This is a genomic window from Bradyrhizobium sp. A11 (genome assembly GCF_042077125.1).
GTDB lineage: Bacteria > Pseudomonadota > Alphaproteobacteria > Rhizobiales > Xanthobacteraceae > Bradyrhizobium > Bradyrhizobium japonicum_B.
Genome location: NZ_CP149509.1, coordinates 3,584,449 through 3,642,119, shown reverse-complemented (window position 1 = coordinate 3,642,119; position 57,671 = coordinate 3,584,449). Strand labels below are relative to the sequence as shown.

At 65.0% G+C, this 57,671-nt stretch carries 45 protein-coding genes and 2 pseudogenes (2 of these 47 only partly in view); 22 read left to right on the top strand and 25 right to left on the bottom strand.

Annotated elements, in window-relative coordinates:
• From WI560_RS16850 to WI560_RS16820, 7 genes are all read right to left on the bottom strand, one after another.
• On the bottom strand, positions 1-977 hold the 5' portion of the coding sequence (locus WI560_RS16850; RefSeq protein ID WP_375304096.1) for a CHASE3 domain-containing protein. It extends 550 nt beyond the left edge of the window; 977 of the gene's 1,527 nt are visible here — the first part of the coding sequence; the start codon lies at positions 975-977; its stop codon lies beyond the left edge, outside the window.
• Between the two features lie 105 nt (positions 978-1,082).
• Positions 1,083-2,441, bottom strand: a complete 1,359-nt coding sequence (gene accC / locus WI560_RS16845) for an acetyl-CoA carboxylase biotin carboxylase subunit (RefSeq protein WP_375304095.1) — start codon at positions 2,439-2,441, stop codon at positions 1,083-1,085.
• Positions 2,442-2,521: 80 nt separating this feature from the next.
• Positions 2,522-3,010, bottom strand: a complete 489-nt coding sequence (accB, locus tag WI560_RS16840) for an acetyl-CoA carboxylase biotin carboxyl carrier protein (protein WP_028136676.1) — start codon at positions 3,008-3,010, stop codon at positions 2,522-2,524.
• A gap of 37 nt (positions 3,011-3,047) precedes the next feature.
• Positions 3,048-3,515 carry a type II 3-dehydroquinate dehydratase gene (gene aroQ / locus WI560_RS16835; protein ID WP_028136675.1) on the bottom strand — a complete coding sequence of 156 codons (468 nt, stop codon included), beginning with the start codon at positions 3,513-3,515 and terminating at the stop codon, positions 3,048-3,050.
• Between the two features lie 227 nt (positions 3,516-3,742).
• A complete protein-coding gene (locus WI560_RS16830; RefSeq protein ID WP_375304094.1) occupies positions 3,743-4,594 on the bottom strand; it encodes a DUF1236 domain-containing protein in 852 nt (283 codons plus the stop codon).
• A 211-nt stretch (positions 4,595-4,805) separates the two neighbouring features.
• Positions 4,806-5,573, bottom strand: coding sequence for a DsbA family protein (locus WI560_RS16825; RefSeq protein ID WP_375304093.1), 768 nt, complete (start codon positions 5,571-5,573; stop codon positions 4,806-4,808).
• A gap of 109 nt (positions 5,574-5,682) precedes the next feature.
• On the bottom strand, positions 5,683-7,080 hold the full coding sequence (locus tag WI560_RS16820) for a M48 family metalloprotease (RefSeq protein WP_375304092.1): 1,398 nt from the start codon (positions 7,078-7,080) through the stop codon (positions 5,683-5,685).
• A 189-nt stretch (positions 7,081-7,269) separates the two neighbouring features.
• Here WI560_RS16820 and WI560_RS16815 point away from each other — a divergent pair, with 189 nt between their 5' ends.
• The 3 genes and pseudogenes from WI560_RS16815 to WI560_RS16805 form a co-directional block, all read left to right on the top strand.
• Positions 7,270-8,457, top strand: a complete 1,188-nt coding sequence (locus tag WI560_RS16815) for a pyridoxal phosphate-dependent aminotransferase (RefSeq protein ID WP_375304091.1) — start codon at positions 7,270-7,272, stop codon at positions 8,455-8,457.
• A gap of 92 nt (positions 8,458-8,549) precedes the next feature.
• Positions 8,550-9,107: a biotin transporter BioY gene (locus WI560_RS16810; protein ID WP_257180756.1), complete on the top strand. Its 558-nt coding sequence runs from the start codon at positions 8,550-8,552 to the stop codon at positions 9,105-9,107.
• Positions 9,104-9,333, top strand: a pseudogene (locus WI560_RS16805) (cation:dicarboxylate symporter family transporter); the annotation flags it as partial. The gene WI560_RS16810 and the pseudogene WI560_RS16805, both read left to right, overlap by 4 nt.
• Before the next feature lie 4 nt (positions 9,334-9,337).
• Here WI560_RS16805 and WI560_RS16800 read toward each other — a convergent pair.
• The 3 genes from WI560_RS16800 to WI560_RS16790 form a co-directional block, all read right to left on the bottom strand.
• Positions 9,338-10,570 (bottom strand): NAD(P)/FAD-dependent oxidoreductase, encoded by a 1,233-nt coding sequence (locus WI560_RS16800; RefSeq protein WP_375304090.1) that lies wholly within the window; start codon positions 10,568-10,570, stop codon positions 9,338-9,340.
• A 38-nt stretch (positions 10,571-10,608) separates the two neighbouring features.
• A complete protein-coding gene (locus WI560_RS16795; protein ID WP_375304089.1) occupies positions 10,609-12,105 on the bottom strand; it encodes an amidase in 1,497 nt (498 codons plus the stop codon).
• Between the two features lie 105 nt (positions 12,106-12,210).
• On the bottom strand, positions 12,211-15,333 hold the full coding sequence (locus tag WI560_RS16790) for an Rne/Rng family ribonuclease (protein WP_375304088.1): 3,123 nt from the start codon (positions 15,331-15,333) through the stop codon (positions 12,211-12,213).
• 704 nt (positions 15,334-16,037) lie between these two features.
• Here WI560_RS16790 and WI560_RS16785 point away from each other — a divergent pair.
• From WI560_RS16785 to WI560_RS16770, 4 genes are all read left to right on the top strand, one after another.
• The gene (locus WI560_RS16785; RefSeq protein WP_375304087.1) at positions 16,038-17,333 is read left to right on the top strand and encodes an N-acetylmuramoyl-L-alanine amidase; all 1,296 of its coding nucleotides are present in this window, start codon (positions 16,038-16,040) and stop codon (positions 17,331-17,333) included.
• A 322-nt stretch (positions 17,334-17,655) separates the two neighbouring features.
• Positions 17,656-20,154 carry a penicillin-binding protein 1A gene (locus tag WI560_RS16780; protein ID WP_375304086.1) on the top strand — a complete coding sequence of 833 codons (2,499 nt, stop codon included), beginning with the start codon at positions 17,656-17,658 and terminating at the stop codon, positions 20,152-20,154.
• Positions 20,155-20,261: 107 nt separating this feature from the next.
• Positions 20,262-21,393, top strand: a protein-coding gene (gene prfB / locus WI560_RS16775) for a peptide chain release factor 2 (protein WP_155253526.1) whose coding sequence is annotated in 2 segments (ribosomal slippage) — positions 20,262-20,330 and positions 20,332-21,393 — 1,131 coding nt in all. Because the reading frame shifts where the segments join, the coding sequence is not laid out codon by codon here.
• Positions 21,394-21,395: 2 nt separating this feature from the next.
• Positions 21,396-22,277 (top strand): NAD(P)-dependent oxidoreductase, encoded by an 882-nt coding sequence (locus tag WI560_RS16770; RefSeq protein WP_375304085.1) that lies wholly within the window; start codon positions 21,396-21,398, stop codon positions 22,275-22,277.
• A 139-nt stretch (positions 22,278-22,416) separates the two neighbouring features.
• On the opposite strand, the gene WI560_RS16765 is transcribed toward WI560_RS16770, so the two are convergent.
• Genes WI560_RS16765 through WI560_RS16750 form a run of 4 tightly spaced genes read right to left on the bottom strand, consistent with a single transcriptional unit; the run spans position 22,417 to position 28,065 of the window.
• Positions 22,417-22,788: a hypothetical protein gene (locus tag WI560_RS16765; protein ID WP_375304084.1), complete on the bottom strand. Its 372-nt coding sequence runs from the start codon at positions 22,786-22,788 to the stop codon at positions 22,417-22,419.
• Positions 22,789-22,818: 30 nt separating this feature from the next.
• The gene (locus tag WI560_RS16760; protein ID WP_375304083.1) at positions 22,819-25,938 is read right to left on the bottom strand and encodes an efflux RND transporter permease subunit; all 3,120 of its coding nucleotides are present in this window, start codon (positions 25,936-25,938) and stop codon (positions 22,819-22,821) included.
• A gap of 9 nt (positions 25,939-25,947) precedes the next feature.
• Positions 25,948-27,633 (bottom strand): efflux RND transporter periplasmic adaptor subunit, encoded by a 1,686-nt coding sequence (locus WI560_RS16755; protein ID WP_375304082.1) that lies wholly within the window; start codon positions 27,631-27,633, stop codon positions 25,948-25,950.
• A 48-nt stretch (positions 27,634-27,681) separates the two neighbouring features.
• Positions 27,682-28,065 carry a hypothetical protein gene (locus WI560_RS16750; RefSeq protein ID WP_375304081.1) on the bottom strand — a complete coding sequence of 128 codons (384 nt, stop codon included), beginning with the start codon at positions 28,063-28,065 and terminating at the stop codon, positions 27,682-27,684.
• Positions 28,066-28,204: 139 nt separating this feature from the next.
• Between WI560_RS16750 and WI560_RS16745 the strand changes: the two are divergent.
• Positions 28,205-28,363: pseudogene (locus tag WI560_RS16745) on the top strand (branched-chain amino acid ABC transporter substrate-binding protein); the annotation flags it as partial.
• Positions 28,364-28,377: 14 nt separating this feature from the next.
• Here the strand turns inward: WI560_RS16745 and WI560_RS16740 are convergent.
• On the bottom strand, positions 28,378-29,730 hold the full coding sequence (locus WI560_RS16740) for a M23 family metallopeptidase (protein WP_375304080.1): 1,353 nt from the start codon (positions 29,728-29,730) through the stop codon (positions 28,378-28,380).
• 111 nt (positions 29,731-29,841) lie between these two features.
• The gene (locus tag WI560_RS16735) at positions 29,842-30,531 is read right to left on the bottom strand and encodes a peroxiredoxin (protein ID WP_375308855.1); all 690 of its coding nucleotides are present in this window, start codon (positions 30,529-30,531) and stop codon (positions 29,842-29,844) included.
• Between the two features lie 204 nt (positions 30,532-30,735).
• Between WI560_RS16735 and WI560_RS16730 the strand changes: the two genes are divergently transcribed.
• Positions 30,736-34,557: a DUF3971 domain-containing protein gene (locus WI560_RS16730; protein WP_375308854.1), complete on the top strand. Its 3,822-nt coding sequence runs from the start codon at positions 30,736-30,738 to the stop codon at positions 34,555-34,557.
• 133 nt (positions 34,558-34,690) lie between these two features.
• Here the strand turns inward: WI560_RS16730 and WI560_RS16725 are convergent, their stop codons facing one another.
• The 4 genes from WI560_RS16725 to tyrS form a co-directional block, all read right to left on the bottom strand.
• Complete coding sequence (locus WI560_RS16725) at positions 34,691-36,385, bottom strand: methyl-accepting chemotaxis protein (protein WP_375304079.1); 1,695 nt, start codon at positions 36,383-36,385, stop codon at positions 34,691-34,693.
• A gap of 376 nt (positions 36,386-36,761) precedes the next feature.
• Positions 36,762-37,166 carry a DoxX family protein gene (locus WI560_RS16720; RefSeq protein ID WP_375304078.1) on the bottom strand — a complete coding sequence of 135 codons (405 nt, stop codon included), beginning with the start codon at positions 37,164-37,166 and terminating at the stop codon, positions 36,762-36,764.
• A gap of 208 nt (positions 37,167-37,374) precedes the next feature.
• Positions 37,375-38,634, bottom strand: a complete 1,260-nt coding sequence (locus WI560_RS16715; RefSeq protein WP_375304077.1) for an MFS transporter — start codon at positions 38,632-38,634, stop codon at positions 37,375-37,377.
• A 56-nt stretch (positions 38,635-38,690) separates the two neighbouring features.
• The gene (gene tyrS / locus WI560_RS16710) at positions 38,691-39,944 is read right to left on the bottom strand and encodes a tyrosine--tRNA ligase (RefSeq protein WP_257180196.1); all 1,254 of its coding nucleotides are present in this window, start codon (positions 39,942-39,944) and stop codon (positions 38,691-38,693) included.
• Between the two features lie 162 nt (positions 39,945-40,106).
• On the opposite strand from tyrS, the gene WI560_RS16705 reads away from it, so the two are divergent.
• The 3 genes from WI560_RS16705 to WI560_RS16695 all read left to right on the top strand — a co-directional run bounded on the left by WI560_RS16705 (position 40,107) and on the right by WI560_RS16695 (position 43,118).
• Complete coding sequence (locus WI560_RS16705) at positions 40,107-41,207, top strand: anhydro-N-acetylmuramic acid kinase (protein WP_375304076.1); 1,101 nt, start codon at positions 40,107-40,109, stop codon at positions 41,205-41,207.
• Positions 41,208-42,105: 898 nt separating this feature from the next.
• The gene (locus WI560_RS16700; RefSeq protein ID WP_375304075.1) at positions 42,106-42,783 is read left to right on the top strand and encodes a glutathione S-transferase family protein; all 678 of its coding nucleotides are present in this window, start codon (positions 42,106-42,108) and stop codon (positions 42,781-42,783) included.
• Between the two features lie 11 nt (positions 42,784-42,794).
• Positions 42,795-43,118: a multidrug efflux SMR transporter gene (locus WI560_RS16695; RefSeq protein ID WP_257194498.1), complete on the top strand. Its 324-nt coding sequence runs from the start codon at positions 42,795-42,797 to the stop codon at positions 43,116-43,118.
• A gap of 9 nt (positions 43,119-43,127) precedes the next feature.
• Here the strand turns inward: WI560_RS16695 and WI560_RS16690 are convergent, their stop codons facing one another.
• The gene (locus tag WI560_RS16690; protein WP_024337874.1) at positions 43,128-43,775 is read right to left on the bottom strand and encodes an alpha/beta hydrolase; all 648 of its coding nucleotides are present in this window, start codon (positions 43,773-43,775) and stop codon (positions 43,128-43,130) included.
• 346 nt (positions 43,776-44,121) lie between these two features.
• Positions 44,122-45,105, bottom strand: coding sequence for a LytTR family DNA-binding domain-containing protein (locus WI560_RS16685; RefSeq protein ID WP_375304074.1), 984 nt, complete (start codon positions 45,103-45,105; stop codon positions 44,122-44,124).
• 60 nt (positions 45,106-45,165) lie between these two features.
• Here WI560_RS16685 and WI560_RS16680 point away from each other — a divergent pair, with 60 nt between their 5' ends.
• The 9 genes from WI560_RS16680 to WI560_RS16640 all read left to right on the top strand — a co-directional run bounded on the left by WI560_RS16680 (position 45,166) and on the right by WI560_RS16640 (position 54,055).
• Positions 45,166-46,401, top strand: coding sequence for an acyltransferase (locus tag WI560_RS16680; protein ID WP_375304073.1), 1,236 nt, complete (start codon positions 45,166-45,168; stop codon positions 46,399-46,401).
• A gap of 9 nt (positions 46,402-46,410) precedes the next feature.
• Positions 46,411-47,550 (top strand): cysteine desulfurase family protein, encoded by a 1,140-nt coding sequence (locus WI560_RS16675; RefSeq protein WP_375304072.1) that lies wholly within the window; start codon positions 46,411-46,413, stop codon positions 47,548-47,550.
• 113 nt (positions 47,551-47,663) lie between these two features.
• Positions 47,664-49,160, top strand: coding sequence for a Fe-S cluster assembly protein SufB (sufB, locus tag WI560_RS16670; protein ID WP_375304071.1), 1,497 nt, complete (start codon positions 47,664-47,666; stop codon positions 49,158-49,160).
• 132 nt (positions 49,161-49,292) lie between these two features.
• Complete coding sequence (gene sufC, locus WI560_RS16665; protein ID WP_375304070.1) at positions 49,293-50,045, top strand: Fe-S cluster assembly ATPase SufC; 753 nt, start codon at positions 49,293-49,295, stop codon at positions 50,043-50,045.
• 12 nt (positions 50,046-50,057) lie between these two features.
• Positions 50,058-51,362, top strand: a complete 1,305-nt coding sequence (gene sufD / locus WI560_RS16660) for a Fe-S cluster assembly protein SufD (RefSeq protein WP_375304069.1) — start codon at positions 50,058-50,060, stop codon at positions 51,360-51,362.
• Positions 51,359-52,606 carry a cysteine desulfurase gene (locus WI560_RS16655; protein ID WP_375304068.1) on the top strand — a complete coding sequence of 416 codons (1,248 nt, stop codon included), beginning with the start codon at positions 51,359-51,361 and terminating at the stop codon, positions 52,604-52,606. The genes sufD and WI560_RS16655 overlap by 4 nt, the downstream gene beginning before the upstream one ends.
• Positions 52,603-52,974, top strand: coding sequence for an SUF system Fe-S cluster assembly protein (locus tag WI560_RS16650; RefSeq protein ID WP_018641712.1), 372 nt, complete (start codon positions 52,603-52,605; stop codon positions 52,972-52,974). The genes WI560_RS16655 and WI560_RS16650 overlap by 4 nt, the downstream gene beginning before the upstream one ends.
• Before the next feature lie 49 nt (positions 52,975-53,023).
• The gene (locus WI560_RS16645; RefSeq protein ID WP_080672183.1) at positions 53,024-53,434 is read left to right on the top strand and encodes an iron-sulfur cluster assembly accessory protein; all 411 of its coding nucleotides are present in this window, start codon (positions 53,024-53,026) and stop codon (positions 53,432-53,434) included.
• A 207-nt stretch (positions 53,435-53,641) separates the two neighbouring features.
• Positions 53,642-54,055, top strand: a complete 414-nt coding sequence (locus tag WI560_RS16640; protein ID WP_375304067.1) for a TfoX/Sxy family protein — start codon at positions 53,642-53,644, stop codon at positions 54,053-54,055.
• Here the strand turns inward: WI560_RS16640 and WI560_RS16635 are convergent.
• Positions 54,034-55,920: a fused MFS/spermidine synthase gene (locus WI560_RS16635; protein ID WP_375304066.1), complete on the bottom strand. Its 1,887-nt coding sequence runs from the start codon at positions 55,918-55,920 to the stop codon at positions 54,034-54,036. The genes WI560_RS16640 and WI560_RS16635 overlap by 22 nt on opposite strands.
• Here WI560_RS16635 and WI560_RS16630 point away from each other — a divergent pair.
• A complete protein-coding gene (locus tag WI560_RS16630) occupies positions 55,919-56,146 on the top strand; it encodes a hypothetical protein (RefSeq protein ID WP_375304065.1) in 228 nt (75 codons plus the stop codon). The two genes, WI560_RS16635 and WI560_RS16630, sit on opposite strands and share 2 nt — an antisense overlap.
• Positions 56,147-56,793: 647 nt before the next feature.
• On the opposite strand, the gene WI560_RS16625 is transcribed toward WI560_RS16630, so the two are convergent.
• Together WI560_RS16625 and WI560_RS16620 are read right to left on the bottom strand one after the other, a co-directional pair.
• Entirely contained in the window at positions 56,794-57,285 is a 492-nt protein-coding gene (locus WI560_RS16625; protein WP_375304064.1) for a hypothetical protein, read from the bottom strand.
• A gap of 96 nt (positions 57,286-57,381) precedes the next feature.
• Positions 57,382-57,671, bottom strand: partial view of a hypothetical protein gene (locus WI560_RS16620; protein ID WP_375304063.1) — the final stretch only. Its footprint extends 1,312 nt past the window's final position; the window shows 290 of its 1,602 coding nt (coding positions 1,313-1,602); its start codon lies beyond the right edge, outside the window; the stop codon is at positions 57,382-57,384.

The following is a 57,671-nucleotide window of genomic DNA, read 5'->3' as shown; positions in this document are numbered from 1 at the left end:
GACTTGATGAAGCCGAGCGCTTCGGAGAAGTCCTCGGACAGCTGCTTGTCGGCGCCTTCGAGCGCGATCTCGCCCGGTCCGGCGGGCGCCAGCGGCGCTCCCTCTGCAGGAACGCGAGCGAGGCTGCCGATGCGGCGGAAGATGTCGCCGCCAAGCTCTTCGAGTTCGCTGGTGAAGCCCATGATGTTGACGAGCGGCGAGCGCAGATCGTGGCTGACGATATAGGCGAAGCGCTGGATCTCGTCATTGGCCTCGCGCAGGTCCGCCGTGCGCTCGTCGACGACGGATTCCAGATTGACGTTGGCGTCGCGCAGGCGCGCTTCGGCCTCGTCACGGGCGCGGGCCGAGCGCCGCACCAGCCAGGTCGAGATCATGGCCAGCAGCACGACGAGGCCGGAGCCGATGCCGGTCATCGATGCGGCCAGGGTCTGGCTGCGGTCGGAGTTGGCGGTGCGGAGCCGAAACAGCCGCTCCTCCTCGCGGATCATCGCGTTGGCCTGGTTGGTGATCGTGGTCGTGGTGTTGCCGCGGGCGGCCTCGCGGACGAGCTCCGTGGCGCGGTCGAGCTGCCCCTGCTTGACGAGGCTCATCTCGCGCGAGAACTGGTCGAGCCGGGTCTCGATGGCCGCGCTCAGCTTCTCGATGCTGTCGCGTTGCGCCGGATTGTCGCCGATCTGGCGCGTGAGCTTGTCGAGCGCCGGAATGATCGCGGCGACGGCTTTCTCGTGATCCGACTGGAAATCCGGCCCTTGCGTCAGGAGAAAGCCGCGGGCGCTGCTCTCGGCACGGCGGATCTCGAGCAACAGGGCGTTGATCTGGCTCTGCGCCTCGATGGTGTGGACCACCCATTTGCTGTCTTCCCGCGCCTCGTTGACGAGGTAGACCGAGCCGGCGCTGATCACGGTCAGCACCAGAAGACCCGCCCCGATCAGCAGGATCTGCCAAAATGCCCGCCGTCGTTGGGCCTCGGCCGTCACCACGGCCTCGCTTTGTCACGTCTTGCGGAAGTCAAAACGCCCCCTTGGAACTGTCCCCGCGTCCAGAACGCAATTGGGGCCAAAGGGTTCCACCGGAAATGCGGATTATCGCGGGGCCGGTTCCACCTTGCCGGCCAGATATTGTTCCAGCCAGTGGATGTGGTAGTCGCCGTTGATGATATCGCCTTCGCGCACCAAAGCGCGGAACAGCGGCAGCGTGGTTTCGATGCCTTCCACCACCATCTCGTCCAGCGCCCGGCGGAGCCGCATCAGGCATTCGGCGCGGGTCTTGCCGTGCACAATCAGCTTGCCGACCAGGGAATCGTAATAGGGCGGGATCGTGTAGCCCTGGTAGACGGCGGAATCGATCCGCACCCCCAGCCCGCCCGGGGGATGGTATTGCAGGATGCGGCCGGGCGAGGGGCGGAAGGTCTGGGGATTTTCGGCGTTGATGCGGCACTCGATGGCGTGGCCGATGACCTGAACCTCTTCCTGCTTGGCCGGAAGGTCACCGCCGGCGGCGATGCGGATCTGCTCCAGCACGAGGTCGATGTCGGTGATGCTCTCGGTGACGGGGTGCTCGACCTGGATGCGGGTGTTCATCTCGATGAAGTAGAATTCGCCGTCCTCGAACAGGAATTCGATGGTGCCGACGCCGAGATATTTCATCTCGCGCATCGCCTTGGCGCAGGTCTCGCCGATCTTGGCCCGCGCGGCCGCGTCGAGCACGGGCGAGGGGCCTTCCTCCCAGACCTTCTGGTGGCGGCGCTGCAGCGAGCAGTCGCGCTCGCCGAGATGGATCGCGCCGCCGCGACCGTCGCCGAGGATCTGGATTTCGATGTGGCGCGGCTTCTGGAGGTATTTCTCCAGGTAGACCGAGGCATCGCCAAAGGCGGATTTGGCCTCGTTGGCCGCCGTCGACAGCGCCACCTGCAGATCCGCCTCGCTGTGGGCGACCTTCATGCCGCGGCCGCCGCCGCCGGCCGCCGCCTTCACCAGCACGGGAAAGCCGATCTCCCTAGCAATGGCCAGGGCGTCGTCGTCGGGGCCAACGGCGCCGTCGGAGCCGGGCACGACGGGAATGCCGAGCTTCTTGGCGGTCTTCTTGGCCTCGATCTTGTCGCCCATCAGGCGGATATGCTCGGCCTTGGGGCCGATGAAATGTAGATTGTGCTCGGCGAGGATCTCCGCGAAGCGCGCATTCTCCGACAGGAAGCCGTAGCCGGGATGCACGGCATCGGCGCCGGTGATCTCACAGGCCGCGAGCAGTGCGGGCACGTTGAGATAGCTGTCCTTGGACGCCGGCGGGCCGATGCAGACGCTCTCGTCCGAGAGGCGCACATGCATGGCGTCGGCGTCGGCGGTGGAGTGCACGGCGACGGTCGCGATGCCGAGCTCCTTGCACGCCCTGAGGATGCGAAGGGCGATCTCGCCGCGATTGGCTATGAGGATCTTGTCGAACATGGTGCCTCAGGGGCGAATGGGGAATGGCGAATGGCGAATAGGGTGGAGCAGCTGGTCGCACCGCGCTATTCGCCACTGCCTCACTCGATGATGACGAGCGGCTCGCCGTACTCGACCGGCTGGCCGTCCTCGACCAGGATCTGCGTCACCGTGCCGGCGCGCGGCGAGGGGATCTGGTTCATGGTCTTCATGGCTTCGATGATCAGCAGCGTCTGTCCGACCGAGACCTTGCTGCCGACCTCGATGAACGGCTTGGCGCCGGGCTCGGGCGCCCAATAGGCGGTGCCGACCATCGGCGAGCTAACCGCGCCGGGATGCTTCGACAGGTCGGGCCCAGCGGCGGCCGTCGCGGCGGGGACACCCGGCAGGGCGGCGGGAGCCGCAGCCATCGGCACGGGCATGGTCGCAGCCACGCTGATGTTGCGGGCGACGCGCAGGCGCAGGCCCGCGCGCTCGATCTCGATCTCGCTGAGGCTGGTCTCATCGAGCAGGAGCGCGAGCTCGCGGACGAGCGCGGAATCCTCGCTGGAAAACTTTGCGGCTGCTTTGTCGTCTGGCTGGCGCGCCATGTTGTTTGATCCGAATGTTCTGTTTGATGAGGGAGCTTCAGGCTTTGGGCTTGATGGCAAGCTTGGCGGCGAGGCCCTGGATGGCGAGGCGGTAGCCCTCGATGCCGAAACCGCAGAGCGAGGCGAAGGCCGCGCGTGCCGTGTAGGAGTGATGACGAAAGCTCTCGCGGGCGTGGATGTTGGTCACATGCACCTCGACCGTCGGAATCTGAACCGCGAGCAGCGCGTCGTGCAGCGCGATCGAGGTGTGGGAATAGCCGCCGGCATTGACGATGATGCCCTTCATCTTGCGCCGATGCGCCTCGTGGATGAAGTCGATCAGCTCGCCCTCGCGGTTGGACTGCCGGCAATCGGCCTTGAGGCCGAACGTCGCCGCCGTCTCCCGGCACAGCGCCTCGACGTCGGCCAGCGTCGCGTGGCCATACTTCTCCGGCTCGCGCGTCCCCAACATGTTGAGGTTCGGCCCGTTCAGGACGAGGATCGTGTCGGTTGCGGGTTCTGCCATTCCAATCCCGGAAGAGGTGCTTCGGCGTGGCGGGGTTATAGGTAACAAAGCGTCCCAGGGGAAGCCTTGAAGGACCTTCGAGGGGCCCTCAGGTACCTCATCCTGGCTGCAAAAATCTGTGCGGAAGCTACGGAAATTGCTTGTTAACCAGCCCGAACCATGGCTGCCGGCAACCGCAAAGGGGGCGGGCATTGCTGCCCGCCCCCTGCGGCTGCCGGTGATCCGGCTTAGACGTTCAGGACCGCCACGATTTCGTAGGTGTCCGGATTGATGATCACGATCTCTTCTTTGACCAGGATGTACTTGTAGGTCCGCCACTCCGGATAGATCGACACGACCCGGGACGGCAAGGTGTGGAAGGTAATGCCCTCGCGCGGCACGCGGGTGCCGACCGAGATCGAGAAGTTCACGTTGGTCACCGGGGTCACCCGCTGCTCGCGGATCACCGAGGTGATCTGGGTCCGCTGCTCGGTCGAAAGCTTCGCGGCGGCGCCCGCCTGGCCGACCGTGGTCGAAGTCGAGCTCTGGCCCTGGGCGTTCTGGTTGGTGCTGGTGCCGGTCTGGCCCTGAGCATTCTGATTGGTGCTCGTGCCGGTACCCTTCTGGGTCTCGGCGTTGTTGGTCGAGGTGCCGCTCTTGCTGCCCTCAGCCTTCATGTCCTTGTCCTTGCCGGACTTGGTGGTGTCCTGGCTCATGCTCTTGGACTTGTCCTGGGACTTGTCCATCTGGCCCTGCGCGCGATCGTCGGTGCGCTGGCCCTTGGTGCCGGCCTTGTCTTCGGCGTTCTTGTTCATCGCGCCGCCCGAGGAACGCTCGTCCTTCATCGCGCCGGACTTATCTTCGGACTTCATGGAGCTGGAGCCGCCGGACTGGCCGACAGTGCCTTTGTCCTGGCTCATGGAATCGCGGCCCATCGAGCCGCCGCGCTCAGCGGCGCCGCCAGAAGGCTGCGACTGCTGCATCTGTGCGCCACCGGCGCCACCACCGCTGTCGCGGCCCATGGTGCCCTGTGCGTTGGCGAGACCGGTGCCCGCGACGAGTGCGGCTGCGGCAACTGAGATCATAAAGCGGTTCAACATCGAATTCTCCTCACGTGTTTCTTTGCGTCATTGCCCGCGCCGACAACGAAAGGAGATTTGAGTTGTTCCGGAACTTCGTCTGTTCCGCGGCATTTGTTTGTTGAACGCCAGATGAATGACTTTGCGCGAAGACGCCAAGGTTCGGCGCAAGAAGAAAGGCCGGCTTTCCAGCCGGCCTTGTCGCGTTTTCCGAATATCGCAAAACCTGTGATCAGCAGGTTGCCTTGCCGCAGCGGGCGATGCCGATCTTTTCCCTGAGGCTTTCGACGCCGACGGCGCCGATCACGATCTGCTTGCCGATGACGTAGCTCGGCGTGCCGTTCATGCCCATCGCTTCGGCGAGCTTGAAGTTCTCCTCGATGGTGGCGCGCACCTCGGGGCTGCCGATGTCCTTCTCGATCCTCGCGGTGTCGAGGCCGGCTTCCTTGGCCGCCTGAAGCGCGCGCGCCTTGTCGGCGGCGCCGCGGCCGGTGAGCAGCTTCTGGTGGAAGTCGAGATATTTCTTGCCGGTGGGATCCTGCATGCGCACAGCGACCGCGACCTGCGCCGCTTCGACCGAGCCCTGGCTCAGCACCGGAAACTCCTTCAGCACGACCTTCAGCTTCGGATCGCTCTTCATGATGGTCAGCATGTCGTCCATCGCGCGCTTGCAGTAGCCGCAATTGTAGTCGAAGAACTCGACGAAGGTGACGTCGCCGTCCTTGTTGCCGAGCACGACCTGTCGCGGCGAGTTGAAGATCGCCTCGGCGTTCTGCGCGACGCTCGCTTCATGCTTTTTCGTTTCGGCCGCGGCCTGACGTTTGCTGAGCTCGGCCATGGCCTCCTCGAGCACCTCGGGATGGCTCACGAGATAGTTCTTGATGATCTTCTCGATCTCGGTTCGCTGCGTGTCGGAGAAGCTGTCGGCAGCGGCCGGCGCGACTGCGCCGAACATGGCGAGCGCAAACAGCGCGGGAGCAAGCGAGCGCAGCGAAGGCATAGGCAAATCCTCTTATCTAAAGCAGGTTTCGGGAAACGTCCCGGCGGCGTCAAAGCTCGGTGTCGTGACGTCGTGGTGCAAGGCGTCTTTAGGTTTGGCGTCGTTCTCGTCAGTTGCGCGGCGGCTTGGCCGCAACGATGTCGTCGGCCTTGACCCATCCAGGCGTGCCGACGGCAAAACGGGTTTTCGCGCGCGTGGCGAGTTCGCGGGCGGTCTTGTTGTCGCCGCGCAAGTAAGCGGCCTGGGCCGATGCGAGATCCGCCTCGGCATAATCTCCCTTCCGGCCATAGGCCATCGCGAGCTGGCTGTAACCGAGGATGGCCTCGGGCTCCCGCGCCACCGCGGCGCGGAGAATCCGAACGGCGTCGTCGGTGTAGGCCTTATTATCGGTTCCAACCAGAGCCTGCCCAAGTAACATCTCGATGAGGGGCGAGTTGTTCGAGAGTGCGGCAGCCTTGCGCAGGGGCGCGATAGCCTCGGCGGCCTTGCCGCTTTCCAGCAAGGCCTGGCCGCGCACCTCGTAGAAGTACGGATTGCTCGGCTGAACCTGGATCAGCGCATCGATCTGGGCGAGGGCGCTGCGCAAGTCCCCGTGCAGATAGGTGCTGATGGCGCGGGCATAGCGCGCCGGCATGCTGTCGTTCGAGAGCGGATAGCGGCGGTACACCGTCTCCGGCCGCTCCATGAAGGCGGATATCTTGGCGCGAACCATGTCGTGGCGAAGCTGAAGCGCGGGATCGTCCTTCTTGCTCCAATAGGGGCTGGAGCTTGCGAACTCCTGCAGCGCGGCAACGCGCTCGGCCGGCATCGGATGCGACTGGAGATAGGGGTCGGCGCCGCGCGCGGCGAACAGGCTCTCGCTGGTGAAGCGCTTGAAGGTCTCGTACATGCCCTTCGGCGATTGCTGGGTCGCGGTCAGGAACCGCACGCCGGCGCGGTCGGCGTTCTCCTCCTGCTGGCGCTGATAGGACAACAGCGACCGGCGGATCACCTCCTGGGGAGCGGACATGGCGGCGGCGCCGACATTGGCGAGCCCGTTGTTGCCGGTGCCGCGCTGGGTGCTGCCCGCGGCGATCGCGCCGGCGCCGAGCAGCATCGCGATGATCATCTGGGTCTGGGCGGCGGCGAGCTGCTCGCGCAGCTTGGACAGATGGCCGCCCGCCAGATGCCCGGTCTCGTGCGCGAGCACGCCGATGATCTGGTTCGGCGTCTCCGATTGAAGGATCGCGCCGTAATTGACGAAGATGCGGCGGCCATCGGCGACGAACGCGTTGAACGAGCCGTCGTTGAGGATCACCATCTGGATGTTCTGCTTCTCCAGACCCGCGGCGCGCAGGATCGGGCGCGTATATTCGCGCAGCAGTTGCTCGGTCTCGGTGTCGCGCAGGACCGGCGGCCCTTTGGCTTGCGCGTGCGCGGTGGAGAACGGCGTCAGCGCGATCGCCGCGGCCGTGACGAGGGCGGTGAGGGCGGAAGCCTTCTTGCGCAATGCGATCTGGAGCGACATCAAACGGTCTTGGTCAAACGGTCTGGAAAGCAGTTTCGTGATGGGTTTGGCGATTGGCGGCGGACCGGATACGCGATATGCCCTTGTGAGCCGTTCCCCTTATGAGCCGCACAATGCGGCCAGTCTGGGGCGCAAGCGCTCCGTTCCCGGGCCGGAGGCACCGGCCCGCCAGCGAAATAGCAGAAATCGATGCACGATGCGACTTTAAGGAACCGGTTGGGGCAGTGGCTCGAGCCCTCCCGCCGCAGCGATGTTCCCCCGTTCATGGTGATGGACGTCATGGCCGCGGCGGCCCGAATCGAGGCCGCCGGCGGCCATGTCATCCACATGGAGGTCGGCCAGCCCGCGGCCAGCGCGCCCAGGACGGCGATTGCCGCCGCCCATATGGCGCTCGAGACCGGGCGGATCGATTATACCTCCGCGCTCGGCATCCCCTCCTTGCGCGAGCGCATCGCACGCCATTATCGCGACGCCTATGGCTGCGACGTCAGCCCGGAGCGGATTGTGGTGACCACCGGCTCCTCGGGCGGGTTCATCCTGGCCTTCCTGTCGATGTTCGAGCCGGGCGACCGCGTCGCCGTGACGGTGCCGGGTTATCCGCCCTACCGGCACATCCTGACCGCGCTCGGTTGCGAGCCGGTGCTGATCGAGACTACGAACGAGACGCGCCATGCGCTCACCGGCGAGGCATTGCTCGCCGCCCATCGCAAGGCGCCGCTGAAGGGCGTGCTGGTGGGCAGCCCCGCCAATCCGACGGGGACGATGATGTCGCGCGACGCGCTCGCCGGCCTGATGGCGGCCGCCGAAGGCGCGGGCATCCGCTTCATCTCGGACGAGATCTATCATGGGCTCGATTATTCGTTTCCGGCCGCCACCGCAGCCGCGCTCTCCGAGCACGCACTCGTGATCAACTCGTTCTCGAAGTATTTTTGCATGACGGGCTGGCGCGTCGGCTGGATGGTCGTGCCCGAAATCCTGGTGCGGCCGATCGAGCGGCTGCAGCAGAACCTGTCGATCTCGGTGCCGGCGCTATCGCAGATCGCGGCGCAGGCCGCCTTCGACGGTGCGGCCGAGATGGAAGCGATCAAGCACGGCTATCAGGAGAATAGGCAGATTTTGATCGAGGGATTGCCGAAAGCGGGCCTCAGCAAATTCCTGCCGGCCGATGGTGCATTCTATCTCTATGCCGACGTCTCGGACTTCACCTCCGACAGTTTCGAGTTCGCCAAGCAGATGCTCGAGCAGGCACGCGTTGCGGCGACGCCCGGCCTCGATTTCGATCCCGTTCACGGCCGATCGTTCATTCGTTTTTCGTATGCACGCTCGCCGGGAGAGATGCGCGAGGCAGTTGACCGGATCGCTCACTGGCTTAAATAGCCGCCAGTTTTCGACCAGCTCCGGAGTTCATCTTGCCTGACCACCGATCCGTCCCGACCGCTGCCGCGCCACATTTTTCTCTCGCCGCATTGATGTGGCCGACCCGGCCGGGCGAAACCGTCGGCGCAGTGCGTGCCGTCGTGCTGGTTGGGCTCGGCACCGCATTGATGGCGCTGTCAGCCAAGGTCAGCCTGCCGCTGCCCTATGTGCCCATGACGTTGCAGACGCTGGTGGTGCTGATGATCGGCGCGGCCTATGGCTGGCGTCTTGGCAGCGCAACGATGATCGCCTACCTCGCCGAGGGCGCGCTTGGCGCGCCGGTCTTTGCCGGACCGGTCGGTGGGATTGCGCCGCTGATTGGCCCGACCGCAGGCTATCTGTTCGGCTTCATTGCGGCCGCCTTCGTGACCGGCTGGCTCGCCGAGCGCGGCTGGGATCGCAGCGTGGCGCGGCTGTTTGCAGCCATGGCCGTTGGCCATGTCGTCATTCTGGCCGCCGGCTTCGGCTGGCTGGCGTTCGGCCTCGGGCTCGGCGCTGCGAAGGCCTGGCAGGTCGGCATCGTGCCGTTCGTGGCGGCTTCGCTGATCAAGAACGCGCTTGGCGCGACGTTGATGCCGGCGGCGCGCAGGCTGATCGAGCGCCGGCGATAAAGCGCGAAATGCTGATCGCCATCGTGCTCGGCGCACGCGTCGGCTGGCTCTGGCCGACCGCTGCCGCCAACGATGAGATCAAGGCGCTCGGCGACGGCTCATCAAGCGGATCGAGATGGCGATCGCACCGATCATCTTCTGCGCCGTCGTCTCCGGCATCGCCCACAGCCAGGGGAGCGCTCGAAGTAACGGGGCTGGTCGATATTCTCGATCAGCCCTTTTCTTTGAGTCTAGAACCGCTCTGGCCGATATGGCAGCGGATCGATCGCCGGCGTCTCGCCGCTCATGATCTCGGCGAGCAGGCGTCCGGTCGCGGGTCCCAGGGTAAATCCCTGATGACCGTGGCCGAAATTCATCCAGAGGCCGGGATGACGCGGAGCTTGCCCGAGCACCGGCAGCATGTCGGGGGTGCAGGGGCGGGTGCCGAACCACGGATCCGGCTCGACACGTTGGCCGAGATCGATCAGCTCGCGTGCGGAGCTTTCCGCGCTGGCGAGCTGCACGGGCGTGGCAAGGGCGTCCATGCCGGTCAGTTCGGCGCCGGTGGTAATCCGGATTCCCTTCGCCATCGGCCCCATGGCGTAGCCGCCGCCCTTGTCGACCAGCGGCAGATCGAGCGAGGCGCCGCCCCTGTAATGCATGTGGTAGCCGCGCTTGCGGACCAGCGGAATGCGATAGCCGAACTTGTGCAGCAGATCCGGTGACCACGGCCCGAGGGTCACGACGGCGTGGGCGGCGTCGAGGCGCCCCTGGTCCGTCGCGACCGACCAGCCGGTCGCGGTCTGCTGCAGCGACTGCGCATCGCCGAGCACGATGGTGCCGCCGAGGCGCTCGAACAGCTCGGCATAGGACGTGACCAGGGCGCCGGGATCGGACACGGTCCAGGTGTCGAGCCAATGGATCGCGCCGGGAAGATCGTCGCGCAGGATCGGCTCGGCCTTGGCGAGCTCGCTGCCGGACAGCACGCGAAAATTCACGCCGAATTCGCGCTGGTCTTCCTCCGCGGCCTTGATCGAAAGCTCCAGCTCCGCGGCGTTGCGGTACAGCGCCCGGTAGCCTGCGCGGCGGATCAGATTGTCGGCATGAGCCTCGCGAACGAGGATGTCGTGTTCCGAAGTCGCGTAGGCGATCAGTCGCGCCCAGGCCTCGATCGCCTCGCGATGCCGTTTCGGCGCCGAATGCCACCAATAGCGGAGCAGGGGCTCGATATGGCGGTGAAGAGACGACAGGCTGTAGCGCACGTCGTTGGTGCGGCCTGTCGCGATCTTCAGCAGCGTCGCAAGGTCGCGCGGCATCGGATAGGGACGGACCGCTTCGGCCTGGATCATCCCGGCATTGCCATAGCTGGTCTCGCGACCCGGCTCCCTGCGATCGACGAGCGTGACGGTCCAGCCGCGTTGCTGCAGGTGCAGTGCGGCGCTCACACCGATCATGCCGCCGCCGAGAACCATTGCGCTTTGCATCGGAAGACTTCTCCTGTCGGATCGCGTTATTCCCAGGATCATTCCCAGGTGAGGAAGCCGGGGGCAGCGGAGAGCGGCGGCGCCGCGGCAAGCCGCGCCAGATCCGGGACGGGCCGGCACAATTGCGCATCGCCCGCGAACGCGGCCTCGATGCCCGCGGCGACCGAGAGCACGATGGCGTCGCCGCCGCGCGGACCGACGATCTGGAGGCCGAACGGCAGCCCGGCTTCATCGAGGCCGAGCGGAATGCTGATCGCGGGATGACCGGGGAGCGTGACGGCGTAGGCCAGCGCGAGCCAGTGGAAATAGGACCTGGTCGGCACGCCGTCGATCTCAGCCGGATGAGGCTCCGACCACGGCCGCGGGCTCAGCGTAATGGTCGGGCTGATCAGCACGTCGCAGGTTTCGAAGAAGCTCTGATAGGCGCGATAGATCCGCGTCTGCGTCGCCGTGGCCCGCGCGTGGTCTTCGAGCGTGTAGCCCAGCCCTTCCTCGACATTGGCGCGGACATTGGGGCCGAGCATCTCGCGGCGTTCCTTGTAGTTCTTGCCGTGCATGGCCAGGAACAGGCCTGCGCGCAGCACCGCGAAGGCGTCGTCCGCGCCGGAGCAATCCGGCGTCGCCTCGCGGGATTCCGCGAACAGCGGCGCGAGCTTCTTCACCCGCGCGCGGAACACGCGCCGGATCGCCTGCTCGGTCGGGGCAAAGCCAAAATCCTCGGTGAAGGCGAGACGCAGCTTGCCGAGCTCTGCGGGGCGCGGGGCGGCCCAGCGTTCGGCGCGAGCGCGCACGGGCTCGCCGGGCAGCGTATAGGCGAGCGGATCGCGGCCATCATCGCTCGCCATCACCGACAGCATCAGCGCAGTGTCGGCGACATTGCGCGCCATCGGCCCGTCGGTCGACAGATTGGACCAGCCGAACGCACGCTTCTCGCTGGCCACGAGGCCGTAGGATGGACGCATGCCGACAATGCCGGCGAAGCCTGCCGGATTGCGCAGGGAGCCGCCGGTGTCCGAGCCGGAGGCGAGCGGAGCCATGCCGCAGGCCAGCGCCACCGCCGAGCCGCCGGAGGAGCCCGCCGCCGAGCGCAGGGGATCGAAGGGATTGCCGGTCGCGCCGAATACGGGATTGCGGGTATTGCCGCCCGCCGCCCATTCCGGCGTGTTGGTCTTGCCGAAGATGACGGCGCCCGCCGCGCGCAGGCGCGCGACCGAGCCTTGGTCCACGGCCGGGACGTTGTCCTTCAGCAGCGGGCTGCCATAGGTGGAGCGCATCCCGGCGGTGTCCTGGGTGTCCTTGATGAGGATGGGAAGCCCGTGCAGAGCACCGCGATCCTCGCCGCGCAGGATGGCGGCCTCGGCCGCCTTGGCGGCGGCGCGTGCGCCCGGCTCGTCCAGCGTCACGACGGCGTTGACGGCGGGGTTGATCGCGGCGATGCGGGACAGACAGGCGTCGAGCAATTCGACGGGCGAGATCATCCGCGCGGCCAACAGGCGGCGCAGTTCGACGGCGCTGGAATCGCAAAGCTCTGACAATGCCGGTCCCCTTTCAGATTGCGAAAACGGCTTAGCACATCGGCGCAACGACGAAACGAAAACGCCCGGCGGATGCCGGGCGTTTTGCATTTTGGATGTTCGGCCTTATTCGCCGCCGCCAAAACGGCGGGACCACCAGCCGGCGCGGCGCGGGACCGCGGGCGTATCGCTTGCCGGTTGCGGCGCGGGTTCAGCTGCCGGCGCGGGCGGCGCGACCGGCTCGGCCGCCTGCGCAAGCTGCGACACCTGCGTTGCCGGCTCGCTCGGGCTGCTCGACAGGAAGCTCACCTTTTCGCGCACCGTGGAGCGGCGCCGTGCGGCCTTGTCGTCGACGGGCTCTTCCTCCGCGGCAACGGGCTCGGGCTGAGCCGGCGCCTCGGCCTGCACCTCGGCGCGCGGTTCAGGCTGCGAGACTTGCGGTTCAGGCTGCGAGGCTTGCGGTTCAGCGCTGTGCTCGGCTTGCGCAATCGAAGGCGCAGCCTCATTGCCGAAGCCGTCGAAATCGGCGACCGCCTCGGCAGCTTCCGATGGCTGATTGGTACCGAGTTCGTCGCTGATCGAGCCGGCGAGACCTTCCTCGCTGCCACCGCGACGGCGGCGACCGCCGCGGCGACCGCGTCGGCGCCGGCGCTCGCCGTTGCCTTGCTGCTCGCCGCGGGCTGCTTGTTCCTCGCCTTCCTCGCCGTCCTGCTCGGATTCGGCATCGTCCTCGCCTTCGCCGGCCGCTACGGCCGCCTCGGGAAGGGTGGCAGGGCTATCCTCGCGCAACTCGCCGTCGCGCGGGCCACCGCGGCCGCGGCGGCGACGTCGGCGCTTGCGGCGCTGGCCATCCTGGTCGGACGCGGCATCGCCGGACGCCTGCTCTTCGGCGAGACCTTCGGTCTCCTCGGTTTCGACCTCGGATTCGGTCTCGATGTCGAAGGCGTCCTCATCGTCGTAGGGCTCTTCGGCCGCTGGCGGCGGGCTCGCAGCCGCCTGCGCCGCAAGCAGCGCCTTGGCGGCCTCCAGCGTATGAACCTGCTCGCCGCGGTCGATCACGTAAGCCTGAGGTCCGCTGACGGACTGATCGGCAATGACCGACAGCGTCACCTTGAAGCCGTTCTCGAGGTCGCGCAGATGGCCGCGCTTGTGGTTGAGCACATAGAGCGCGACGTCGGTACGGGTGCGGACCACGAGATTGTGGGTCGCGCCCTTCATCAGGATTTCTTCGAGACCGCGCAGCAGCTGCAGCGCCACCGAGGACACCGAGCGGACATGGCCGGTGCCGCCGCAATGCGGGCACGGATCCGTCGAGCTCTCGAGCACGCTGGCGCGGATGCGCTGGCGCGACATCTCGAGCAGGCCGAAATGCGAGATGCGTCCGACCTGGATGCGGGCGCGATCCTGCCTGAGGCAGTCGGACAGCTTGCGCTCGACCGCACGGTTGTTGCGCTTCTCGTCCATGTCGATGAAGTCGATGACGATCAGGCCGGCGAGGTCGCGCAGGCGAAGCTGGCGGGCGACCTCTTCGGCCGCCTCCAGGTTGGTCTTCAGCGCAGTGTCCTCGATATGGTGCTCGCGCGTCGACCGGCCGGAATTGACGTCGATCGAGACCAGCGCCTCGGTCTGGTTGATCACGATGTAGCCGCCGGAGCGCAGCTGCACGGTCGGCGAGAACATCGCGTCGAGCTGGCTCTCGACGCCCATGCGCGAGAACAGCGGCTGACCGTCGCGATATTGCTTCACCGCGCTGACATTGGCGGGCATCAGCATCTTCATGAAGTCGCGCGCTTCGCGGTAGCCGGACTCGCCAGCCACCTGAATCTCGTCGATCTCCTTGTTGTAGAGGTCGCGCAGCGAACGCTTGATCAGCGAGCCTTCCTCGTAGACGAGGGTCGGGGCCTGCGACTTCAGCGTGAGGTCGCGCACCGTCTCCCACATCCGGATCAGATATTCGAAGTCGCGCTTGATCTCCGGCTTGGTCCGGGCAGCGCCCGCCGTGCGCAGGATGATGCCCATGCCCTCGGGCACGTCGAGATCCTGCACCACCTCCTTCAGGCGGGAACGGTCCTGGGCGCTGGTGATTTTGCGGCTGATGCCGCCGCCGCGCGCGGTGTTCGGCATCAGCACGGCATACCGGCCGGCGAGCGACAGATAGGTCGTCAGCGCAGCGCCCTTGTTGCCACGCTCTTCCTTGACGACCTGCACCAGCATCACCTGGCGGCGCTTGATGACTTCCTGGATCTTGTACTGGCGGCGCGGGCGGAAGGTGCGCTCCGGCACTTCCTCCAGCACGTCGTCGCCGCCGACGGATTCGACGACTTCCTCTTCGGCTTCATCGCCGTCTTCGTCTTCATCCTCGTCTTCGTCGTCTTCGCCGGCTGCGTCCCCGGCGTCGGCATGCGGCGCTTCGGTGCTCTCGCCGTACACGGCGTCGGCCGGCTCAGCGGCGGCGGTCACGGCTTCGGCAAGGGCCTCGGCGTGCGCTTCGGAAGGGGCGGCCTCCTGCGGCTCGGCAACACTTGCGGTCGCGACCACGGGCTCGGCGCCGACGGCCGCGACAGGCGCGGGCGTCTCGCCGGCGTGATCATGGTCGTGATGATCGTGCGGATGGTCGTGATCGTGACCATGGTCGTGATCGGGTTCGTCGGCATGGGCATGACGATCGTCGCGATCATGCTCGGCATGATCATGTCCGTCATGATCGTGGTCGTGGCTCTCGTGCTCGCCGTGATGCTCGGCATCGGCATGCAGGTGCTCGCCTTCCTGCAAGGCACCCTCGCCATGCTCCGGCTGCGCCGCGCCCTCGATCGGCTGGGCGGCGGGATCGGCGCCGGCCTCGAGGCCCTCGACGATGTCGCTGCGCACGCGCTCGCCGTGACCGCGGCGGCGGGCATTGCGGTGGCGCGAACGGCGGCGCCCGTGGGACCGGTTCTCGCTCTCCTCTTCGGCCTCGCGATGGGCCTGTTCCTCGGCCTCGATCAGCGCCTGCCGGTCGGCGACCGGGATCTGGTAATAATCGGGATGGATTTCGCTGAAGGCGAGGAAGCCGTGGCGGTTGCCGCCATATTCGACGAAGGCGGCCTGGAGCGAGGGTTCGACCCGTGTGACCTTGGCGAGGTAGATATTCCCGCGCAGTTGCTTGCGTTGCGCGGTCTCGAAATCAAACTCTTCGACGCGATTGCCGCGGACCACGACGACCCGGGTCTCTTCCGGGTGGGTGGCATCGATCAACATCTTGTTGGGCATGTCTTAACTCTTGGCGGCGGCGGGCGCGATTCACCGTGGGCGCGTATCGCGCCGCCGGGTGACGCGACGGTCCACCTGATTCGGGGGTGAGGGGAAGGCCGAAACGCCGTCTCTCGCGCCTTGCCGGACCGGAAGCTTCAGGACCATTGCGGCGCGCGGGATTTTCACTCCGCAGCGTCGCGAATGGTCCTTCAGAATTCGTCGGCACAGTCTGGCGCATCAAGCGTCGGCCCGTATGAAACATTGGGCGGCGAGGCCGCCCTTCAATCAGTTGCTGTTGGCCAGGCATGGCGCGAGCGCGCTCGCCTTGGGGATCAAGAACCGCTCCCTTGGGATCAAGGGAACGGGTAATGGGTTACGTCGCTGTCAGAACCGTCCCGGTAACGTGAGTGGTAACCCGGGACCGGTCCGCCGCCGACGCGTGACCCGTTCCACCCGCTGCCGCGCACCGCGCTGGCCTTAGAGGGAAACGGAAAACGCTGGAATTCCCAATCTTGGGAGTTCCGGCGCTGCACCGGGAGGCTGAATGCGACACAACCGAAAATATCGGCCGTCAGCATTCCGTACATACGAGGAATGAGCCATCCGTGCAAGGGAGCGTCGCACGGCGGTCACAGTCGAAGAGTTTCGCACATCCGTCATTAAGGATCGATTAACCCTGTGGTTCTATTGCGTTAAGAGGGCTGCTCGGAGGCACGGAATCGGTGGCGAGCCGCACACATCGACGGGTTTTGCTGGGATGCGCGCTGTTGTGCGCTGCAGTATTGCCATGTGCTGATTCCTCGCGCCTGAGGGCAGCGGAAAGCCAGTCGCAACCCACTGTTGCAGCGGCGAATTTTCCGATCGCCTCGGCCGCCCGACTGGCCGGCGACGGCAAGCAGACCCGCTTCATTCTCGACATCAACCAGGCCGTGACCTTCCGCGCCGTCACGCTGGCAGACCCGTACCGGGTCGTCATCGACGTGCCGCAGGTCAATTTTCAGCTGCCCGCGGGCACGGGAGCCGGAGGGCGCGGACTGGTCAAGGCCTTCCGCTACGGGCTCGTCATGCCCGGCGGCTCGCGAATCGTGTTCGACCTGACGGGACCGGCCAAGATCGCCAAGTCCTACGTGGTCGAGGCGGCCAACGGCCAGCCGGCCCGGCTTGTGCTGGAGCTCGAGGAGGTCGACCGTGCCGCCTTCATGCAGGCGCTCGCGCCTGAAAGCCGCCCCGAGCTGCGGCCCACCATCGCCGAGGCGCAGCCTGCAACGGCGCCCGCGACCACAGCCCCGGACACGGCGCAGCAGAAGGCCGATGGCCGCCCGGTGGTCGTGATCGATCCCGGCCATGGCGGCATCGACAATGGCACGCAGTCGAGCGGCGAGAGCGAGAAGAACCTGGTGCTGGCCTTCGGGCTGGCGCTGCGCGACAGGCTGGAGAAGGCCGGCAAGTACCGTGTGGTCATGACGCGGGACGACGACACCTTCATTCCCCTCAATGACCGGACCAAGATCGCCCGCAACCACAAGGCGGCGCTGTTCGTCTCTATTCATGCCGATGCGCTGCCGCGGGCCGAGGGCGATGCGCAGGGCGCGACCATCTATACGCTGTCCGACAAGGCGTCCGACGCCGAGGCCCAGCGGCTGGCGGATGCGGAAAACCGGGCCGATGCGATCGCCGGCTTCAACCTCGCGGAGGAGCCGAATGAGGTCGCCGACATCCTAATCGACCTCACGCAGCGAGAAACCCGCACTTTTTCAAACCGTTTCGCCCGCCTCCTGATGGGCGAAATGAAGTCGACCGTGCGGATGCACAAGCATCCCCTGAAATCGGCCGGCTTCCGGGTCCTGAAGGCACCCGACGTGCCCTCGGTGCTGGTCGAGATCGGCTACGTCTCCAACAAGGGCGACCTCGAGCATCTGGTGTCCGAGGGCTGGCGGTCCCGTGCCGTGGGCTCGATGGCGCAGGCGATCGACGGGTTTTTGACCAAGCGGATGGCGACGGCGGGATCCTCCAATTGACGACCCCGGGATCGTCGAATTGACGACCCTGGGATCGTCGAATTGACGCCCCTGGGATCATCGAATTGACGCCCCGGGGGGCTTCGAAACTGAAAGGGTTGTCCGTCCCGTCGCAAAGGCCCTAGTTTGGCCACAGCGGGCGCTTTATAAAAATGCCGCAGGGGGTTCCGGAATCGGCGAGAATCCTGTTCGGCAAGCGTCTTAAGTCCGGCACTGATAGTATTGTGTAGGCGGGCGAATTCGCGACGTGAGGTTGGTGCCAGTTTGGGGTGCCAAGGGATCGATACTGGGCTGATCCAGACTTTGAACGGATAAATAGATAATGCGCTTGCTGGTGCGGTTCATGGGCTTCCTGTTCGCCGCGGGAACAGTGGTGTTCCTTGTCGGTGTCGGGGCCGTGGCAGGCTTGATCTGGCATTTCTCCAAGGACTTGCCGGACTATTCTCAGCTTCAGGATTACGAGCCGCCGGTGATGACCCGCGTGCACGCGGTCGATGGTTCGCTGGTCGGCGAATACGCCAAGGAGCGGCGGCTTTATCTGCCGATCCAGGCGGTGCCCAAGCTCGTGATCAACGCGTTCCTCGCGGCCGAGGACAAGAACTTCTACGAGCATGGCGGCATCGACTACACCGGCATGGCGCGCGCGGGCCTGGTCTACATCCAGAACTACGGCTCGAACCGCCGCCCGCAAGGCGCCTCCACCATCACCCAGCAGGTCGCCAAGAACTTCCTTCTGACCAACGAGGTCTCGTTCGCCCGCAAGATCAAGGAAGCCTTGCTGGCGATGCGGATCGAGAAGACCTATTCGAAGGACAAGATCCTCGAGCTGTATCTGAACGAGATCTATCTCGGTCTCGGTGCCTACGGCATCGCGGCCGCTTCGCTGGTCTATTTCGACAAGTCGGTGAACGAGCTGACCGTGGCGGAAGCCTCCTATCTGGCGGCGCTGCCGAAGATGCCGGCGACGCTGCATCCGGTCCGCAACCGCGACCGCGCCATCGAGCGCCGCAACTATGTCGTCGACCGTCTGCTGGAGAACGGCTGGATCAAGCAGGCCGACGCAGACAAGGCGCGCAAGGAGCCGCTCGCCGTCACCAGCCGTTCCAACGGCGCCCACACTTTCGCCGGCGAATATTTCGCCGAGGAAGTTCGCCGCGACATCTTCGAGCGCTACGGCGAGAAGAAGCTGTATGAAGGCGGCCTTTCGGTCCGCACCACGCTCAATCCGAAGATCCAGGTCATGGCGCGCAAGGCGATGGTCACCGGCCTCGTGAACTATGACGAGCAGCAAGGCTATCGCGGTGCCATCAGCAAGCTCGACATCTCGGGTGACTGGGGCGTCAAGCTCGCCGAGATCAAATCGCTCTCCGACATCTCGCCGTGGCGCATGGCGGTCGTGCTGGAAACCAGCGACCAGTCGGCGCGCATAGGCTTCCAGCCGAGCCGCGAGCTTGGCGGTGCCGTCAGCAAGCAGCGCGAGACCGGCATCATCACGGTCGACGGCGTCAAATGGGCACGAGCCGCGCAGGGCGGAACCAAGGGCAAGACGCCGACGGCAGTGTCGCAAGTGCTGCAGCCGGGCGACGTGATCTATGCCGATCCGCTCTACAAGGACGGCCAGCCGGTCGAGGGCCAGTACCGCCTGCGCCAGATCCCCGAAGTGTCCGGCGCGATGGTGGCAATGGATCCCTGGACCGGCCGCGTGCTCGCGATGGTCGGCGGCTTCTCGTTCGATCAGAGCCAGTTCAACCGCGCCACGCAGGCCTATCGGCAGCCGGGTTCGTCGTTCAAGCCGATCGTGTATTCGGCTGCGCTCGACAACGGCTATACGCCCTCGACCGTCGTGCTCGACGCTCCGATCGAAATCGATCAGGGGCAGGGCGCCGGCGTATGGCGGCCGGAAAACTTCTCCTCGGGCAAATTCCAGGGACCGGTGACGCTGCGCAACGCGCTGCGGCAATCCCTCAACACGGTGACGGTGCGCCTTGCGCAGGACATCGGCATGCCGCTGATCGGCGAATATGCCCGCCGCTTCGGCGTCTATGACGAGCTGCCGAACTATCTCTCCTATGCGCTCGGCGCCGGCGAAACGACCGCCATGCGCATGGTTACGGCGTACTCGATGCTCGCCAATGGCGGCCGCCGCGTGAAGCCGACGCTGATCGACCGTATCCAGGACCGTTACGGCCGCACCATCTTCAAGCATGACCAGCGCGAATGCCGCGGTTGCGACGCCCCGGGCGGCTGGAAGAACCAGGCCGAGCCGCAGCTGATCGACCGCCGCGAGCAGGTGCTGGATTCCATGACGGCCTACCAGATCACCGAGCTGATGGAGGGCGTGGTGCAGGCGGGTACGGCGACGGTCATCAGGGACGTCGGCAAACCCGTCGCCGGCAAGACCGGAACCACCAACGAGGCGAAGGACGCCTGGTTCGTCGGCTTCTCGCCCGACATCGCGGTCGCCATTTACATGGGCTACGACAAGCCGCGCCCGCTCGGTAAGGGCAACGCCGCAACCGGCGGCCATCTGGCAGCTCCGATCGCGCGCGATTTCCTCAAGCTCGCGCTCGCCGACAAGCCTGCGGTTCCGTTCAAGGTGCCGGCCGGCATCAAGCTCGTGCGCGTCGTCTCCAAGACCGGCATGCGCGCGGGTCCCGGCGAGACCGGCGGCACCATCCTCGAAGCCTTCAAGCCGGGCACGGCGCCGCCGGACAATTACTCGGTCATCGGCGTCGCCGACGCCGAAGGGCGCATGCCGGTCTCGCAGCAGCAGCCGGATTCCGGCTTCCTTATGCGGCCGGGCACCGGCGGGCTGTGGTAGGCCGCGGATAAGGTCGACGATCACAGCTCCGGCGGTTGCGCTTTACGGCCGCCGCCGCTACATCCCCTCTCGAACTGCACGCGGGATTCCGCAAGACAGAGAACAACATGCGCGCCGAAATCGAACGGTTGGTAGAAGAGATCAAGCAGTCAGTCGGGCTGCTGAGGAGGCATCTTTGACGTCGAGAAATCGACGGCGCGCCTCGCTGAGCTGAACAAGCTCGCTGAAGATCCCAATCTCTGGAACGATCCCCAGAAGGCTCAGAAGCTGATGCAGGAGCGCACCTCGCTTGAGGATTCGCTCTCGGGCATCGGCAAGGTCGAGCAGGAGCTCGAAGACGATATCGGCATGATCGAGCTAGGCGAGGCCGAGGGCGATGACGGCGTCGTCGCCGAGGCTGAAGCTGCGCTGAAGAACCTCAAGAAGGAAGTGGCGCGGCGCGAGCTCGAAGCGCTGCTGTCGGGCGAAGCCGACCGCTTCGATTCCTATCTCGAGGTCCATGCCGGCGCCGGCGGCACCGAGAGCCAGGACTGGGCGCAGATGCTGCTGCGCATGTACACGCGCTGGGCGGAAAACCACGGCTTCAAGGTCGAATATCTCGAAGAGTCCGAGGGCGAAGAGGCCGGAATCAAGTCGGCGACCATCCAGGTCTCCGGCCACAACGCCTATGGCTGGCTGAAGACGGAAGCCGGCGTGCACCGCCTCGTCCGCATCTCGCCGTTCGATTCCAATGCGCGGCGGCACACCTCGTTCTCCAGCGTGCAGGTGTTTCCCGTCATCGACGACAGCATCAAGATCGACATCAAGGAATCCGACGTTCGCGTCGATACGATGCGGTCGGGCGGCGCCGGCGGCCAGCACGTCAACAAGACCGAATCCGCGGTGCGCCTCACGCACATTCCGACCGGCGTCGCCGTGGTCTGCCAGGCCGGCCGTTCCCAGCACAAGAACCGGGCACAGGCCTGGGACATGCTGCGCGCGCGGCTCTACGAGATCGAGCTGAAGAAGCGCGAGGAGAAGGCCGCCGCCGACCAGGCCGCCAAGACCGATATCGGCTGGGGCCACCAGATCCGCTCCTACGTGCTGCAGCCCTACCAGATGGTGAAGGATTTGCGCACGGGCGTGCAGACCTCCGACACTTCGGGCGTGCTCAACGGCGAGCTCGACGAGTTCATGGCTGCGACGCTGGCACAGCGCGCGTTCGGCACCACGACCGGCGAGATCGAGGACGTGGACTGATCATGCCCCGTGTCGCCTTCATCGGATTGGGGCGGATGGGGCACGGCATGGCCGGCCGCTATCTCGATGCCGGCTTCACCGTGACGCTGTGGAATCGCAGCAGGGCAAAAGCGGAAGATCTGATCGCCCGCGGCGCGCATTGGGCGACCTCGCCGGAGGATGCGGCGATCGATGCCGACGCCGTCGTGACCATGGTCGCCGACGACGAGGCCTCGCGCGCGGTCTGGCTCGGGCCGAAGGGCGCGGCCAAGACCGCCAAGGCCGGCACCATCGCGATCGAGTGCTCGACCGTCTCCTATGACCATGCCCGCGAGATGGGCCGCGAGCTGAATGCGCGCGGGCTGATCTACATCGACTGCCCCGTGACCGGATTGCCGGACGCGGCGGCCGCCGGGAAACTGACGCTGCTGGTCGGCGCCGATGCCGCCGATCTCGAACGCGCGCGGCCCTATCTCGAGCCGATCGGCTCGACTATCCGCCATTTCGGCGCGGTCGGCTCCGGCACCGTCTACAAGCTCATCAACAATCTGATGGGCGCGATCCAGATCGCCGGCCTCGCCGAGGGGCTTGCGATCGCCGAGCAGGCCGGGCTCGACATGAACCTTGTGCTGGAATCGATCCAGGCGGGTGTCGCTGCAAGCCCGCAGGTCACGCGTCATTCCAAGCGCATGGTCGCCCGCGATTTTTCCGGCGCGACCTTCACCGCGGCGCTGCGGCACAAGGATGCCGCCTATGCGGTGAAGCTCGCCGAGAGCCTCTTGGCCAACAAGCCGCTGGTCGCGCGCGCCGCGGTCGAGGCCTACGCGCAGGCCAAGGCGGCGATGCCTGATGATGATGAAGGCAGGATGATCGAGCTGGTGTCGCGGCCGAAGAGGGCGCCCTAGGAAGCTAGGTGTACGCATAAATCCGCGCTGCATATCACGTTGGGTCCGCTCCGCCTGGGATAGCGGCGCGTTGGCGCCCCCCAGCGCTAGGTCTGCTGCGCCCAGAAAACTCACTTACGAAGTTTGACCGTGGGCACCGCTATTCGCCTGCATACCTCGCAGTCAGTGAGTGCCCGTGCAGACTTCCCGAAAAGACGACGATCGCCTTTGGCGAAGGTTCTGCCAGAAGCTTCCCGGTCATCATGTTCGGACTGGCGGGGGCAAGCGGAACTGTCACCGTCTTACCACCTTCTAGAATTGTCGCGCGTGCGCGCATGTCCTTTGTCGAAAGCGGCGAGCCGTCGTCGTCTCCTACATAGAAAACGACATCCAGCCCCTTCCGCACAAACTCGATTGGGTGCCCTTGCGACTTGACGATCGGGCCGCCATTGCTGCCCTTTGTCTGTGCGGCAGCAAGTTGGGGCATGGTCGCGATCAGGGCGATGATTGCCGGGAAGATGTATTTTCGCATCGTTGGTCTCCTTTGGTGGTTGGTGCGGAATCAGTAGGCTTCCGCGGCGGTGAGCGTTGCAGCGCGTTCGGCCAGCAGGCGGTCCAGCGGTTTTTTGCCGAGCATCAGAAACAAGATGGGGGTCACGAGGGCATCGAGCGTCGTGGTGCTCAGCAGACCACCAAAAATGGTGACGGCGACCGGATGCAGGATCTCGCGGCCCGGTTCGCCCACGCCGATCAGAAGCGGGGTCAGCGCAAGTCCGGCACAAAGTGCCGTCATCAAGACGGGGCTGAGGCGTTCCATGCTGCCCCGGAGGATCAGGCCAGTCCCGAAACGCTCCCCCTCGTGGACGGCTAGATTGATGTAGTGGGAAATCTTCAGGATGCCGTTACGCGCAGAGATGCCAGCCAGCGTGATGAACCCGATCATCGAAGCCACCGACAGCGGCTGACCGGCGATCTTAAGACCGGCCACGCTGCCAATCAGGGCCAGCGGAATGCCGCCCATGATGATGAGCGCCAGGACAACCGATCGATACCTGCTGTAGAGCACGATGAAAATCATCGCAAAAGATGCAAGCGACAAGATGCCGATGCGCCAGGAGGCCTCTTGTTGCGCCTGGAATGCGCCCTCTAGCTTGGTGGTGTAGCCCTGCGGAAAATCCAGCTGCGAAACAGCTCTTTGGATGTCGGCGGCGATGTCCGCCATATCGCGGCGGCCGTCGCCGTTACCGTAAACGACAATGCGGCGCTGGGTTCCCTCGCGCTGAATCTGATTTGGACCATCCGTCTCGACAACCTCGGCCAGCGCGCCCAGCGGGACGAATTCAATCCCGGCTGGTATGAGCAGGTTCTGCAATCCCGTCGTCGAACGATCCTGCTCTGAAAGGCGCATCACGACGTCGAAGCGACGATTGCCGTCAACGATCTGGGAAACCTTTCGGCCATTCGACAGCGTATCAAGCGCCTGCGTGATCGCTGCCGGAGTCAAACCGTGAAGGGCGGCGCGGGCATGATCGACCTGAACCCGCACCTGCGGAATGAGAACCTGTTTCTCGACCTGGAGATCGACCAGCCCCGGAATAGCCGAAAGGCGCTGGCGCGAGGTTTCCGCGAGCCGGCGCAGCGTCTCGATGTCCTGTCCGTAGATCTTGAGCACGATTTGGGCGCGAATCCCCGACTGCAGATGATCGAGCCGGTGACTGATGGGCTGCCCGATGGCCACCGAGGCCGGCAGTCCGGAAAGCGCTTCGCGGATGTCGGCGTAGACGTCTACCTTGTCGCGCTTCGACCGAACGAGATCGACATCGACTTCGCTGTAATGGACGCCCTCGGCGTGCTCGTCGAGTTCCGCGCGACCGGTGCGGCGGCCGACGGATTTGACTTCCGGCACCTTTGCAATCAATTGCTCGGCCAGCAATCCGAGCCGGTGCGATTCAGCGAGCGAGATACCGGGATTGTACTGCAGCGACAGAACGAGCGTGCCTTCATTGAAGGGCGGTAGAAAACTGCGTGGCATGTGGCTCGCTGCGTAGAAGGCTATCACGACCGCTGCCGCGACCCAGCCGAGCACAAGTCGGCGCCGCTCGAATGCCCAACCAAGCAGACGTTGGTACGCCTGCTTCAACCATCGCACGACGGCACTTTCGCTCTCTCCCGAATGAGCTCGCCCGGAAAGCAGATAGTAGGACAAGACGGGCGTTACCGTCACCGAGGTCAGCAGCGAAGCGAGTATCGACACCACATAGGCAATGCCGAGCGGCGTGAACAACCGGCCTTCGATACCCGGAAGCGCAAACAGCGGGACGAATACGAGGACGATGATCATGGTCGCATAGACGATGCCGGAGCGGACTTCCTGGCTCGCTTGAGCGATCACTTCGAGAGCAGGCCGCGGTGCGGCGGAGGCGGCATTCTCCCGCAGGCGCCGCAGGATGTTCTCGACATCCACCACGGCATCGTCGACCAGCTCTCCGATGGCGATGGCAAGCCCACCGAGCGTCATCGTGTTGATCGTGAGACCGAAGGCGCGGAACACCAGGGCGGTAACGAGGATGGACAGTGGAATGGCGGTGAGCGAAATCAATGCCGCCCGTCCATTCATCAGGAAGATGAAGAGAACCACCGCGACAACGATCGCCGCCTCGACCAAGACCCGCTGTACGTTGTGGATCGACGTCTCGATGAATGTAGCTTGACGAAATTGAACGTTGGTGAGGCTGATCCCTGACCGCATGGTACGTTGCAAGTCCGCGAGCGTCGTCTCGATATTCCGGGTCAAAGCGACCGTGTCGGCCGCCGGCTGCTTCATCACACTGACAATCACCGCCGGTTTCCCATTGTAGCCGGCGTCACCACGCTTTGCGCGCGCGGCGAAATCCACCTTTGCGACCTGCTTTAACAGGATTGGCTGCTTGTCCTGTGTCGCAACGACGGTATTGCCGAGGTCCTCGATTTGCTTGGTGAGGCCGACGTTGCGGATCAGATATTCGCGGCCGTGCTGGTCCACGAACCCGCCACCGCTGTTGGTGCCGAATCTTGCCACAGCCTGCTCGATCTGGTCGTGGGTGATGCTGAGGGCCTGCATAGTCGCGATGTTCGGCGTTACCCGGTATTGCCGAACCTCGCCGCCGATCGGGATCACCTGAGCCACGCCTGGAATGGCAAGCAATTGCGGGCGGACGACGAAATCCGCGATCTCGCGAACTTCCATGGGGGAAGCTCTACCGTCGCTAGTCAGCGCGATCAGCATGATTTCGCCCATGATCGACGTCACTGGCCCCATCTGCGGATTGACAGCGGAGGGCAGTTGTTCGCGGATCAGCGCCAGCCGTTCTGAAACGAACTGTCGGGCGCGGTAGACGTCCACACCCCAATCGAACTCGACATAGACGATTGAGAGTCCGACGCCCGAGGTCGAATGGACTCGTATGACCCCGGGCATGCCGTTCATCGACGTCTCGATCGGGAACGTCACAAGCTGTTCGACCTCCTGAGGAGCCAGCCCTTCGGCCTCGGTCAGAATGTTGACGGTCGGACGGTTGATGTCGGGCAGGACGTCGACGGAAATGCTCGGCAGGACAAACAGCCCATAACCAACAAGCACGGCAGCGGTCGTCAGTACGAACAGGCGATTTCTCAGGCTCGCCGTGACGATGAGCTTGAACATGCGCGGCCCCTACCGGATCTGGTTGATGAGGTCTGTGCCGCGGATGACAACCCGCTCACCTCCGCTGAGGCCCGATGCAATCATCACACGTACTGCGTCGACCGGAAGAACCCGTACCGGCCGTGGCTCGAAGCGCTCGGCGGCCGTGTGCAGCCAGACAATGTTCTCCCCGTTGCTGCTTCGCGCGACAGAGTCGCGTGGAAAGATCAGGCCGGAAACGGGCGCGCCGCTCTGAAGCATCACGTTGAGCGGTTGGCCGATGTTGAGGCCTGCCGGCGGCTCCGGGATGGCGAACTGAACGACGGACGCATGCTGCCGCAGTGCGCGGCTCGTTCCGACATAGGACAGCGCAATCGTCTGTCCGTTAGGCGCGATCGCCGTCGCCGCTTCAGGAACCTTCAGCCCGATGTCCTCATAGGCCAGCGCTTCAACCCATAGGCTCTTGGGGTCGGCGATCTGGAAGAGAACGTCCTGCGGCTGAATCACCTGACCCGGCACGACCTTGGCTGCGGTGATGATGCCGTCGGTGGAGGCCCGCAACTCCTCAAACCCAGTGCGGGAATTGCGAACGGTTTCGCGGCGCGCCCGCAGCCCCTCCAGTTCGCTTTCGAGGTCGTTGACCTGCCCCTGCGGCACGGCGCCTCGCTCTGCCAACGGCCGGAGGCGGCGGAGCTTGTTCTCCGTGACCGCCATCAACTGTTCGATCTCGCCGACCTTTTCGAGAATCGTCGTGCGGTCGGCGATCGGCAAATGGGGTTCAATCTGGATGAGAACGTCGCCTTTCGCGACCGTTTGCCCGATGCGCGCTATCGCGCCAGCATTGGGAATGACGCGGCCGCCGTAGATGCTTTGCACGATGCTGCTGCGGTTCGGATCGGCAATGACGCGGCCGATCAGGTTGACGGCGGGGCGGATCGTCTGCGGTTCGGCCACCGCGGTGCGTACATCCAGCAAGCGCTGGGTCGGTTTGGCGGCAAAGGCGGAGCCGTCCTGCAGGCGCTTCGGTGCATCGCTCAGCGCCGGTGGTTCGGGTGGACGAGGGGAGTTCGCACCGGTCTGGCTTTCGCCGAACGACTTCGCGGCGAGAACAACGATTACGGTCGACGCCACTACCGAGACTGTCGCCGCAAGTCTGCTGCCTGACCGTACCGAATAGCCAACAAGCAGAGCGAGGCCGGCAGCCCCGACGGCAAGCGCTGGCACCAGACGACTGGAGGAAAGCCAGCCATGCTCATGCGCTTGAGGCGGACCGGCCGGCTGCGGCGCAGCCAATGAATCAACCAGAAGATCGTCGCCCTTTTGAGCGGACACTGAGAAGATGACTTCCACGGATTGGGCCGGCTGAACAGGCAAGGCGAGTGTGTAGAGTCCGCTTCCTGCCTTCGAGGCCTCGACGGCGGTGGAATCGCCGACCGTCACCTGCAAGGTCGCATCCGCGACAGGCTCGTTGGTTACGGCATCGTCAAGGTAGATCGAAAGCTGGTTGTCCCTGAGAATCCCGACGATCTCGTAAAGCTCGGATCGCGCAGCGACCCTCGGATATGCAGATGAGACCGCGTTGTTGGTCTCTCCGTGGTCGTGCCCCTCATGTGCGCGGGAGCCGGCGCAGTCAAAGATCAAGCTCGCCAAGCACGCAAGGACCGCCAGCCCAAGCCGCGCGAGCTGCCCTTTCGGGCAGGACGGTGTCGTCAACATGGAAAATCCCTTCAGGCATGCGAAACGGCGGCCGAAAGGCCGCCCGAACTACGCGATGCTGAGGGTACTTGGTGGTCGGATGAGACCTTCGGGCCTGACGCCATCGATGACCCGCACGGCCGGCAGTTCAACACCACCAAGCAAGGCGAGCGGGGCTGCCAGAACGGCCGATCCGGGCGACGCGATGGAGTTGCCAAATATGCTCCAAGTCAACTTTGGACCACCATCATCATCGTGGTCCGGCCCGTCGTGAACATGGCCTTCTGCATTGTCGCCGTCGTGCGAGTGAACGTGACCCGCGAGTTGATCGTGAAAATGCACGGAACCGCTCAAGGCGACCGCCGGTTCCGACATGGCACCCAGGGCAGCTTCCGCCTGAGACACCGAAATTAAGGGGCCTTGAAGCACAAAGGCCGATATCGCCAGGAACATGGTTGTTCTGGCGATCTGGCGAAGGCGTTGAGATAGGCCATGCAGCACAGGGAACGACTAGGAGATTTTCACTGCGGTTTCAAGGCGCCCCTAGCGAGCATCGCGACCTCGGTCGCCTCGGTGCTCAAACTCGCCGGGCGACCTGATGCTGCCAGGCATCATAGTCAACGCCTCAACCGGACGATTTTTCCCATTTCCCGATCGAGCAGATGCCACTGATGCGGTTCAACGGGCTGGCGCGGAAGCTGTTCGGTGATGTCATCGCCGGGGAAGTCGGCGCCACGAGCGCAGCCAATAGTCAGCGCGTCGGCCCTAGCCCGCGCTGAGCCGCACGCCGGCGCGCAAGAACTTCTGCGGATCCACTGCTTCGCCCTCGATCCGGGTCTCGTAATGCAGATGCGGACCGGTGGAGCGTCCGGTCGAGCCGACCAGACCGACGACATGGCCGATCTTCACGGTCTCGCCGACCTTGACGTTGATCTCCGAGAGATGGCCGTAGCGGGTCGACAACCCGTTGCCGTGATCGACCTCCACCATGCGGCCGTAACCGCCGGACCAGCCGGCGGAAACGACCTTGCCGTTGGCGGTGACGCGGACCGGATCGCCGCTGGCGGCGCGGAAGTCGAGCCCGGTATGCATCGCTGGCCGGCCGAGGAAGGGATCGCTGCGGACGCCGAAGCCTGAGGTGAATTCGACCTCGCCGATGACGGGCTTGCGGTAGGGCACCAGCGCCAGCGTGCGGTTGAGACGATCCATCTCGGCGCGGGTGATGTTGATGCGATTGAGCTGCTTCTCGAACGGCCCGGCATTGGCGGTCAGCTTGATGGGAACGAAGGGCCCGCCCATTGCGCTGCGCGGCACGGCGGCTTCGAGACTGGCGAGGTTGAGACCGAGATCGCTGACCACGCCGCGCATCCGGCGCATGCGTGAGTCCATGCTTTCCTCGACCGCGCTGAGCACCGCCATCTGGCGACGTTCGACCTGATCGAGCGAGGTGGTGAGCCGGACCAGGACGTTGTCGAAGCCATGGTTCTTCGCAAATTGATTGGTCTGGGGAGCCACGACCGCCGGGGCGCGCGATTCGAGCCGCGCCTCACGGTCCGGCGGCGCCACGAAGATCACGGTGTCGCTGATCGGCGAGGGCTTTGGCGCGCTCTGGCTCGAATCGCCGCGCTGCGGGGCCGCACGGGGAATCGAGCCGGTCACGTCGGGCATGGCTCCGAGCGCCGTGGCCCGGGACTCCAGCGCCGTCTGGCGCTTCATGATCTGGTCGAGCTTCTGGTCGAACTGCTCCTGGTCGAGCAGCTGCCGGCTGGTGGTGCGATCGACCTTGGCGCGCAGCTCGGCGATGCGGTCCTCGTAGGCGTATTGCATCTCGGCCTGGCGGGCGATCAGCCGGGTCAGGACGTCGTCACGGAAAGCAAAGTAGGTGGCGGTCGCCGCCGACCAGAGACCGAGCAGCACCACCGTACCGACCACGATCCAGAACACCACGGGCCCGAAGCGGACCTGCTTGCCGGCATGGACGATGGTGTAGGCATCGTCGGTCGCGGGAAGGGGGATCGCTGCGGCGGCCGCAACCGCGGGACGGCGTTGGAAGGCCCGGCCGTGGTCGTGCGGATGATGTTGGGGGTACTGCGAGTATTGGGCAGAACTTTTCGACATCGGCACTCCCGCGCCGGTCGGATGAGTCCGTACGGCCCTAATTGCCGCAGCAATCTGGGCCGGTCATGGTTAATTTTCCGGAAACGGGAACAGGCGAATTCAAAGGACTGGTTAAAGGCTTCTTGCCGCCTCCAGCACCGCATCGGCATGCCCGTCGACCCGGACGTTGCGCCAGATCCTGGCCACCTTGCCGTCGGCCCCGACCAGGATCGTGGTGCGAAGAATTCCGAGGAAGCTCTTGCCATACATGGACTTTTCGCCCCAGGCGCCATAGGCTTCGAGCATCTCGTGCTGCTCGTCCGAGATGAGGGGGACACCAAGCCCGTGCTTGTCGCGGAATTTCTCCTGGGCCTTTAACGGGTCGGCGGAGATCCCGAGCACGGCGGTGCCGGCGGCCGCGAAGGCGCCGGCGAGGCGGGTGAAGTCGATCGCCTCCCGGGTGCAGCCGGGCGTGTCGGCGCGGGGATAGAAGAACAGGACGAGCTTTCGGCCGGCATAGTCCGCCAACGTGACGACGTCGCCGCCGTCGCGGGGCAGGCGGAAGGCGGGGGCTTTCTGGCCCTCGGCCAGGCCGGCCTTCGCCGTCGCGGGCGCGGAGGCCGATTTGGAGGAATTTAACTGTTTCGATGCGGCCTTATGTGATCCTGCTTTTGCTAAAGTCCCGGCTGATTTGCTCGCCGGTGTCCGCTGCGTCTTTGCGGACTTTGTTTGAGTCGATGCCCGCGCTTTCAGGGTGTTCTTCTTAGCCGTCGGACTGCCGGAGGGCGCTTTGGACGATTTCTTTTGGGATTTCTTGGACATACGCCTTCCTTTCGACGCTTTCGGCGGGTCAACCGAAACGGTATTGCAGCTCTCGTCCGGTGTGCCGGACTGGCGCCCTTGGCTGGGCAAGTCTGACGACGCCGGAGTATGGTTACAAGGAATTCCACGCACCACCCCACTGCTCGTTGAACGCGCTCCCGGGGCGAAATGACGAACAGCAGGAATATTCGAAGTATGGCTGCAATGCCGGCGCAGGGAGCTTTGCTCCCTGGGAGCGGCTGCGGTCCCGGCGGCGCTCAATCTCATGACGGGCGCCTGTATCGAGAGGCAATGGCAAGGAATAAGTCGCCCCAGGATTACAATCGGGACTTCGATCGGCACGGCGGTCAACAGCCGCAGGAATGGGACGACGCCGATTGGGATCCGGATCAGGAGGCGGCCGCGGGCCACCGCGCGCGCCGGCTGTTGGCGCGTTCCAGCTCGCGCTTCCTTCGCTTCGGCGACGGGTTTGGCGCGCTGCGCCGCTGGCTGGCCGCCGATCGCTGGCTGAAGCGGCTCGTCCTCGTCGTCGGGACTGTCGCCGTCATCTTCATCGGCTGTTTCGCTGCGCTGTGGTGGCGGCTCGGCGCCGGTCCCATCAATCTCGACATTGCCACGCCGTGGCTGGCCGCCGCGATCGAGGACAATATCGGCCACGGCAACACGGTCGAGATCGGGGGCACCCAGATCGAGCGGGCCGGGCGCGTCCGCATCGCCGTCCGTATCCGTGACATCATCGTCCGCGACCGCGACCACGCCGTCGTCGCCAGCGCGCCGAAGGCCGAGGTCAAGCTGTCGGGGGCGGGCCTGCTGATGGGGCACCTGCGGGCCGAAAGCCTCAATCTCGTCGATGCCGAGCTCGCGATCCGGATCGCGCCCGACGGCACTGTCACCGTGTCCGCCGGCGACACCGCAAAGCCGCTGGCCACCGGCGTCGCCTCGAAGAAGGATGCCGGCCTGCCGCCGACATTCCCGCGCAGCGGCGTTCCGCCGCCGCCCTTCGCCGCGGCACCCGCCGGCCAGGATCCATCTCAATCCGCCTCCCAAGCTGCTTCCCAGGCCGCGCCCCAGGCGACCGCGCAGAGCGGCATTCTTCAGGGCCTCGACTGGCTCGACAGCCTGAGCATGACGGGTCTCGACGGCCAGAACCTCAACGAGATCGGTCTGAAGAACGGCAATCTGATCGTCGACGATCAGCAGCGCGGCAGCAAATGGTCGTTTGAGAACATCACGCTCAGCCTGCGCCGGCCGAGCCGCGGCGGCGTCACGCTCAGCCTCGGCGAGGAGGGCGCGCGGCCCTGGATGCTGCGGGCCACGATCGGTCCGGCCGAGAACGGCGTGCGCTCGGTCGACATCAAGGCCGACAAGGTCTCGACCTCCAACATCCTCCTGGCGCTGCGGGTCAAGGACCTCACCTATACCGCCGATTTGCCGCTGACCGGCGAGCTCAAGGGCGAGCTCGGCCGCGACGGCGTGCCGACCTTCTTCCGCGGCAAGATCGCGGTCGGCGCGGGCAACATCATCGACACTGACACGCCCGACTATCCGATGGCGATCGACCAGGCCGAGATCAATCTCGAGTGGGATGCCAACCGCCGGGTGCTGGTGGCGCCGTTCAAGGTCCTGTCGGGCGCGAACCGGCTGACGCTCCTGGCCCATCTCGAGCCGCCCAACGGCACCGTCAACGACTGGCAGCTCGGCTTCAGCGGCGGGTCGATCCTGCTCGGCGGCATCGACAACGAGCCGCCGCTCGTCTTCAACCGCATCGCGATCGGATTCCGCTTCGACACCGACCACAAACGCTTCCTGCTGACGCAGGCCGACATCAGCAACGGCGAGATCGGCGTCGCCGGCACCGGTGCGATCGATTATTCGGGCGAGCCGCGCCTGACGCTGGGCTTTGCGGGAACGCCGATGTCGGCCTCCGCGCTGAAGCGGATGTGGCCGACGCTCGTCGTTCCCGAATTGCGCGAATGGGTGATCGAGCGGATCGAGCGCGGCACGCTCCAGCGCATCGAGATCGGCATCAACTCGCCGACCAAGAATCTTCCGCGCAAGGGCCCGCCCATTCCCGACGATGGCCTCTCGGTCAACATCGTGGCGAGCGGCGTCGCGGTCCGTCCGGTGGACGGCATGCCGGTCGTGCACGATGCCGATCTGAAGGCGCGCGTGACCGGCCGCACCGCGACCGTGACGATCGGCCAGGGCATCGCCGATACGCCTGCGGGCCGCAAGATCACCATCTCCGATTTCGTCTTCGAGGTGCCCGACATGGCGCCGAAGCCGTCGCCGTCGCGGACTAGGTTCCGCGTCGATGGCCCGGTGCCCGCGGCGGCTGAAATGCTGTCCAATGATCGCCTCAGCGATCTGTCGTCGACGATCATCGATCCCAACACCAGCAAGGGGACGTTCACGGCGAACATCCAGCTCGGCCTGCCGGTCAAGGGCGAATTGACCAAGTCTGACACCATCTATGCCGTCACCGCCGATCTCAACGGCTTTGCCGCCGACAAGCTGGTGATGAACCAGAAGCTCGAGGCCAACAACCTCAAGATCGTCGCCAACAACCAAGGCTATCAGGTCAAGGGCGACGTCAAGATCAACGGCCAGGCGGCCTCGCTCGACTATCGCAAGCCGACCGAAGGCGATGCGGACGTCAGGCTGCAGGCAACGCTCGACGATGCGAGCCGCGCGCGCCTCGGCTTTGATCTCAGCCCCGCCGTCAGCGGATCGTTGCCGATCAAGCTGTCGGGCAAGATCGCCGGCGGTCCCGATCAGACCACGAAGCTCGGCGTCGAGGCCGACCTGACGTCGGTCAAGCTCGACAATATCCTGCCGGGCTGGGTCAAGCTGCCGGGCAAGTCGGGCAAGGCCAGCTTCAAGGTGGTCCCGACCGCGCAATCGACGCGTCTCGAGGACATCGTCATCGAAGGCGGCGGCGCCTCGATCAAGGGGTCGCTCGAGGTCGACGCGAACGGCGACCTCGTCAACGCGAACTTCCCGATCTATTCGCCGTCCGACGGCGACAAGACCTCGTTGAAGGCCGAGCGTGGTCAGGACGGCGTCATCAGGGGCACCATACGCGGCGACGTGTTCGATGGCCGCGGCTTCCTGAAGTCGGCGATCTCAGGCAATTCCAAGGATGACAAAAACAACAAGATGAAGGGCGTCGATTTCGACATCGACGTGAAGCTCGGTGCCGTCGCGGGCTTCAACGGCGAGGCGATGCGCAGCGTCGATGCCAAGATGTCGAAGCGCAACGGCGCCATCAAGGCCTTTACCCTGAGCGGCAAGATCGGCCGCGATACGCCGGTGGCGGCCGATCTGCGCGGCGGGCGTGCGCAGGGCAGCCGCGAGGTGATCTATCTCCAGACCAACGATGCCGGCGCGCTGCTGCGCTTCACCGACACCTATACCAAGGCGGTCGGCGGCCAGATGGTGGTGGCGATGGAGCCGCCGACATCCGAGCCGAACACCTCGCGCGAGGGCCTCATCAACGTCCGCGACTTCACGGTGAAGGGCGAGGCGCAGCTCGAGCGCGTCGCCGCCGGCGCGCCCAACGGCACCGGCAACGGCGTCTCCTTCAGTGCGCTGCGCGCCGAGTTCACCCGGCAGAACGGCGCGCTGACGATCCGTGACGGCGTCGTCAAGGGCCCGATGATCGGCGCCACCATCGAAGGCTCGATCGACTATCCCGGCAACCAGGTCTGCATGAGCGGCACCTTCGTGCCGATGTACGGGTTGAACAACATGTTCGGACAGATTCCGGTGCTCGGGCTGTTCCTGGGCGGTGGCGACAAGGAAGGACTGATCGGCGTGACCTACGAGGTCATCGGCACGCCGGCCGCGCCGGTGATGCGCGTCAATCCGGTCTCGGCCATGGTGCCGGGCGTGTTCCGCAAGATCTTCGAGTTCAACACCGGCAAGCAGAACACGCCGTTCGAGGAATTCCCCTCGCAGTCGAATGACGGCTCGACCGGCTCGACGCGTCAGCTCTCGAGCGGCTGCAGCCTCACGCGGCGGTAGAGGCGGACGGATTGTCTCTGCCGTCATGGCCGGGCTTTGTCCCGGCCATCCACGCCTTGCCACGCGGCGCGAAGAACGTGGATGCCCGGGACAAGCCCGGGCACGACGAGATCGCATTGAGTCTTTGCGTCGACTACGCCGCGCGCACGCCCGCCAGGAACGTCCCGACTTCGCCGGAGAGCTGTTCGGCCTGCTTGGAGAGGTTGCTGGCCGCGGCGAGCACCATGCCGGCGGCATTGCCGGTCTCGTTCGCGGCGGTCGAGACGCCGCCGATATTGGTGGTGACCTCCTGGGTCGCCTCCGCGGTCTGCGAGACGCTGCGGGCGATCTCGGCGGTGGCGGCGCCTTGCTCCTCGATCGCGGCGCCGATCGAGGTGGCGATGCGGCTGACCTCCTCGATGGTGGCGGTGATGCCGCCGATGGCGTCCACGGCCTCCCTGGTCGCGCCCTGGATCTGGGCGATCTTGTCGCCGATCTCGCGGGTGGCTTCCGCGGTCTGGCTCGCGAGCGACTTCACCTCGGAGGCGACGACGGCGAAGCCGCGGCCGGCTTCGCCGGCGCGCGCGGCCTCGATGGTGGCGTTGAGCGCGAGCAGATTGGTCTGGGCGGCGATGTTGGAAATCAGCTCGGCGACGTGCTCGATCTGCTGGGCGCCGTCCGACAGCGCGCGCACGATCGTGTCGGTGCGGCGGGCGCTGTCGACCGCGCGTCCGGTGACCTCCGCGGATTGGGCGACCTGGCGGCTGATCTCGGTGATGGAGGAGGAGAGCTCCTCGGCGGCGGCCGCGACGGTCTGAACGCGCTGACTGGCTTCGGTGGCGGCCGAGCCGACCAATGCGGCGCGGCGGTTGGTGCCTTCGGCGGTCGAGGACATCGACTTGGCGGTATGCTCGAGCTCACCGGAGCCGGAGGCCATCAGGCCGACGAGCTGGCCGACGGAGGCATCGAAGCGATCGGCAAGGGCGATCAGGGCGTCGCGCTTCTCCTGCTCGGTGCGCGTCTTGGTGGCGGCCTGTTCGGCCTCCAGCGCGCGGGCTGTCAAAGCGGTCTGCCTCAGCACCTCGAGCGTCTCGGCCATGCGGCCGATCTCGTCGCCGCGGTCGGTTTCCTCGACCGGCTTGTCGATGGCGCCCGCGGAAATCTCCTGCATGCGGTTCTTCTGGCGTTCGAGCGCGCTGAGCACGTCCCGGGCGATCAGCCAGGACAATGCCGCCATCAGCAGCATCAGGCCGGTGCCGATCGCGGCAAGCTCCAGCGTCAGCGCACGCACGTCGGCGTCGATGTCGTCGACATAGAGGCCGTAGCTGATGGTCGCGCTCCAGGGCGCGAATTTGCGCGCGAACACGGTCTTGCGGACCGGCTCGGTCTGGCCGGGACGGGGGTAGAGATAAGAGGTGACCCCGCCCTGCGCCGTCTGCTCGCCCGCCTTGACAATGGCGTCGGCGATCAGGACTCCGTTGGAGTCCTTGGCGCCGGTGATCTTGCCTTCGAGCTGCTGATTGGCGCCGTTCACCAGGATCGACGTGTCGGGAATGTAGACGACGGGGTAGCCCTGGTTGCCGTTGAAGTTCATGCGGCGGCCACGCTGGTGGAAGTGCGCTTTGGCATCGGCCAATGTCAGCTTGCCGGCGGTCACCTCGTCCTGAAGCGATTGTGCGTAATTGTAGAGCAATTCGACCGCGGTCCGCATCTGCTGGACGCGATCCTCCATCATGCGGCTCTTGCTCAGCACGGACGATACGCCGATGATGGCCGCGACTGTGAGGGCCGCAAGGCAGACCATGCTGGCAAGCTTGGTCCGGATCGTCAGATGGCTCAGCAGTTTCATCACAGCCCCTACGGAATGGTTATTGCTCGCCTGGGTAGCATGAAGTTCTTACCAATCATGAATGTAGGCATGCGGCGGCCTGCCGGGCGCGCGGCATTTGCAGCCTCATGCGCAATCGTGCAGGCAAATCGCCTTGCCGACCGGCTCAAGCCCGTCCGGGGGACAGAATCGATTTTGGATTTTGGGATCTAAACAGCCTGGCTGGACCTGCAATGACTCGATTCGTTCATCGCATCATCATGTCCGTGCTGCTCGTCGCGGCCCTCGTTCTGATCTGGAACGTGCTGGGGGCGCGCTGAGACGGCACCGCCGGTCTGCCGGTGCCGTCCGTTTGCGGGGTCGACGACGGGCGCCGCAGCGCCGCGGACCCGGGTCGCTAGTTCTTGCCCATCGCCGCGTCGGCGCTGACCGAGCCGCCGCCGGCTGCCGACAGATAGAGGCAGGCGAAGCAGAACAGGATCGCCGCGGTGCCGCCATTGAGCAGCGGCAGGAACACCGGCGTCTCGCCCTTGAACATGTGGCCGATGAAATAGGCGAAGGCCATTTGACCCGACAGGATGAATGCGGTCAGGCGGGTGAACAGCCCGATCATCAAGAGCGCGCCGAGCACGAGCTCGATTGCGCCCGCCGTCCAGATCAGCGGCGGGATGTTGGCGAAGTAGGGAAGCACCGGAAACTTGAAGATCTTGGCGACGCCGTACTGAAATAGCAACAGGCCGGTCACGAAGCGAAACAGGCTCAGAAGAACCGGTTGAAAGCGAGTGAGATAAGGAAAGTCCATTGGTTTGCCCTCCATCCAATGCTGTGACTAGGACCGTATTCAGCGCCGCCTCGCAAGCCATCTCAGATCAATTTCGCGCTGACATTTTCGTCATGTCGGACGCGACACCACACGTCCTCCGTTCGCGTCCGAGCTATTGCTTACGGTGTCCGCACGACGTGCGTAATTCCCCGGTGACATCGAGGGGCGCAGGTTACGTCGGGGAGACTTACTCCCGCAAGGCGGGGACGATGAGGAATGGAATCATTCCGAGGATCACGCTCGCAAGTGCGAAAACGAGCAGCAAATTGTAGCCGTGCGTGAAATCGTGGATGAGGCCGCCGCTCCATGAGCCGACGGCGGAGCCGAGGCCGCTGCCGATCGAGATGGTGCCGAAGATCGTGCCGACGCGCTTGCCGCGGAAGATCCTCATCGCGGTCGCCGTGATCAGCGGCCCGCGCGAGCCCATCATGCTGCCGAAGCAGACGACGAAGCCGGTGAGCAGGATGACATCAGGATAATACTGAAGCAGCCAGAGCAGCACGATGCCGAGGATCGAGATGGCGTAGCTGAGCAGCACCGACGGCCGCCGTCCAATCAGCCCGTCGAGTGCCGACACGCCCAGCATGCCGAACACGAGCACGACGCCCGAAAATCCCCAGGCGGTCGCCGCCTGGAGCGGCGGGAAGCCGGCGTCGATCAGATAGGCCACGATCTGGGCGGCGATCGCGTACATGCCGACCGCGGTGAAGAAGAAGGTCGAGAACAGCGCCCAAAAGGCATGGTGGCGCATGGCGCTCGCCAGCGTCCAGCCATTGTCGATGAAGTCGGGATCGCTTCTCTTGGCGACATGGGGCGAGCCGGCCGAAAACATCCGCCAGGGCAGCAGCAGCAGCGGCACCAGCAGCGCGAGCGCGGCGAGGCCATAGACCTGATAGGTCTCGCGCCAGCCGAGATGATCGATCAGAAGCTGCGAGGCCGGCAGCAGCGCCAGCACGCCGCCGCCCATCGCCGAGTACACCACCGCCATCGCGGTCGGCAGCTTTGGTCCGAACCAGCGGCCGAGCAGGATCGAGTTCGGCACGTTGCCGATGAAGGCAACGCCAATGCCGACGCAGAGTCCGATCGAGAGCTGGAATTGCCAGAGCGCCTGGGCCCGGCTTGCGATCAGGAAGGCCGAGCCGAGCAGGAGCAGCCCGAGCGCATAGACGACGCGCGGGCCGGAATGGTCGAACAGGCGCCCGACCAGCGGCGCGGTCAGTCCGCTGATCAGCCATGTCAGGGAATAGATCGAGACGACTTGCGCGCGGTCCCAGCCGAAGTTCTCGGAGATCGGCTTGAGGAAGACGGTGAAGCTCTCGCTGAGCCCGCGGCCAAGAACAGCCAGCGTAAAACACAGGCAGAGCACCACGAGCGCGGTGCGCACCGCCTGCCGACTGGTGCTTGCGCCCTGTTCCTTGCGCGTTTCGCTGGGCGTGTTCTGATCCATTGCCGTCAGGGAGCGCGCATCCGCCCAGCCTGACAAGGAGCGAAAAGCTCATACGCCTATGCAGGCTTGATCAGGATGTGTTTCTTCTTGCCGAAGGACAGCTTGATCACGCCTTCCGGCGTCAGATTGGCCGCAGAGAGCGCCATCTTCTCGTCGGTGACCGGCGCGTCGTTCACCCGCAGGCCGCCGCCCTTGATCTGCCGGCGCGCCTCGCCGTTGGAGGCGACGAGGCCCGCCTTGACGAAGGCGGCGAGCACGCCGAGGCCGGCGTCGAGTTCGCCGCGCGGAATTTCCACCGTCGGCAGGCTCTCGGCGAGCGCGCCTTCCTCGAAGGTGCGCCGCGCGGTTTCGGCCGCTTCGTTCGCGGCGTCGCGGCCGTGCAGCAGCGCGGTCGCTTCGGTGGCGAGCACCTTCTTGGCCTCGTTGATCTCCGAGCCGCCGAGCGCTTCGAGCTTCCTGATCTCGGCCATCGGCAGCGTCGTGAACAGCTTCAGGAACTTGCCGACGTCGGCATCCTCGGTGTTGCGCCAATACTGCCAGAAATCGTAGGGGCTGAACTGGTCGGCGTTGAGCCACACCGCGCCTTGCGCGGTCTTGCCCATCTTGGCGCCCGAGGCGGTGGTCAAGAGCGGCGTCGTCAACGCGAACAGCTGGTGCGTGCCCATGCGGCGGCCGAGATCGACGCCCATGATGATGTTGCCCCACTGGTCCGAGCCGCCCATCTGCAATTTGCAGCCGGTACGCTTGGCGAGCTCGACGAAGTCGTAGGCCTGGCAGACCATGTAGTTGAACTCGATGAAGCTCATCTCCTGCTCGCGCTCGAGCCGCAGCCGCACGGAGTCCATGGTGAGCATGCGGTTGACCGAGAAGTGCCGGCCGACGTCGCGCAGCATCTCGATCCAGTTCAGCTTGGTCAGCCACTCCGCATTGTCGAGCATGATGGCGTCGCTCTTGCCGTCGCCATAGTTGAGCACCTTGGCGAACACGCCGCGGATCGAGGCCTTGTTGCCCTCGATCTCGGCGATCGTCCGCATCGCGCGCGTCTCGTCCTTGCCCGAGGGGTCGCCGACCATGGTGGTGCCGCCGCCCATCAGCGTGATCGGCTTGTTGCCGGATTGCTGCAGCCAGTGCAGCATCATCATGGTCAGGTAATTGCCGATATGCAGCGAGCGGGCGGTGCAATCGTAGCCGACATAGGCGGTCGCTTCGCCCTTGGCGGCGAGCGCGTCCAGCCCCTCGAAATCCGAGCATTGGTGGATGAACCCACGTTCCTGCAGGATATTGAGGAAATCCGATTTAAATACAGTCATCTGTCGGCGTGCCCAACAATTCTTGGTTTACTGTTTTGGGGGCAATTTAAGGGTCTTGCATGGGAACCCGACGGCCGCCCGCCACTTGGCGCTGTGGCATTATAAGATGTGCCCCTCTGGCACAAGATCGGCATGCCGGAACGGTCTTGAGGACGCTGATCCATGATGTTGACGGCACTCGGTCTGATGAGCGGCACCTCGCTGGACGGGGTGGATGTCGCGCTGATCGAGACCGATGGAAAGCAGGTGAAGGCATTCGGGCCGTCCGGCTACCGGCCCTATCAGCCTGCGGAGCGCAATCTGCTGCGCCAGGCCCTGGGCGAAGCCGTGCATTTGACCCAGCGCGATGCCCGCCCGGGCGTTCTGGCCGAGGCCGAGCGGGCGGTGACGCGAGCCCATGCCGAGGCGGTGGCCAGCTTCCTGGCCCAGAACCGCATGAGGCCGGAGGACATCGACATCGTCGGCTTCCACGGCCAGACCGTGCTGCACCGGCCTGAAAAGCGCCTGACGGTGCAGATCGGCGATGCACCGGCACTGGCAAAGGCCATCCATATTCCCGTGATGTATGATTTCCGTGCCGCCGATGTCGAGGCCGGCGGGCAGGGCGCGCCCTTCGTCCCGGTCTACCACCGCGCGCTCGCCAATTCGCTGGACCGCGAGGGACCGATCGTCGTGGTCAATATCGGCGGCGTCTCCAACATCACCTATATCGACGGCGACGCGCTGATCGCCTGTGATACCGGCCCCGGCAATGCGCTGCTGGACGATTTCATGTACCGCACCATGAATCAGGCGTTCGACGCGGAAGGAAAGTTCGCAAGCCTCGGCAAGGTCGACGAGGCCTGGATCGCGCGGGCGCTGGAGCTGCCGTTCTTCGCGTTGCCGCCGCCGAAATCGCTCGACCGCAACGACTTTGCTTCGCTCAAGCTCGGCGACGTGCTGCCTGCCGACGGCGCGGCGACGCTGACCGCCTTCACCGCGGCGGCGATCGCCCGAATCATCCCGTTGTTGCCACGGCGGCCGCGGAGCTGGATCGTCTGCGGCGGCGGCGCCCGCAACCTCACCATGCTGCGCATGCTGCGGGAGCGGGTGGGATCAGCCACCGTCGAGGCCGCCGAGACCCTCGGCTGGGCCTCCGACGCCATCGAGGCGCAGGCCTTCGGCTTTCTCGCCGTCCGCGGCATGAAAGGCCTGCCGCTGTCGTATCCCGCTACCACGGGCGTGCCGATGCCGATGACCGGCGGGGTGATCGCCCGGCCGTGAGGGCGGGGTGCTGATATTTCAACGTCATTGCGAGCGCAGCGAAGCAATCCAGACTGTCTCCGCGGAAAGATTCTGGATTGCTTCGCTGCGCTCGCAATGACGGAATAAGCTGTACCAGCTTGCTGCTGCATCAGCCCCTCTCATCCCAGACACACCTTCGCGATCTCGCGGCGCGTTTTGCCCGAGTTGTGCTGCCGTCTTGCGCCCCATGATTGCCAAAGGGCGCAGGGAAGGCCGGGCGCCGGCGGCACCCGCAGGTCCGTGGGCGTAAGAACGCACACGGGGTGGACCACAGGTGTGCCGGTCGCCCGGCCTTCCCTGCGCGGATGGTTTTAACGGTGTCCTTCGTGGGCTCCTCGGGGAGCGTTGCACTATTGCCCCCGTCGCCTTGCGGCTGATCGATGTGCGCGCCGGTCGGCCGCCGCATCGCCGCAAGCCTTGACGCCAGAACCCCGGGCGTCGGGACCACACGACTTCTCCGTCCGCGGACGATCCCGCCGAACGACCCGAAGGCTTGCGTGTGCTCGCCTCCAGGCATCAACGAGACCGCTGTGACCGCGCCGTGTCGTATGCGCGCTGCGTGAGACTTACGGTTGGGCCGCCCTGTCGCCACACATCCGCGCCGGCGCTGCCGCGTCCACCGCACCCCGGCCCGCATCTCGTGACGATCGCGAAGCGCCCCTTTGGCAAGGGCCGGGATGGACGGTGTATGCCATAAATCCGAAATTCGGGAAAGTGAAATATTTCTGTCGGCGGGGATTGACGAATTTTGGGGTGTTTTGCCCGACGCCTCGATGATCGCAGACGTGCAATTAATGCAGGTGCATTGACCTTGACAGATACATGCAAATGCATCTATAGTGGATGCAGTTGCATCAAACTGCGCCGGGATCGCATCATGACCGCCTCACTCAAACTCATCAGCCACAAGCTTTGCCCCTACGTGCAGCGCGCGGTGATCGCGCTGAAGGAGAAGGGCGTACCGTTCGAGCGGATCGACATCGATCTCGCCAACAAGCCCGACTGGTTTCTAAAACTCTCGCCGCTCGGCAAGGTGCCGGTGCTGGTGGTGACGACGGAGCAGGGCGAGGTGGCGCTATTCGAGAGCAACGTGATCTGCGAGTACATCGAGGAGACGCAAGGCGGCGCCAGGCTGCATCCGGCGGATGCGTTGAAGCGCGCCGAGCACCGCGCGTGGATGGAGTTCGGCTCGGCGATCCTCGGCGACCTCTGGGGGCTGGAGACGACGACGGAGCCGGCGACGTTCGAGAGCAAGCGTCAGGCGCTGGTGTCGAAGTTCGCGCGTGTCGAAGCCGCGCTCGGCGCAGGCCCCTTCTTCTCCGGCGATCAATTCAGCCTTGTCGATGCGGTGTTCGCGCCGGTCTTCCGCTATTTCGATCTGTTCGACGAGCTGACCGAGCACGGCATCTTCCGCGATGTGCCGAAGGTCCGCGCGTGGCGCGCCGAGCTCGCGAAACGTCCAAGTGTGCGCACCGCGGTCGGCGCCGACTATCCGGAATTGCTGCGCGCCTTCCTCGTCCGCCACGACGCGCATCTGCTCAAGCTCGCGGCCTGAGCGCAACGCCGATGTCGCAATCCATGGCCTGGCTGATGCTGGTGGTCGCCGGAGCGCTAGACGTCGGCTGGGCGATCTCGATGAAATACGCGGAAGGCTATACGCGCGTGGGCTGGAGCATCGTTTCGGTGGTGCTGCTCGCTGCCTTCGTTGTCCTGCTCGGGCGCGCCTTGAAGGTGCTCGAGGTCGGCGTCGCCTATTCGGTGTGGACCGGCATCGGTGCTGCCGGCACGTTCATCATGGGCGTCGTGCTGTTCGGCGAGAGCTTGAGCGCGATGAAGCTTGCGGGCATCGCGCTCGTGCTGTTGGGAATCGTCGCGCTCAAGCTGGCTTGAACGGCGCCGTCAGCGCACGTTCGCCAGACGCATGTCGAGATAGGCCGTGATGGTCTCCATCAGCGGCTCGAGCTTGGCGTCGAAGAAATGGTTGGCGCCGGGGATGATCTGCTGGTCGATCACGATGCCCTTCTGCGTCTTCAGCTTCTCGACCAGCGTGTTGACGTCCTTGGGCGGCACCACCGCGTCCTTCTCGCCGTGCACGATCAGGCCCGACGACGGGCAGGGCGCGAGGAACGAGAAGTCGTAGAGGTTGGCCGGCGGCGCGATCGAGATGAAGCCCTCGACCTCGGGACGGCGCATCAACAGCTGCATGCCGATCCAGGCGCCGAAGGAGAAGCCGGCGACCCAGCAGGCGCGCGCCTCGGGATTGATGGTCTGCGCCCAGTCGAGCGCGGCCGCGGCATCCGACAATTCGCCGGTGCCGTGGTCGAACGAGCCCTGGCTGCGGCCGACGCCGCGGAAATTGAAGCGCAGCACCGAGAAGCCGCGATGGGCGAAGGCGTAGTAGCACTGGTACACGATCTGATGGTTCATCGTGCCGTGAAACTGCGGATGCGGATGCAGGATCATCGCGATCGGCGCGTTCTTCTGCTTGGCCGGGTGATAGCGACCCTCGAGGCGGCCGGCAGGGCCGGTGAAAATGACTTCAGGCATGGATGTCTCTGATTGAGTCCCTTGGAGGTGATCCCTGCGCAATCGTCCGATTGTGGCTCTGCCCGCGTTGCCGCCGACGAGAAGCACGGATGAAAGGTGGAGAGGCGCGCCCTCGGATGATGCGCGAGTGGCGCGCAGGTGAACTGACGCGCGCTTCTAACACGAGGCAAGGGTCAAAAAGCAAGCTTCTTCGACATCTCTCAATGGGCTCAAGAGCTTAGCCGGTCATCTCGGCGTCATGTCCGGCCCTGTCGCCGGCGCGGGACGTCGCCTGGATACAATCGGTGCCGGCGGGGGCGGCGGCTCTGCCGCAGGACACCGCTCAACCGATTGGAATCACGATTGTTTATGCATCGCTGGCCGATCGGGGGGCGGTGATTCCCGCCGGGGCGGGCCGGCTTCCGAGCGAGGCGACCGCCGGCCGGTAGCGCCGGCTGCCCCCGAGTGTCTGGCCGTTGTCGAAGACGAGCTCGAAATCCCCTGACGGCTTGAGGTCGACGCCGCGCACCCGGTCGAGATTGGCAAGCTTGGTCCGGTGAACGCGAACGACGGAAAAGCGCGCCAGCTCGCTTTCCGCCGCCGCCAGCGTGCCCCGGATCAGATGCCGGGTGCCGTCGGCGAGGCTGTATTCGATGTAGTTGCCGGCTGAGGCGACCCAGAGGATGTCGCGCGGGACCACGCGAATGCGGCTCGTCCCGTCGCGTAGCCAGATCGTGTCGGGGGACGAGGGCTGGAGCGGGGAGGGCGGAGGCGCGGGAGCGGCTGCGGCGCTCTTCAACTCACGCCGGCTTTCGAGCAGCCAGATCGTGCTGGCGATCAGGACGACAGCCACCGCGTCCTTGCGGAATTCGTACAGGACCGTCGCGAGCGAAAAGCGGAAATCGTAGGCGCCGCCGGCGAGCCAGAGCGCCAGCTTGCGCACCCAGACCATGCCGGTGATGTGGAAGGCGGAGAAGCCGAGCAGGGTGATCGCCCCGATCGCCGCGCGGGCGGCAAGGCCGGGGGTCCCGCGCATGCGGCGGACCGCAAGCACCAGGATCGGCAGCAGCAGCAGGATGATCGCGATGCTCGACATCTCCCAGAACAGCCGCCGGCCGATGTCGTAGCTGTCGCCGCGCCAGGCCGCGTCCTGGGCGCCCGAGAATGCATTGACGATTCCGATCGCGAGCGCGACCGCCGCGATCGCAGCGAACGTGGTGCGGTCGCCCCCGCTGATCCCGAAAGGCCCGCTGTTCGTCCCAGCCGCCGGCGGCTCATCCCGTCGCGTCGGATTCTGATCCCAAACCGGCTCGACGCGCGGCGTCGGCGGCGCATTTTCGGTGTCAGCCATTTTCAGTGTCAGCCATGGCCCGGAAACCGCGTTCGTCGTCCCGTCAAGGAGCAGAAAACCATGACAACACCACAGCAATTCCAAAGCTCGGACAGGCGCATCGATCTGGACTGGGTGCGGATTTTAGCCTTCGGGCTGCTGATCTTCTACCACGTCGGCATGCTCTACGTGTCCTGGGGATTTCACATCAAGAGCGTGCACCGGCTGACCTGGCTGGAACCGGTGATGCTGTTCCTGAACCCCTGGCGGCTGTCGCTGCTGTTCCTGGTGTCAGGGGTTGCCACCCGCTTCATGCTCGACAAATCGACCTTGACCGCGCTTGCCGGTGCGCGGTCGGCGAGGCTGCTGATCCCACTGGTCTTCGGCATGCTCGTGATCGTGCCGCCGCAATCCTATCTCCAGATCGTCGAGAGCCTCGACTATCCCGCGGGCTTTCTCGATTTCTATACCAGGCATTACTTCGCGTTCGGCGCGCAGTTCTGTCCGAACCCCTGCATCGTCCTGCCGACCTGGAACCATCTCTGGTTCGTGGTCTATCTGTGGGTCTACACGATGGCCTCGATCGGCGTGCTCGCGCTGTGGCCGGCCGGCGCGGACTGGCTGGGCCGCAAGCTGGCCGTCGTGCTCGCCGGGCCGTGGCTCCTGATCGTGCCCTGCGTGCTGTACGCGGGTTGGCGCCTGGTGCTGTTTCCGGCCTTCCCGTCGACGCATGCGCTGTTCGGCGACTGGTACAACCACGCCGACCACGCCACCGCCTTCCTGATCGGTTTCCTGCTGGCGAAGCAGGAGGGGATCTGGCGCGAGGTCGAGCGCCAGCGCTGGGTGGCGCTGGCGGCTGCAGCGGCCTGCTTCTCGGCCTTCATCCTGGTTCGCGCCGGACTGTTTGCGCCGTCGCCCGCGCTGAGGTGGGCCGCCGCCTCGGCCTATGGTTGCTACCAATGGCTCGCGATCGCCGCCGTGCTGGGCTTTGCGCGACGTCACCTCGCCGCCGACGGACCGGTGCGCCGCTATCTGACCGACGCGATCTTCCCGTACTACATCGTGCATCAGACCGCGATCATCGTCATCGCCCATGCACTGCGCGACAGCGGTCTCCCGGTTGGGATCGAGGCCTCCATTGTCATCATCGGGACCGCGCTCGCATGTGTGGCGACCTATGAAATCGTCCGGCGCCTTGTCTGGCTGCGGCCGCTGTTCGGATTGCGGGCGCTGCCGCGGATTGTTGCCGCGACGGAGCCGCACCGGCCGGCCCTGATGCACGCGGCCTCCGATTGGACGGATGGCAAAAGGTGCTAAGAGGGCGAGATGCCGAACCGTGTCTATCTCGACTGGAACGCGACCACGCCGCTGCGGCCCGAGGCCCGGGCCGCGATGGTTGCGGCCTTTGACCTGGCCGGCAATCCATCGTCGGTCCATGCCGAGGGGCGGGAGGCACGACGATTGGTCGAAGAGGCCCGCGCCGAACTTGCGTTGGCAGTCGGTGCCTTGCCGCGGAACGTGGTCTTCACCTCGGCAGGAACCGAGGCCAATGCGCTGGCCCTGTCGCCGGGGCTGCGAGGGCCGTCCAGCGGACCTGTCGAGCGGCTGCTGGTGTCGGCGGTCGAGCACGCCTCGGTTCTGGCAGGTGGCCGGTTCCCGGCGAACACGATCGGCCTGATCCGCGTCACGCGCGCCGGCGTGGTCGATCTCGAGCACCTAAGGGCACGGCTCGCGGACGGGCCGCCGGCGCTGGTCTCGATCATGGCCGCCAACAACGAGACGGGCGCGCTCCAGCCGGTCGCCGAGGCGGCGCGGATCGTTCACGAGGCCGGCGGCCTCCTGCACGTCGATGCGATCCAGGCGCTGGGGAAGATCCCGTTCGATATCAAGGCTATGGGCATCGACCTTGCGACCTTTTCTGCGCACAAGATCGGCGGCCCCAAGGGCGTCGGCGCACTGGTCATGGCCGAGGGGATCGCCGGACTGGAGCCGGTGCTGCGAGGCGGCGGGCAGGAACTCGGCCGCCGCGCCGGAACCGAGAATGTCGTCGGCATCGCCGGCTTTGGTGCGGCCGTGAAAGTCGCGCTTCAGGCTCTGCCGGAGGATGCGGAGCGCATCACAATCCTCAGAATCCGCTTGGAAAACGGCATCCGGGGGATCGCGGGCGCAACCATCTTCGCGGAGGACGTCAGGCGGTTGCCAAATACCGTCCTGTTCACGGCACCCGGCCTCAAGGCCGAGACGGCCGTGATCGGCTTCGACCTCGAAGGCATCGCCGTCTCCTCGGGCTCGGCCTGCTCCTCGGGCAAGGTCCAGCCCTCCCACGTGCTTTCGGCCATGGGCTTCGACCCCGCGGTGGCGCAGGGAGCGGTGCGTCTCAGTCTGGGCTGGTCCACGGAACCAGATGACATCAATAGGGCGTTAGAGGCTTGGCGAAAGCTCGGTAATACCCTACTTAAGGGCTAAGCGATGAAACACGGCTTGAACGGTTCTAAGCCCGTGCTTTCCGCACAGAAATATCGTAATACTCGACCGAGTTTGATCCACCGCGGTCCTTGAAACCGCGAGCGGAGGATGGAATGCCAGCCGTACAAGAGACGGTCGAGCGCGTGAAGCGCATCGACGTCGACCAGTATCGTTATGGGTTTGAGACCCTGATCGAGTCCGACAAGGCCCCCAAGGGGCTGTCGGAAGAAACCGTCAAGTTCATCTCCGAGAAGAAGAACGAGCCCGCCTGGATGCTGCAGTGGCGGCTCGAGGCCTATCGGCGCTGGCTGACCATGGCCGAGCCGACCTGGGCCCGTGTCGACTATCCCAGGATCGACTTCCAGGACCTCTATTACTATGCGGCGCCGAAGCCGAAGAAGACGGTCACGTCGCTGGACGAGATCGATCCCGAAATCCTGAAGACCTACGAGAAGCTCGGCATCCCCTTGCGGGAGGTCGCCATGCTCGAAGGCGTCGAGCCCAAGCCGGGCGAGGAAGATCCCGCCCGCCGCAAGATCGCGGTCGATGCTGTCTTCGATTCGGTCTCGGTGGCCACCACCTTCAAGGCCGAGCTGAAGAAGGCCGGCGTGATCTTCATGCCGATCTCGGAGGCGATCCGCGAGCATCCCGAATTGGTGCAGAAGTACCTGGGCTCGGTAGTGCCGACCTCGGACAATTTCTACGCGACCTTGAACTCGGCGGTGTTCTCCGACGGCTCGTTCGTCTACGTGCCGCCCGGCGTGCGCTGCCCGATGGAGCTGTCGACCTATTTCCGCATCAACGAGCGCAACACCGGCCAGTTCGAGCGCACCCTGATCATCGCCGACAAGGGCTCCTACGTCAGCTATCTCGAGGGCTGCACCGCGCCGCAGCGCGACGAGAACCAGCTGCACGCCGCCGTGGTCGAGCTCATCGCGCATGACGATGCCGAGATCAAATATTCGACGGTGCAGAACTGGTATCCCGGCAATTCGGAAGGCAAGGGCGGCATCTACAATTTCGTCACCAAGCGTGGCGATTGCCGCGGCAACAATTCCAAGATCTCCTGGACCCAGGTCGAGACGGGATCCGCGATCACCTGGAAATATCCGAGCTGCATCCTGCGCGGTGATAATTCCCGTGGTGAATTCTATTCGATCGCAATCTCGAACGGCTTCCAGCAGGTCGACAGCGGCACCAAGATGATTCACCTCGGCAAGAACACGTCGAGCCGGATCATCTCCAAGGGCATCGCCGCCGGCAGGTCGCAGAACACCTATCGCGGCCTCGTCACCGCGCATCGGAAAGCGACCGGCGCGCGCAACTTCACGGCGTGCGATTCGCTTCTGATCGGCGACAAGTGCGGCGCGCACACCGTGCCGTACATCGAGGCCAAGAATTCCTCGGCGACGTTCGAGCACGAGGCGACGACGTCGAAGATCTCCGAGGACGTGCTGTTCTACTGCATCCAGCGCGGGCTCAGCCAGGAAGAGGCGGTCGGCCTCGTCGTCAACGGCTTCGTCAAGGACGTGCTGCAGCAGCTGCCGATGGAATTCGCGGTGGAAGCACAGAAGCTGATCTCGATCTCGCTCGAAGGCAGCGTCGGTTAGCTCGGACCTCATCCTGAGGAGGCCGCGCAAGCGGCCGTCTCGAAGGATGACGACCGGAAAGATTGGTGGCCTCGCCCTTCGAGACGCGCCTTCGGCGCTCCCTGGGGTGAGGGGATAGATGGAAACAAGACCATGGCTTTGCTTGAAGTGAAAGACCTCAAGGTTCGTGTCGAGGAGCGTGAGATCCTCCACGGGCTGACGCTGACCGTGAACGAGGGCGAGGTGCACGCGATCATGGGGCCGAACGGCTCCGGCAAGTCGACGCTCTCGCACGTCATCGCCGGCAAGCCAGGCTATGAGGTCACCGACGGCCAGATCCTGTTCAAGGGCGAGGATCTCCTGGAGATGGAGCCGAACGAGCGCGCCGCCAAGGGCGTGTTCCTGGCGTTCCAGTACCCGGTCGAAATTCCTGGCGTCGCCACCATGAACTTCCTGCGCACCGCGCTGAACGCCCAGCGCAAGGCGCGCGGCGAGGATGAATATTCGACGCCGGACTTCCTGAAGAAGGTCCGCGAAGTCTCGAAGTCGCTGAACATCCCGCAGGACATGCTCAAGCGCGGCGTCAATGTCGGCTTCTCCGGCGGCGAGAAGAAGCGCAACGAGGTGCTGCAGATGGCGCTGTTCGAGCCGAGCCTGTGCATCCTCGACGAGATGGATTCCGGCCTCGACATCGACGCGCTGCGCATTGCGGCCGACGGCGTCAACGCGCTGCGCTCGCCGAAGCGCTCGATGGTCGTCATCACCCATTATCAGCGGCTGCTGAACTACATCGTGCCTGACGTCGTGCACGTGATGTCCAGGGGCCGTGTCGTGAAGAGCGGCGGCAAGGAGCTGGCGCTGGAGCTGGAAGCGTCCGGCTACGCCCAGTTCGAGGACGCCGCGTAAGGATTGTTTGCAATGAACGTTGCTGTGGCAAAGACCGGAACGAGCCGCGCGGTGAGCGATCTCTTCACCAGCGCCGAGGGCCGGCTGCCGGGTTCGCCTGACGTGATCGCCGTGCGCCGCGACGCGTTCGAGACCTATGAGCGTCTCGGCCTGCCGCACCGCCGGATCGAGGAATGGAAATACACCGACCTGCGCGCGCTGGTCGGCGAGGTGCTGCCGCTGGCCGCCGCGCCCGATGCGGCCGCGTTGAAGCGCGCCGCGGACGCGGTGAAGGCGCATGCGATCGACGGCGCCCGCAAGCTGGTGCTGGTCGATGGCGTGTTCGCGGCCGATCTGTCCGACGTCAAGGCGCTTGCCGCCGAGGCAGGCTTCAAGACCCTGCGCGAGACGCTCGACAAGGACGCCGGCCTGCTGAAGACCGCGGCCACCGATGCGGTGATTGCGCTGAACGCGGCGATGGCGACCGACGGATTCGTGTTGTCGATCGCCGACGGCGCACAGCTGTCCGCGCCGATCCAGATCATCCACATCGCGGCCGCCGGGTCAGCGTCGGCGTTCACCCGCTCGCAGATCGTGGTCGGGAAGGGGGCTCGCGCCACTCTCGTCGAGACCTTCGTTGCGGCGGACGCCGTGGCTTACCAGGTCAACGACGCCGTGCTCGTCTCGGTCGGCGATGATGCCGACGTCGCCCACATCCGCCTGATGGACGATGCGCCTGACGCTGTTAACGTGACATCGCATTTCGTCACCATCGGCGCCAACGTGAAGTACAATTTCTTCAACATGACCACCGGCGCTGCGGTGAGCCGGTTGCAGGGCTTCATCACGCTGGCGGGCGAGGGCAGCGAGCTCTCGGCCAACGGCGTCAACCTGTTGAAGAAAACCGAGCATGGCGACACCACGCTGGTGGTCGACCACGCCGTGCCGAACTGCGTCAGCCGCGAGATCTTCCGCGCCGTGATCGACGACCGCGGCCACTCGGTGTTCCAGGGCCGCATCATCGTCCGTCCCGACGCGCAGAAGACCGACGGCAAGATGATGACCCGTGCGCTGCTGCTCTCGGACGAGGCCGAGGCGGACAACAAGCCCGAGCTCGAGATCTTTGCCGACGACGTCTCCTGCGGCCACGGCGCCACCGCCGGCGCGCTCGACGACAGCCTGCTGTTCTATCTGAAGGCGCGCGGGCTGCCGGAGAAGCAGGCCCAGGCGCTGCTGATCCAGGCTTTCGTCGGCGAGGCGGTCGAGCAGATCGCCGACGAGGCCTTGCGCGAGCATGTGATCGGTATCGCCGAGCGCTGGCTGGAGCGGCGCCAATGAGCACGCATCCCGCGGTCAGGAACGGCGCCTACGACGTCGCGCGCGTGCGCCAGGACTTTCCGGCGCTTGCGATGCAGGTCTACGGCAAGCCGCTCGTGTATCTCGACAACGCCGCCTCGGCGCAGAAGCCGAGCGCCGTGCTCGAGCGCATGACGCAGGCCTATACGAGCGAATACGCCAACGTGCATCGCGGCCTGCATTACCTCGCGAACGCGGCGACCGAAGCCTATGAGGGCGGCCGCACCAAGGTGGCGCAGTTCATCAATGCACCGCGACCTGAGGAAGTGATCTTCACCCGCAACGCGACGGAGGCGATCAACCTGGTCGCGTCGTCCTGGGGCGGGCCGAACATCGGCGAAGGCGACGAGATCGTCATCTCGATCATGGAGCACCATTCCAACATCGTGCCCTGGCATTTCCTCAGGGAGCGCCAGGGCGCGGTGATCAAGTGGGCGCCGGTCGACGACGAAGGCAACTTCCTGATCGAGGAATTCGAGAAGCTGCTCACCGCCAAGACCAAGCTGGTCGCGATCACCCAGATGTCGAACGCGCTCGGCACCATCGTGCCGGTCAAGGACGTCGTCAGGATCGCCCACGCCCGCGGCATTCCCGTGCTGGTCGACGGCAGCCAGGGCGCGGTGCATCTGCCGATCGACGTCCAGGACATCGGCTGCGACTTCTACGTCTTCACCGGCCACAAGGTGTACGGGCCGACCGGCATCGGCGTGCTCTGGGCCAAGTACGACCACCTCGTCGCGATGCGCCCCTTCAACGGCGGCGGCGAGATGATCCGCGAAGTCTCGCGCGATGTCGTCACCTATGGCGATCCCCCGCACAAGTTCGAGGCGGGCACGCCGGCGATCGTCGAGGCCGTCGGCCTTGGTGCCGCCATCGACTACGTCAACTCGATCGGCAAGGAACGCATCGCCGCGTACGAGGCCGATCTCACCGCCTACGCCCAGGATCGCCTGCGCGAGATCAACTCGCTGCGCCTGATCGGCACGGCGAGGGGCAAGGGCCCGGTGATCTCCTTCGAGCTCAAGGGCGCGCACGCCCACGACGTCGCCACCGTGATCGACCGCCAGGGCATCGCGGTGCGTGCCGGCACCCATTGCGTGATGCCGCTTTTAGAGCGGTTCAACGTGACGGCCACCTGCCGGGCCTCGTTCGGCATGTATAATACGCGGGAAGAAGTCGATCATCTGGCACAGGCGCTGTTGAAGGCGCGGGATTTGTTCGCATGAGTGACACGGCCGAAATCAAAGCCAATCCGATGGAGACCCATTCGGCGCTGCCGCCGGAGGAGACCGAGCGGCTGACCCGCGAGATCATCGCCGGGCTCAAGACCGTGTTCGACCCGGAAATTCCCGCCGACATCTACGAGCTCGGCCTGATCTACAAGGTCGAGATCAAGGACGACCGCTCCGTCGACGTGCAGATGACGCTGACGACGCCGAACTGCCCCGCCGCCGGCGAGCTGCCGACCATGGTCGAGAACGCGGTGGCCAGCGTTCCCGGCGTCGGCGTGGTCGACGTCAAGGTGGTCTGGGAGCCGCCGTGGTCGCCCGAGCGCATGAGCGACGAGGCCCGGCTCGTCCTCAACATGTGGTGACGCGCACCACCGGCATTGAATTCGCTCCGCAACGGACCAGATAGACAAGATGACCCAGATTTCGTCAGGTTCGACCCCAGCATCCACTCCGAAGCCGCGGCGTCCGCGCCCGCAGGTGATGCGGCTGACGGATGCGGCCGCCCAGCGCATCACCGAGCTGACCCAGCGTGCGGATTCCGAGATCGTCGGCTTGCGCGTCGGCGTGAAGAACGGCGGCTGCGCCGGCCAGTCCTACACGGTCGAATATGCCCACGAGATCCGGCCGACCGACGAGGTCGTCGAGGACAAGGGCGTCAAGATCCTGGTCGACCCCAAGGCCGTGCTGTTCCTGCTCGGCACCGAGATGGACTACAGGGCCGACAAGATGCAGGCCCAGTTCGTCTTCAACAACCCCAACCAGATCTCCGCCTGCGGCTGCGGCGAGTCGGTCGAGCTGCGGCCGGCCAAGATCGACGGGTAGCCCGAATCGCGCCAAGCCCTCCGTTGTCGTCCCCGCGAAGGCTGGGACCCATACCGCGTGATCTATCGGTGTCGGCGGTGTTCGTACCGACACTGGCATGACGAACAGTCTTCGCTAAACTTCTCCCTGTGGAAATCGCGACGAGCGCGAAGCGCTCGCGCTGGGATCCCCGCGTTCGCGGGGACGACTCCGGGAGAGTGTTGGGCCATGGACCGCGAATTCCTGATCGACCTGTTCGCCGATTTCGGCCCCGTCACCATCCGCAAGATGTTTTCAGGCTTCGGCATCTCCGCCGACGGCATCAACTTCGCCTTGTCCTTGCGCGCCGGCCTGTTCTTCCGCGCCGACGAGGTGACCATCCCGGACTTCGAGGCCGAAGGCTCAAAGCCGTTTCAGTATTCGACCCGCGCCAAGACCGTGGTGGTCAACTCTTACTGGGAGCTGCCGGCGCGGCTGTTCGACGATTCCGAGGAATTCGTGCAATGGGCGAGGGCGGCACTCGCGGCCGCCCAGCGCGCCAAGGTGAAGAAGCGGCCGAAGGGGAAGAGGGTGGCGAGGAAGGTCGCGGCGAAGAAGTCCATAGCGCCGCGGAGGCAGGCTCACTCCAAACCGAGAAAGTAGCGCCACTCGGTGCCCATGTTGTTGTCGGTCACGAGGGTTTGGCCGGTGGTCGCCTCCAGCAGCTGCGGACATGGTTCGATCGTGGAACCATCCTGACGAAAGTCGGCGATCAGGGCGTCGAGCCGAGCGCGGTCAGCGTCATCGGAAGAAAATTCGGGTTTGCCGTCAATGCGGTAGGTTTCGAGCGTTCGTCGCCAGCGATCATGATCCCACGCGATCGGGGTCTGCGACACCACCATATGGTTCAAGAACCGGGCGCCGTAGGAAAATGCGGTGCAGCCTGTGCGCTGAGCGCGCCGCGAATTGGTGGTGTTGTAGAAGAAAATTCCACCGGGCTTGAGGTGTTGCTGCACAAGGCCAAGGAATTCCGACGACAGCAGATTGGTGGCGTTGGCGCGGAAATGCCACGTCGTATTGGAGACGACCGCATCGAAACGGGCGTCGGGATGGTGGCGGAGCCAACGGCGTCCGTCGTCCTCGACGATCCTGATCTTGGGATTGCTCAGGATCGACCTGACATCGTCGTGCTTTGCGATCAGCTCGAGATATCCGCGATTGATCTCGACGATCGTGAGCGATTCCACGTCTGGATTGTGGGCGATGACCTGGGCCCATGAACCGGACGAGAGACCGATCATCAGCACCTGCCGTGGTGCGGGGTGGAAGAGACTCAGCGCGTACGGCCGGATGATGCCATTGCGGTCGGACTTCAGATCCGTGTTGAAGCGGCCGTCATACATGCCGTTGCCAAAGACGGTGCCGTCGTTGTCGACGGTGATGATGCCGCTACGATTCTCGACAATCTGCGCGAAGTCGTGGTCGGCGAGCGTCTTCGCCTGCAGATTTTCCAGCAGCCGTTGGCTCAACAAGGCGCTTGCGCCGAGGCCGAAGACGAGAACCGCAATGGCAAGATAACCAAGACGATTTCGCTCCTGCCTTGGGGCAAGCGCAATCAATGCAAATGCGGCCATCGTGCCGCCGACGAGCAGCATCGCCGCGATCTGCCTGATTCCAAGATACTCCGTCAGCACGAAGCCCGTAAGGATCGCCCCGCTGGCGCAGCCAGCGATGTTGGCGAAATAAAGCAGCGCTGTCCGCTGGCCGATTCGTTCGTCGGTCGCGATACCAAACTGCGAAAGATAGGGGAGCAGCGCACCCCATTGCCGCGCGATCAGGTAGGTGATCGCGACGGCGATGCCGATCGCGCCGGCGCCGACCCAGGCCAATTGCGTCATCAACGGAAGGAATATGGCGGCGAACAAATTGGCCCAGATCAGATCGCTCGCGGCTTGGCGCAAGGCATCCTGCGGCGCGAGCGTCCTGCAGGACTGTCCGGCCTTTCGCGCGCCGACCGCGATACCTGTCAGGAAAGCATAGAGCGTTATCGCAAATGCCAGCGAGCTCGATCCCGAGGCAAACGACATCACGCGGAACAGGTAGATCTCGTAGGACAACGAGATGAATCCACCCGCCATCGCGAGCAGGACGACGACACCCATGCCAAGGATCGGCTGGGTGTCCGGAGCCTTGGTCGACGTTCGAGACTCCGGCGCCGCGCCGGGACCAGAGAGGATGTGCGCCGCGATCGCACCGGCGCCGACCACGAGATTGATTCCAGCCGCGATCGTGATCGCCTCATGCATGCCGAGAAAAGGGAAAATCAGGGTGGCGCATACGAGGCACGCGGCAGCGGCGCCGAGCGTATTGACAAAATAGAGTGTGCCGACGGCGTCGCCGATCTCGCCGGTCATACGTGCCAGATACGAGACCAGGATCGGCAGCGTTGCGCCCATCAGAAGGGTCGGCAGCAGCACCAGGACGAGGTTGATGGCGGCAAGGGCGGGCAGCGGCAGGTCTGCGACCATGGCGCCCACCTTCTCGAAGATCTGGAGCGAGGCCAATCCAAATGCGGCGGTCGCAAGCTCGATCACCCCGAGCAGCAACAACGGCTTGACGTTGGTGCGTCGGGATATCCAGCCGCCGCACAGGCTGCCAAGCCCGAGCCCGAGCATGAAGGCGGTCACGATGATCGTGACTGATTCCGAATTGACGCCGAAGATCCGGAACAGGCTTCGTTGCCAGGTCAGTTGATAGATCAGCGCCGGGAAGCCGGAAAAGAAGAAGAGGATGCAGAGGACGCGGACACGGGACGCAGCGAATCTCTGCCCTGGCGCATCCGCAGGCAACTCGACGGCCGTCATATCAATGGATCCATTTTCCCACGCCCACGCAACCTGCTGGAGAAAAGGTAATCAAAGGTTGCGGGTGGTCGGCTGAACGAGGCTGGATCAACGGCCCAATCCGGCAACTCAGTGCGCAGGGTTAAGCCATGGTGAACAGCGGATCGGGACGCCCGACTTATGACCTGTGCCGGAATTCCATCGAGGCACCGAAGGTCAGCTCCTGGGCCGTAGCTGACGTACACGGCGATGCCCGCTGAGGGCCGCTTATGACCCAAAGCTGATCTTCTGAGCGGTCGTGGCTAGACCGCTTGTGACCCATAGAGCGAGATCGAAGCACAACTGCTTAAGGTCACCGACGTTGCATTGGCCGGCTAGGGAAGCGAGAGAAATTCCTGCAGTCGGTCGGACCGCACTGGAACGATCCTATTACAAGAACCCATCGCGAGAACTTCAGGAGGTACGATGCAGAGTAGGCCATTCCGCTGGTTCAGCCGGGATGATGCGTAATGAAGCGAGCTGTTATTCTCCTGAACGAAAAAGCCGACTTCGGCTAAGTCATAAGCCAAGCGCGATTTCGGCCCACTTCAACATGCGGTCACTGTTCAGAAAGGCCAGCACAGCCGGCTCAAGTGACGCGGGCGCGCCCGGTCCGGTCAAGGCCGTCGCGGCCACCATGTCGCACCGTTGATTGAAGGCGAGTGAGAGCGCGCCGCCGCTCCTTCCGTCGACGCGATAGGCCCGGCTGCGCCCACGCATCGGACCGACGACGATCTCTCGTCCGGCTCCGACCGGCGTCGTCTTGCCAATCAGCGCCAGGTCACCCATTTGCTCGAGGTCGCCATCGTTGGCCACCCCGGTGGCACAATTGCAAAAGCCGAGCTTCGCGCGAACGTAGAGCTGGACCTCGCTCCCGCAATCCTCGGCCTTGCAGCGGAACGCTTTACCCTTTCCCCAGGGATCTATCCCGAAAGGCCAATTGGTTTCTGTCCACACCGGCCGGACCTCGCCGGACGCAGTTGCGCGAGGCGCTTCGCTGGATTTCAACATCCAGACCGTCGCGGCTGCGCAAAGTAGTGCTGTGGCTGAGCTAACCGAGACGAATTTTCTTGTCAGGCGCATGGAAGCTGATCGCGGCGAATGTTGTTAATTCTGGGCCATGAACTTTCGTGCGGCCGCCAGGTCCTCCCGCGATGTGTCGCCATCGCGCGCCATCTCCACGACTTTCCGGTAGTACTGACGTGCTTTCACCGCATCCCCCGCTTTCTCTGCGGCGCGAGCGGCGCCGACCGTCGCACCAAAGCGGTTCGGTTCCTTGCGCATGGTGCTTTCGAAAGCGACCAGTGCCTCCGTGGCCATGCCACGATCGAGCAGCATGGTCCCATAAAGCTCGCGTGCCGGGGCAAGCGGCCCAGGCGTCACGATGGATTTTTCGG

What these genes read in the sequence shown, in the direction of transcription:
- accC (WP_375304095.1), bottom strand. Translation starts at nt 2,441, where the DNA reads ATGTTCGACAAGATCCTCATAGCCAATCGCGGCGAGATCGCCCTTCGC.
- accB (WP_028136676.1), bottom strand. Translation starts at nt 3,010, where the DNA reads ATGGCGCGCCAGCCAGACGACAAAGCAGCCGCAAAGTTTTCCAGCGAG.
- aroQ (WP_028136675.1), bottom strand. Translation starts at nt 3,515, where the DNA reads ATGGCAGAACCCGCAACCGACACGATCCTCGTCCTGAACGGGCCGAAC.
- WI560_RS16830 (WP_375304094.1), bottom strand. Translation starts at nt 4,594, where the DNA reads ATGTTGAACCGCTTTATGATCTCAGTTGCCGCAGCCGCACTCGTCGCG.
- WI560_RS16825 (WP_375304093.1), bottom strand. Translation starts at nt 5,573, where the DNA reads ATGCCTTCGCTGCGCTCGCTTGCTCCCGCGCTGTTTGCGCTCGCCATG.
- WI560_RS16820 (WP_375304092.1), bottom strand. Translation starts at nt 7,080, where the DNA reads ATGTCGCTCCAGATCGCATTGCGCAAGAAGGCTTCCGCCCTCACCGCC.
- WI560_RS16815 (WP_375304091.1), top strand. Translation starts at nt 7,270, where the DNA reads ATGCACGATGCGACTTTAAGGAACCGGTTGGGGCAGTGGCTCGAGCCC.
- WI560_RS16810 (WP_257180756.1), top strand. Translation starts at nt 8,550, where the DNA reads ATGTGGCCGACCCGGCCGGGCGAAACCGTCGGCGCAGTGCGTGCCGTC.
- WI560_RS16800 (WP_375304090.1), bottom strand. Translation starts at nt 10,570, where the DNA reads ATGCAAAGCGCAATGGTTCTCGGCGGCGGCATGATCGGTGTGAGCGCC.
- WI560_RS16790 (WP_375304088.1), bottom strand. Translation starts at nt 15,333, where the DNA reads ATGCCCAACAAGATGTTGATCGATGCCACCCACCCGGAAGAGACCCGG.
- WI560_RS16780 (WP_375304086.1), top strand. Translation starts at nt 17,656, where the DNA reads ATGCGCTTGCTGGTGCGGTTCATGGGCTTCCTGTTCGCCGCGGGAACA.
- WI560_RS16770 (WP_375304085.1), top strand. Translation starts at nt 21,396, where the DNA reads ATGCCCCGTGTCGCCTTCATCGGATTGGGGCGGATGGGGCACGGCATG.
- WI560_RS16765 (WP_375304084.1), bottom strand. Translation starts at nt 22,788, where the DNA reads ATGCGAAAATACATCTTCCCGGCAATCATCGCCCTGATCGCGACCATG.
- WI560_RS16760 (WP_375304083.1), bottom strand. Translation starts at nt 25,938, where the DNA reads ATGTTCAAGCTCATCGTCACGGCGAGCCTGAGAAATCGCCTGTTCGTA.
- WI560_RS16755 (WP_375304082.1), bottom strand. Translation starts at nt 27,633, where the DNA reads ATGTTGACGACACCGTCCTGCCCGAAAGGGCAGCTCGCGCGGCTTGGG.
- WI560_RS16750 (WP_375304081.1), bottom strand. Translation starts at nt 28,065, where the DNA reads ATGTTCCTGGCGATATCGGCCTTTGTGCTTCAAGGCCCCTTAATTTCG.
- WI560_RS16740 (WP_375304080.1), bottom strand. Translation starts at nt 29,730, where the DNA reads ATGTCGAAAAGTTCTGCCCAATACTCGCAGTACCCCCAACATCATCCG.
- WI560_RS16735 (WP_375308855.1), bottom strand. Translation starts at nt 30,531, where the DNA reads ATGTCCAAGAAATCCCAAAAGAAATCGTCCAAAGCGCCCTCCGGCAGT.
- WI560_RS16730 (WP_375308854.1), top strand. Translation starts at nt 30,736, where the DNA reads ATGCCGGCGCAGGGAGCTTTGCTCCCTGGGAGCGGCTGCGGTCCCGGC.
- WI560_RS16725 (WP_375304079.1), bottom strand. Translation starts at nt 36,385, where the DNA reads ATGAAACTGCTGAGCCATCTGACGATCCGGACCAAGCTTGCCAGCATG.
- WI560_RS16720 (WP_375304078.1), bottom strand. Translation starts at nt 37,166, where the DNA reads ATGGACTTTCCTTATCTCACTCGCTTTCAACCGGTTCTTCTGAGCCTG.
- WI560_RS16715 (WP_375304077.1), bottom strand. Translation starts at nt 38,634, where the DNA reads ATGGATCAGAACACGCCCAGCGAAACGCGCAAGGAACAGGGCGCAAGC.
- tyrS (WP_257180196.1), bottom strand. Translation starts at nt 39,944, where the DNA reads ATGACTGTATTTAAATCGGATTTCCTCAATATCCTGCAGGAACGTGGG.
- WI560_RS16705 (WP_375304076.1), top strand. Translation starts at nt 40,107, where the DNA reads ATGATGTTGACGGCACTCGGTCTGATGAGCGGCACCTCGCTGGACGGG.
- WI560_RS16700 (WP_375304075.1), top strand. Translation starts at nt 42,106, where the DNA reads ATGACCGCCTCACTCAAACTCATCAGCCACAAGCTTTGCCCCTACGTG.
- WI560_RS16695 (WP_257194498.1), top strand. Translation starts at nt 42,795, where the DNA reads ATGTCGCAATCCATGGCCTGGCTGATGCTGGTGGTCGCCGGAGCGCTA.
- WI560_RS16690 (WP_024337874.1), bottom strand. Translation starts at nt 43,775, where the DNA reads ATGCCTGAAGTCATTTTCACCGGCCCTGCCGGCCGCCTCGAGGGTCGC.
- WI560_RS16685 (WP_375304074.1), bottom strand. Translation starts at nt 45,105, where the DNA reads ATGGCTGACACCGAAAATGCGCCGCCGACGCCGCGCGTCGAGCCGGTT.
- WI560_RS16680 (WP_375304073.1), top strand. Translation starts at nt 45,166, where the DNA reads ATGACAACACCACAGCAATTCCAAAGCTCGGACAGGCGCATCGATCTG.
- WI560_RS16675 (WP_375304072.1), top strand. Translation starts at nt 46,411, where the DNA reads ATGCCGAACCGTGTCTATCTCGACTGGAACGCGACCACGCCGCTGCGG.
- sufB (WP_375304071.1), top strand. Translation starts at nt 47,664, where the DNA reads ATGCCAGCCGTACAAGAGACGGTCGAGCGCGTGAAGCGCATCGACGTC.
- sufC (WP_375304070.1), top strand. Translation starts at nt 49,293, where the DNA reads ATGGCTTTGCTTGAAGTGAAAGACCTCAAGGTTCGTGTCGAGGAGCGT.
- sufD (WP_375304069.1), top strand. Translation starts at nt 50,058, where the DNA reads ATGAACGTTGCTGTGGCAAAGACCGGAACGAGCCGCGCGGTGAGCGAT.
- WI560_RS16655 (WP_375304068.1), top strand. Translation starts at nt 51,359, where the DNA reads ATGAGCACGCATCCCGCGGTCAGGAACGGCGCCTACGACGTCGCGCGC.
- WI560_RS16650 (WP_018641712.1), top strand. Translation starts at nt 52,603, where the DNA reads ATGAGTGACACGGCCGAAATCAAAGCCAATCCGATGGAGACCCATTCG.
- WI560_RS16645 (WP_080672183.1), top strand. Translation starts at nt 53,024, where the DNA reads ATGACCCAGATTTCGTCAGGTTCGACCCCAGCATCCACTCCGAAGCCG.
- WI560_RS16640 (WP_375304067.1), top strand. Translation starts at nt 53,642, where the DNA reads ATGGACCGCGAATTCCTGATCGACCTGTTCGCCGATTTCGGCCCCGTC.
- WI560_RS16630 (WP_375304065.1), top strand. Translation starts at nt 55,919, where the DNA reads ATGGCGCCCACCTTCTCGAAGATCTGGAGCGAGGCCAATCCAAATGCG.
- WI560_RS16635 (WP_375304066.1), bottom strand. Translation starts at nt 55,920, where the DNA reads ATGGTCGCAGACCTGCCGCTGCCCGCCCTTGCCGCCATCAACCTCGTC.
- WI560_RS16625 (WP_375304064.1), bottom strand. Translation starts at nt 57,285, where the DNA reads ATGTTGAAATCCAGCGAAGCGCCTCGCGCAACTGCGTCCGGCGAGGTC.